The 57,671-nt window shown below is 55.8% G+C and carries 46 protein-coding genes and 7 pseudogenes (2 of these 53 cut by a window edge); 8 read left to right on the top strand and 45 right to left on the bottom strand.

The window, feature by feature from the left end:
- The 3 genes in view from QMO82_RS05270 to QMO82_RS05260 are tightly spaced (at most 55 nt apart) and all read right to left on the bottom strand, a layout consistent with a single transcriptional unit that may run on beyond the window.
- Positions 1 to 502, bottom strand: the 5' portion of a protein-coding gene (locus tag QMO82_RS05270) for an ABC transporter permease (RefSeq protein WP_004671512.1). Its footprint begins 440 nt before the window's first position; only the first 502 of its 942 coding nucleotides appear in the window; its start codon is at positions 500 to 502; the stop codon falls past the left edge of the window.
- 12 nt (positions 503 to 514) lie between these two features.
- Positions 515 to 2,044, bottom strand: a complete 1,530-nt coding sequence (locus QMO82_RS05265) for a sugar ABC transporter ATP-binding protein (RefSeq protein ID WP_012489476.1) — start codon at positions 2,042 to 2,044, stop codon at positions 515 to 517.
- Between the two features lie 55 nt (positions 2,045 to 2,099).
- The gene (locus tag QMO82_RS05260; protein WP_004671515.1) at positions 2,100 to 3,188 is read right to left on the bottom strand and encodes a substrate-binding domain-containing protein; all 1,089 of its coding nucleotides are present in this window, start codon (positions 3,186 to 3,188) and stop codon (positions 2,100 to 2,102) included.
- 255 nt (positions 3,189 to 3,443) lie between these two features.
- Here QMO82_RS05260 and QMO82_RS05255 point away from each other — a divergent pair, with 255 nt between their 5' ends.
- Entirely contained in the window at positions 3,444 to 4,073 is a 630-nt protein-coding gene (locus QMO82_RS05255; RefSeq protein WP_008534389.1) for a 2,3-bisphosphoglycerate-dependent phosphoglycerate mutase, read from the top strand.
- Positions 4,074 to 4,437: 364 nt separating this feature from the next.
- Entirely contained in the window at positions 4,438 to 5,544 is a 1,107-nt protein-coding gene (locus tag QMO82_RS05250; RefSeq protein ID WP_004671520.1) for an NAD(P)-dependent alcohol dehydrogenase, read from the top strand.
- Between the two features lie 236 nt (positions 5,545 to 5,780).
- On the opposite strand, the gene QMO82_RS05245 is transcribed toward QMO82_RS05250, so the two are convergent.
- The 8 genes from QMO82_RS05245 to QMO82_RS05210 form a co-directional block, all read right to left on the bottom strand.
- On the bottom strand, positions 5,781 to 7,061 hold the full coding sequence (locus tag QMO82_RS05245; protein WP_004671523.1) for a bifunctional 3,4-dihydroxy-2-butanone-4-phosphate synthase/GTP cyclohydrolase II: 1,281 nt from the start codon (positions 7,059 to 7,061) through the stop codon (positions 5,781 to 5,783).
- Between the two features lie 16 nt (positions 7,062 to 7,077).
- Positions 7,078 to 7,596 carry an NAD(P)H-dependent oxidoreductase gene (locus QMO82_RS05240; protein ID WP_004671524.1) on the bottom strand — a complete coding sequence of 173 codons (519 nt, stop codon included), beginning with the start codon at positions 7,594 to 7,596 and terminating at the stop codon, positions 7,078 to 7,080.
- A 360-nt stretch (positions 7,597 to 7,956) separates the two neighbouring features.
- Entirely contained in the window at positions 7,957 to 8,355 is a 399-nt protein-coding gene (locus QMO82_RS05235; RefSeq protein WP_010029274.1) for a GFA family protein, read from the bottom strand.
- An 11-nt stretch (positions 8,356 to 8,366) separates the two neighbouring features.
- A complete protein-coding gene (locus QMO82_RS05230) occupies positions 8,367 to 9,584 on the bottom strand; it encodes an LL-diaminopimelate aminotransferase (protein ID WP_026188837.1) in 1,218 nt (405 codons plus the stop codon).
- 77 nt (positions 9,585 to 9,661) lie between these two features.
- Complete coding sequence (locus QMO82_RS05225; protein ID WP_004671529.1) at positions 9,662 to 10,831, bottom strand: ABC transporter substrate-binding protein; 1,170 nt, start codon at positions 10,829 to 10,831, stop codon at positions 9,662 to 9,664.
- A gap of 123 nt (positions 10,832 to 10,954) precedes the next feature.
- Complete coding sequence (locus QMO82_RS05220) at positions 10,955 to 12,076, bottom strand: LLM class flavin-dependent oxidoreductase (protein ID WP_011053356.1); 1,122 nt, start codon at positions 12,074 to 12,076, stop codon at positions 10,955 to 10,957.
- A 60-nt stretch (positions 12,077 to 12,136) separates the two neighbouring features.
- On the bottom strand, positions 12,137 to 12,544 hold the full coding sequence (locus tag QMO82_RS05215) for a carboxymuconolactone decarboxylase family protein (protein WP_004671531.1): 408 nt from the start codon (positions 12,542 to 12,544) through the stop codon (positions 12,137 to 12,139).
- A gap of 72 nt (positions 12,545 to 12,616) precedes the next feature.
- Entirely contained in the window at positions 12,617 to 13,126 is a 510-nt protein-coding gene (locus tag QMO82_RS05210; RefSeq protein ID WP_008534378.1) for a flavin reductase family protein, read from the bottom strand.
- Positions 13,127 to 13,260: 134 nt separating this feature from the next.
- On the opposite strand from QMO82_RS05210, the gene QMO82_RS05205 reads away from it, so the two are divergent.
- The gene (locus tag QMO82_RS05205) at positions 13,261 to 14,028 is read left to right on the top strand and encodes an SDR family oxidoreductase (RefSeq protein WP_004671535.1); all 768 of its coding nucleotides are present in this window, start codon (positions 13,261 to 13,263) and stop codon (positions 14,026 to 14,028) included.
- Positions 14,029 to 14,523: 495 nt separating this feature from the next.
- Here QMO82_RS05205 and QMO82_RS05200 read toward each other — a convergent pair.
- The 15 genes and pseudogenes from QMO82_RS05200 to QMO82_RS05130 all read right to left on the bottom strand — a co-directional run.
- Positions 14,524 to 15,205, bottom strand: a pseudogene (locus QMO82_RS05200) (IS256 family transposase); the annotation flags it as partial.
- Between the two features lie 39 nt (positions 15,206 to 15,244).
- A complete protein-coding gene (locus QMO82_RS33770) occupies positions 15,245 to 15,550 on the bottom strand; it encodes a hypothetical protein (RefSeq protein ID WP_009996984.1) in 306 nt (101 codons plus the stop codon).
- A 32-nt stretch (positions 15,551 to 15,582) separates the two neighbouring features.
- Entirely contained in the window at positions 15,583 to 17,025 is a 1,443-nt protein-coding gene (locus tag QMO82_RS05190; RefSeq protein WP_183610963.1) for an IS66 family transposase, read from the bottom strand.
- Positions 17,026 to 17,097: 72 nt separating this feature from the next.
- Entirely contained in the window at positions 17,098 to 17,445 is a 348-nt protein-coding gene (tnpB, locus tag QMO82_RS05185) for an IS66 family insertion sequence element accessory protein TnpB (protein ID WP_009996986.1), read from the bottom strand.
- Entirely contained in the window at positions 17,442 to 17,804 is a 363-nt protein-coding gene (locus QMO82_RS05180; RefSeq protein WP_029875542.1) for a transposase, read from the bottom strand. Before QMO82_RS05180 ends, tnpB begins: the two co-directional genes overlap by 4 nt.
- 113 nt (positions 17,805 to 17,917) lie before the next feature.
- Positions 17,918 to 18,271, bottom strand: a pseudogene (locus tag QMO82_RS05175) (transposase); the annotation flags it as partial.
- A gap of 189 nt (positions 18,272 to 18,460) precedes the next feature.
- Positions 18,461 to 19,690 (bottom strand): alpha/beta fold hydrolase, encoded by a 1,230-nt coding sequence (locus QMO82_RS05170; protein WP_008534369.1) that lies wholly within the window; start codon positions 19,688 to 19,690, stop codon positions 18,461 to 18,463.
- Between the two features lie 129 nt (positions 19,691 to 19,819).
- Positions 19,820 to 20,509, bottom strand: a complete 690-nt coding sequence (locus QMO82_RS05165; RefSeq protein ID WP_004673291.1) for a GntR family transcriptional regulator — start codon at positions 20,507 to 20,509, stop codon at positions 19,820 to 19,822.
- Between the two features lie 120 nt (positions 20,510 to 20,629).
- The gene (locus tag QMO82_RS05160; RefSeq protein ID WP_018247149.1) at positions 20,630 to 21,424 is read right to left on the bottom strand and encodes an N-acyl homoserine lactonase family protein; all 795 of its coding nucleotides are present in this window, start codon (positions 21,422 to 21,424) and stop codon (positions 20,630 to 20,632) included.
- Positions 21,424 to 22,551: a zinc-dependent alcohol dehydrogenase family protein gene (locus QMO82_RS05155; protein ID WP_004673287.1), complete on the bottom strand. Its 1,128-nt coding sequence runs from the start codon at positions 22,549 to 22,551 to the stop codon at positions 21,424 to 21,426. Before QMO82_RS05155 ends, QMO82_RS05160 begins: the two co-directional genes overlap by 1 nt.
- Before the next feature lie 12 nt (positions 22,552 to 22,563).
- Positions 22,564 to 23,460 carry an MBL fold metallo-hydrolase gene (locus tag QMO82_RS05150; RefSeq protein ID WP_237350508.1) on the bottom strand — a complete coding sequence of 299 codons (897 nt, stop codon included), beginning with the start codon at positions 23,458 to 23,460 and terminating at the stop codon, positions 22,564 to 22,566.
- Positions 23,461 to 23,800: 340 nt separating this feature from the next.
- Positions 23,801 to 26,359, bottom strand: coding sequence for an EAL domain-containing protein (locus tag QMO82_RS05145; RefSeq protein WP_004673285.1), 2,559 nt, complete (start codon positions 26,357 to 26,359; stop codon positions 23,801 to 23,803).
- Positions 26,360 to 26,790: 431 nt separating this feature from the next.
- Positions 26,791 to 27,990, bottom strand: coding sequence for an ABC transporter substrate-binding protein (locus tag QMO82_RS05140; RefSeq protein ID WP_008534366.1), 1,200 nt, complete (start codon positions 27,988 to 27,990; stop codon positions 26,791 to 26,793).
- A 184-nt stretch (positions 27,991 to 28,174) separates the two neighbouring features.
- The gene (locus QMO82_RS05135; RefSeq protein WP_008534365.1) at positions 28,175 to 30,688 is read right to left on the bottom strand and encodes a methyl-accepting chemotaxis protein; all 2,514 of its coding nucleotides are present in this window, start codon (positions 30,686 to 30,688) and stop codon (positions 28,175 to 28,177) included.
- 211 nt (positions 30,689 to 30,899) lie between these two features.
- On the bottom strand, positions 30,900 to 31,541 hold the full coding sequence (locus QMO82_RS05130) for an SDR family oxidoreductase (protein WP_010031458.1): 642 nt from the start codon (positions 31,539 to 31,541) through the stop codon (positions 30,900 to 30,902).
- A gap of 1,304 nt (positions 31,542 to 32,845) precedes the next feature.
- On the opposite strand from QMO82_RS05130, the gene QMO82_RS05125 reads away from it, so the two are divergent.
- Positions 32,846 to 33,880, top strand: coding sequence for an AraC family transcriptional regulator (locus QMO82_RS05125; protein WP_008534360.1), 1,035 nt, complete (start codon positions 32,846 to 32,848; stop codon positions 33,878 to 33,880).
- Positions 33,881 to 33,950: 70 nt separating this feature from the next.
- Here the strand turns inward: QMO82_RS05125 and QMO82_RS05120 are convergent, their stop codons facing one another.
- Positions 33,951 to 34,136, bottom strand: a complete 186-nt coding sequence (locus tag QMO82_RS05120) for a hypothetical protein (protein ID WP_004673279.1) — start codon at positions 34,134 to 34,136, stop codon at positions 33,951 to 33,953.
- Positions 34,137 to 34,657: 521 nt separating this feature from the next.
- On the bottom strand, positions 34,658 to 36,667 hold the full coding sequence (locus QMO82_RS05115) for a methyl-accepting chemotaxis protein (RefSeq protein WP_012489469.1): 2,010 nt from the start codon (positions 36,665 to 36,667) through the stop codon (positions 34,658 to 34,660).
- Between the two features lie 398 nt (positions 36,668 to 37,065).
- Between QMO82_RS05115 and QMO82_RS05110 the strand changes: the two are divergent.
- Together QMO82_RS05110 and QMO82_RS33765 are read left to right on the top strand one after the other, a co-directional pair.
- Positions 37,066 to 37,516 (top strand): annotated as a pseudogene (locus QMO82_RS05110) (helix-turn-helix domain-containing protein); the annotation flags it as partial.
- Between the two features lie 545 nt (positions 37,517 to 38,061).
- Positions 38,062 to 38,531: pseudogene (locus tag QMO82_RS33765) on the top strand (reverse transcriptase domain-containing protein); the annotation flags it as partial.
- A 68-nt stretch (positions 38,532 to 38,599) separates the two neighbouring features.
- On the opposite strand, the gene QMO82_RS05100 reads toward QMO82_RS33765, so the two are convergent.
- The 11 genes from QMO82_RS05100 to QMO82_RS05050 form a co-directional block, all read right to left on the bottom strand.
- Positions 38,600 to 38,785, bottom strand: coding sequence for a hypothetical protein (locus QMO82_RS05100; RefSeq protein WP_004668636.1), 186 nt, complete (start codon positions 38,783 to 38,785; stop codon positions 38,600 to 38,602).
- Positions 38,786 to 39,069: 284 nt separating this feature from the next.
- Positions 39,070 to 40,557 carry an NAD-dependent succinate-semialdehyde dehydrogenase gene (locus QMO82_RS05095; RefSeq protein WP_008534338.1) on the bottom strand — a complete coding sequence of 496 codons (1,488 nt, stop codon included), beginning with the start codon at positions 40,555 to 40,557 and terminating at the stop codon, positions 39,070 to 39,072.
- A gap of 23 nt (positions 40,558 to 40,580) precedes the next feature.
- Positions 40,581 to 41,600 carry an ABC transporter permease gene (locus QMO82_RS05090; protein ID WP_004668632.1) on the bottom strand — a complete coding sequence of 340 codons (1,020 nt, stop codon included), beginning with the start codon at positions 41,598 to 41,600 and terminating at the stop codon, positions 40,581 to 40,583.
- Positions 41,601 to 41,611: 11 nt separating this feature from the next.
- On the bottom strand, positions 41,612 to 42,586 hold the full coding sequence (locus QMO82_RS05085) for an ABC transporter permease (protein ID WP_008534336.1): 975 nt from the start codon (positions 42,584 to 42,586) through the stop codon (positions 41,612 to 41,614).
- Entirely contained in the window at positions 42,583 to 44,136 is a 1,554-nt protein-coding gene (locus tag QMO82_RS05080) for a sugar ABC transporter ATP-binding protein (RefSeq protein ID WP_004668627.1), read from the bottom strand. Before QMO82_RS05080 ends, QMO82_RS05085 begins: the two co-directional genes overlap by 4 nt.
- Positions 44,137 to 44,227: 91 nt before the next feature.
- Positions 44,228 to 45,394, bottom strand: coding sequence for an ABC transporter substrate-binding protein (locus tag QMO82_RS05075; RefSeq protein ID WP_008534334.1), 1,167 nt, complete (start codon positions 45,392 to 45,394; stop codon positions 44,228 to 44,230).
- Between the two features lie 25 nt (positions 45,395 to 45,419).
- Positions 45,420 to 46,316, bottom strand: a complete 897-nt coding sequence (locus tag QMO82_RS05070; RefSeq protein WP_004668623.1) for an alpha/beta fold hydrolase — start codon at positions 46,314 to 46,316, stop codon at positions 45,420 to 45,422.
- A complete protein-coding gene (locus QMO82_RS05065) occupies positions 46,313 to 46,696 on the bottom strand; it encodes a hypothetical protein (RefSeq protein ID WP_004668622.1) in 384 nt (127 codons plus the stop codon). Before QMO82_RS05065 ends, QMO82_RS05070 begins: the two co-directional genes overlap by 4 nt.
- Positions 46,697 to 46,773: 77 nt before the next feature.
- Positions 46,774 to 47,202, bottom strand: coding sequence for a carboxymuconolactone decarboxylase family protein (locus QMO82_RS05060; RefSeq protein ID WP_004668619.1), 429 nt, complete (start codon positions 47,200 to 47,202; stop codon positions 46,774 to 46,776).
- A gap of 77 nt (positions 47,203 to 47,279) precedes the next feature.
- Positions 47,280 to 48,164: an NAD(P)-dependent oxidoreductase gene (locus QMO82_RS05055; protein WP_004668614.1), complete on the bottom strand. Its 885-nt coding sequence runs from the start codon at positions 48,162 to 48,164 to the stop codon at positions 47,280 to 47,282.
- Positions 48,165 to 48,476: 312 nt separating this feature from the next.
- Positions 48,477 to 49,157 (bottom strand): GntR family transcriptional regulator, encoded by a 681-nt coding sequence (locus QMO82_RS05050; protein ID WP_004668612.1) that lies wholly within the window; start codon positions 49,155 to 49,157, stop codon positions 48,477 to 48,479.
- A gap of 590 nt (positions 49,158 to 49,747) precedes the next feature.
- On the opposite strand from QMO82_RS05050, the pseudogene QMO82_RS05045 reads away from it, so the two are divergent.
- Both QMO82_RS05045 and QMO82_RS05040 read left to right on the top strand, forming a co-directional pair.
- Positions 49,748 to 50,071, top strand: a pseudogene (locus tag QMO82_RS05045) (hypothetical protein).
- 160 nt (positions 50,072 to 50,231) lie between these two features.
- Positions 50,232 to 50,557: pseudogene (locus QMO82_RS05040) on the top strand (HipA domain-containing protein); the annotation flags it as partial.
- A 223-nt stretch (positions 50,558 to 50,780) separates the two neighbouring features.
- Here QMO82_RS05040 and QMO82_RS05035 read toward each other — a convergent pair.
- The 6 genes and pseudogenes from QMO82_RS05035 to QMO82_RS05010 form a co-directional block, all read right to left on the bottom strand.
- Positions 50,781 to 52,625 (bottom strand): DUF3141 domain-containing protein, encoded by a 1,845-nt coding sequence (locus QMO82_RS05035; RefSeq protein WP_245279715.1) that lies wholly within the window; start codon positions 52,623 to 52,625, stop codon positions 50,781 to 50,783.
- Positions 52,519 to 53,172, bottom strand: coding sequence for a DUF3141 domain-containing protein (locus tag QMO82_RS05030; protein WP_245279716.1), 654 nt, complete (start codon positions 53,170 to 53,172; stop codon positions 52,519 to 52,521). The genes QMO82_RS05035 and QMO82_RS05030 overlap by 107 nt, the downstream gene beginning before the upstream one ends.
- 399 nt (positions 53,173 to 53,571) lie before the next feature.
- Positions 53,572 to 53,768: pseudogene (locus tag QMO82_RS05025) on the bottom strand (IS21 family transposase); the annotation flags it as partial.
- Between the two features lie 65 nt (positions 53,769 to 53,833).
- Positions 53,834 to 55,363 carry a hypothetical protein gene (locus QMO82_RS05020; RefSeq protein ID WP_032984914.1) on the bottom strand — a complete coding sequence of 510 codons (1,530 nt, stop codon included), beginning with the start codon at positions 55,361 to 55,363 and terminating at the stop codon, positions 53,834 to 53,836.
- Positions 55,364 to 55,845: 482 nt separating this feature from the next.
- Positions 55,846 to 56,301, bottom strand: coding sequence for a hypothetical protein (locus QMO82_RS05015; RefSeq protein ID WP_011053334.1), 456 nt, complete (start codon positions 56,299 to 56,301; stop codon positions 55,846 to 55,848).
- Between the two features lie 31 nt (positions 56,302 to 56,332).
- Positions 56,333 to 57,671, bottom strand: partial view of a tyrosinase family protein gene (locus tag QMO82_RS05010; RefSeq protein ID WP_011053333.1) — the 3' portion only. The gene runs 491 nt beyond the window's last position; 1,339 of the gene's 1,830 nt are visible here — the last part of the coding sequence; the start codon falls outside the window, past its right edge; its stop codon occupies positions 56,333 to 56,335.

Genomic DNA, 57,671 nt, shown 5'->3' with positions numbered 1-57,671 from the left:
ACCAAAACAATGAGTTAGGTACGGGGCCGATGGATCCGGCTACCGAGCCGGAAAGCCACTCCGGAACGCGCCCACCTGGGATTGGCAAAATGATCAACGCGATACCTTGGCCGATGCCCATTGTTGTCAGCGTCATGATGATTGGATGTACATTGAGGCGCGCGACACCGTAACCGTTCGCTACTCCGAACCCCATCGCCACCGCGATGCAGATAAGCACGCGGGTTATCTCAGGAAGATCAAGCGTCATGATCGTCGTCGTTAGACTGATGACGGACCCAACCGACACGTCGAGGCCGCCAGTGAGAATGACGAACGTCTGACCGAGAGCCGAGATGACGAGCACCGTCGATTGCGCCAGGAGATTAGACAAATTCTCCGGATCCATGAAGTCCGGCAATAATATTACCGAGGCGACAACCATCACCAGGAGCGTTCCAATGGAAAGCCCGATCGCTCCCGCGCGATAAGGGAGCTTCAGGCGACTGGCAAATGAATTCATAAGTTATCCTCCTCAATGCACCGCAGCACGGGGATCCGGTGACGCACTCGCCCCCAGCGCAGTCTCGAGGATTCTTTCCTCGGTCGCCCCCTCTGCGGACATCTGCCCGACGATCTTCCTGTCATGAACGACCAAAATGCTGTCGCAGAGCCCTATAAGCTCAGCGTGCTCGCGCGACGAAACCACGACCGCACCGCCACGATCACTGAAGTCCCGCAGCAATCTGTAAATCTCTGCCTTTGCACCGACGTCGACGCCGCGCGTGGGCTCCTCAATAACGAGGATGTCCACTCCGGAGAGCAACCAGCGGCCCAGCAGCACCTTCTGCTGATTCCCGCCCGAGAGTTTACCTACGGGCGCATTGGGATCGGCGGCCGCAACTCGTAACGACTTGATCACCTCGCGGACCTTCGACACCGATCGCCACGCAACGCTTGCCATATTCCGATTGAGCTGTTTTCCCAGCGCGATGTTGTCGTAGATAGGCAGGCGCAGGAACAGCCCTTCCTGCTTCCTGTCCTCAGGGATAAAACCGATTCCTGATGCGACCGCGCGAGCGAACCCTGACCCTACATTCACCACGTGCATGCTGTTGTCGGGGCCGGCACGCCACACGGCGATGGCCTTTGGCGATTCAACGCCCACAATGGCACGCATTATCTCTCGCTGGCCCTGTCCTTCGAGCCCTGCCAGCCCGATGATTTCACCTTTTCTGACAACGAAAGTGACTGTCGAGCTGCTGTCGTCGAGGCGCAAGTCCGAAACCTCCAGCATTGCCGCTCCGGTGGCCTGCGAGCGCGGCGGAAAGAAGTTCTGAAGTTCGCGACCAACCATTGTCGCTACCAGCGTTTGCAAGTTGAAGTCCTGCGCTCTTGCAGTCCTTACCCAAGCGCCATCTTTCATGACGGTGATGGTGTCGCATAGTTCGAAGACTTCATTCATGCGATGAGAGATGTAGACGACAGCCTTATGTTGAGCCTTAAGGTCGCGGATAACCTTGAAAAGATGCGCGACATCGGTCGAGTTCAACGCCGCCGTTGGCTCGTCGAAGATGAATACGTCCGCGTTCGACGTAAGTCCCTTCGCGATCTCAACTGCCTGCTGCTGCGCGACAGTCAGTGTCTCGACGATCGCGGTTGCGTCGAGCTGTGGAAATACGTCAGCCAGCAAAGCGCGAGCGCGTTTCACTACCTCGACGCTATCGATCGAACCGTCAATGCGACGAGGTTCGTGGCCCAGGAACATGTTCTCAGCAACGGTGAGATTGGGGATCAGGGTAAACTCCTGAAACACCGTCGACACTCCCGCCAACCGTGCCTCCTTAGGGGAACGGAAATTGACTTCCTCCCCGCGGAGCCGAACACTTCCTGCGCCCGGCTGATATACCCCCGCCAGAATACGCATCAGGGTGGACTTCCCCGCGCCGTTTTCCCCCATCAGAGCGTGCACGGAGCCACGTTCCAGGGAAAAGCGAACGTCCGAAAGGACTTTCGTGAAACCAAACGATTTGTTGATGCCGACCATCTCGACAAGCGTGCTCATGGGAATTTCCATCTTCGACAGGGATACGGGCACGAGTGATCGTGCCCGTAGTTCATCAAGCCTTGAAATAATCAAGGAGCTTTTCGTTCGGCATTTCGGTCGGCGCCCAGTACGCATCAGTGAGATCTGCGCGATAGAACTGGGAGAGCGTCTCGTCGGTGATCGGCTTGGGGCGGTTCGTCCAGTTACGCTGAATCGGCTTCCCATCCAGCAAGGCGAAGGCGGCCCGTAGCGCGGCAGTAGACAGAGCGGGTGGGCAAATCGGACCGATCGAGGAAAGTTTTTCGTCATTCCAACGACGCATCCAGCCGTTAAGTGCTTCGCCCGTGATTGGCGGGATCGTTGAGGCGCCAGCCTCCTGCAAGGCATCCAAAACGCCAAGAGACATGTTGGCTCCATCGGTCCAGATGCCCGCGACATCGGGGTCGGAGAGATACAAGCTTTCGGCGATCTTCTTTGAGTCCTCATAAGACCAGCTTCCGTGCTGGGTCGACGTGATCTGAAGTCCAGACTTGCTGAAGACTTCCATGGCGCCTGCATAACGATCTGCATCGATGGGATGCCCGGCGACGCCACGCAGAACCCATACCTTGCCCTTGTTGCCAAGCTTGTCGACGAGGAACTGAGCCATCACGCGCCCGAAATAGAAGTCGTCGCCCTGGACCTGAACCGTAAACTCCTCGGTGTCGACGCGTCCGAGATAGACTACGGTTGGAATGCCAGCAGCCTTTGCCTTCTTGATGCCCTCGACGGCGGAACCGGTGGTTAGCGGTGCGATGATGATCGCATCGACCTTCTGGGCGATCAGATCCTCGATATCGGCAACTTGTTTGGAGGCATTGAGATCAGCGCTCCGGAACTGGTAATCAGCGATCCGATCCTTGTTCTTTTTTATTTCATATTCGGCTTCAAACGCCGTCTGGTAGGTATGCGTTGAACCAGCGAGGCCGTAGTGGCTGTGTCCGATCTTCCACGGGCCTGACTTCTTGAACTTACCCGCGTCGACAATTGGGTTGGCGCCTTCGGAGGGCCAAGTGTCAGGTAGGAGACTGATCGCGTCGTCGGCGCGAAGAATCCCCGGCATTCCGAACGTGCCGGCTACAGCAATTGCCCCGCTCGCTTGTAGAAATGTACGTCTCTTCATGAAAATTCCTCCTCCGGCCGCTCTGGGCGGCATTGTCTGTTAAGGCGAGAGCCTTGCCTTCCCAAGCCGTGCCGGACTCTCCTCAATACGGCGGAGTGCATTGGTATGAGCTATCAGACAATCTGTCAATAAATATAAACTTCGACGTTTGTTTTTTCGACATCGTTTTGTTTTCACTTGCACATAGTCGCACTTGACGGATTGTCCGATAGTGCGACAATATTCGTGTTCGCTAAATCGATGGGAGGGTTATGAATGTCCACTCTGGTGATTGTCCGGCATGGCCAAAGCGAAGGGAACGCGCGCGGGGAGTTCACGGGTACGAGCGACGTGCCGCTCACACAGGAGGGCTGGTCTGAGAGCAGGCGAGCCGGCTCACTGCTCGCGAACCTCGGCATCTCGTTCGATATTGCGTTTAGCTCTGCCCTCTTGCGCACAGTCGACACTTGCAGAGCGATTTTGAACGAAACCAACGGCGATCTGCTGGAGCCAATCAGGAGAACCGAGTTGAACGAACGCGACTACGGACAGCTCACCGGCATCAACAAGAACGTGGCACGTGAGCGGTGGGGCCAGGATGTTGTCCAGGTTTGGCGCCGCTCGTACAGCACTCCACCACCTGGGGGAGAAAGCATACGGGACATAAGCGCGAGGGTTCTGCCCTTTTTGATAAGCGAAGTGTTCCCCCCCTTGTTGAGAGGGAAATCGGTTCTTGTGGTGGCCCACGGGAATACGATCAGGTCACTAAAGCAGGGCATCGAACGCCTCACGATCCAGGATACGCTCGCTATTGAGTCACCGACCGCCGCGCCAACTGTATACCGGATTGCGTCGGACCTCTCGATCATCGAGAAGACTAACGTCCTGGTTGGTACTGTCTGTTAAGCCTGGCTGGCAGTAGCATCGTTTGTAGTCGGTTGAACTTGGCAATACCGGTGTCTCGAAGCTGTCGATAGCCTTCAGAACCGGCTCGACGTCGGCAAGCGACGCCATCCGGCTCGCCTCACACGTTGCTACTAAATTTTCGTCTGCCGATCTTTCAGCCCAAAGCGGGACAAGACGCATGCTCCCTTTCGAACATGCATCGGAACCCTTTGATCACTTCAAATCAGCGTTCACTCGTGACTTTGCAAAAATGCAGCCCTGCTCCGGTTGAACTGATCTAATTTAATAGAGTAATTATTGACTGATTGTCTGACGATGAGTACGTTCGCGCGAATTGCGTTGTGAGCCTTGGAGGAACAGTTACATGAAGCAGGCATATGCGGCGGTCTCGCGCGAAAAGGCGAAGCCCTTGATCTTGGAGTGCATAGGGATTGAGGAACCTCGTGCAGACGAGATTTTGGTCCGCATCGTCGCATCGGGGGTATGTCATACCGACCTGGTGGTCAGGGACCAGGGATATGACGTACCTCAACCTGTTGTGTTGGGACACGAAGGCTCTGGCGTCGTCGAGGCCGTCGGGAGCGCAGTTAAAGATCTTGTGCCCGGTGATCACGTTGCTTTGAGCTACGCCTATTGCGGCAAGTGCGAAAAGTGCCTTTCCGGTACACCTTTCTACTGCGAGGACTTCTTCGGTCGCAATTTCCGCGGCACTCGTCCGGATGGCACCTGCCCGATCCATGATTCTCACGGGAAACAGATTAGTGGCTGCTTCTTCGAGCAGTCGTCATTTGCAACCTACGCCATCGCCAGCGAACGAAACGCCGTGAAGGTTGCAAAGGATGTTCCACTCGAGTTGATCGGACCGCTCGGGTGCGGGCTTCAGACCGGTGCTGGCGCGGTACTGAATTGCCTCAAGCCGAAGCCCGGCTCGTCAATAGCAGTGTTCGGTGCTGGTGCGGTTGGCATGGCGGCTACGATGGCCGCGAAAATCGCCGGATGCGCGACCATCATCGTGATCGACTTGAACGATGAACGGCTGGAACTTTCGCGCGAACTCGGGGCGACGCACACGATAAATGCCCGCAAATTGGACAGCGTTGCCGCGATCAGGAAGATCGTCCCCGCAGGCGTTGATTTCAGCTTGGAATGCACGAGTTCGCCGCGAGTTTTCCGTCAGGCAGTCGACTGCCTTGGTACGCCGGGAACATGCGGTCTCGTTGGCTCGTCCGCTCTCGGCACTGAAGGCACGATCGATATCGGGAACTTCCTTTTCGGCCGCACATTGATCGGCGTTGTCGAAGGACAAAGCGTTCCGTCCGAGTTCGTCCCGCAGTTGATCGAGTATTGGCAGCAGGGACTTTTCCCGTTCGACAAACTGGTTCAGTTCTATGACCTCGACCAGATCAACGAGGCGATGGCTGATTCCGAGAGCGGCAAAGTCATTAAGCCGATCCTTCGCATGAAGCATTAGTTTTGCGAGACTTTTCGAAAGACAAGACGGACCGCGATTAAATGCGATCCGTCGGAACAGCCGTGCTCAAGACGAGATATGGTCGAACGCTGCTTTCGATGCAATCGCGGGCCACATCACTCCGATAGGCCTGCACGAATGATGTGCTGGCAGGGCCCACGCAAAAGCTCTAGGACTCTGCCGGTCAAAGGCGGCCCCCTACAATCACCGGCAGGTAAGTGGCGAGGGCGGCTCCGTTATCCAAGGGGTCCAGAGAACACCTGCGCGCCAAACACTGAAAAGACGTTGCTCCGGCCGACGTGTTCAGCTGACGTGTCCTGGTCCAACAGGTGGCCAAACCGATCGCGCTTTGTCTTAAAATAAGTGATGTTGGACGCGCTAGATGCGGCGATCAGACTCTGGCGAGACGACACGATGACGCCTGACGTTCGCAGCGCCTCTATTTTTGTAGGATTGTTGGTCAGAAGCCGAACGCTGCCGATACCGAGGTCGCGGATGATATCCGCCGCTGCGTTATATTCGCGGGAATCAGATGCGAAGCCGAGTTCCCGATTTGCCTCAAGAGTATCACGACCATGATCCTGCAGGCTGTAAGCCGCAATTTTGTTTCCTAAGCCAATGCCACGCCCCTCTTGCCCACGCATGTAGATCACGCAACCAGCGCCCGCTAACTGGACCGCCCGAAGAGCCATTTCGAGCTGTTGACCGCAGTCGCATCGCATGGACCGGAACGCCTCACCTGTCAGACATTCAGAATGCACCCGTACCAGAACGTCTTCCTTCTCGCACAACTCGCCAAGTGTCAAAGCTAAGTGTTCAGTTCCCGTCAAACTATCGCGATAAGCAATTGCCTTGAAATCCCCAAACCGCGTTGGCATAAAGGACTGCGCGTAACGCTTTACCCTCGTATCACGACTCCTGCAGTACTCAATCAAAGCGTCGATCGTTACTATGTGCAGGCCATGTTCGATTGCGAACTTCTCGAGATCTGGCAGTCGAGACATGGTTCCGTCGTCATTGGCGATCTCGCAGATTACGCCAGCCGGCGCCAGGCCGGCAAGTCGTGCAAGATCCACGGCAGCTTCGGTGTGGCCAGGACGGCCCAGGACACCGAGACGATTTGCACGCAAAGGAAAAATGTGACCCGGTCGCGATAGGTCTTCCGGCCGCGTCTGCGGATCGATGAGCGACTTGACGGTTGCTGCTCGATCTTCGGCTGAAATCCCTGTCGTTGTGCCGTGTTTGCAATCGACGGAAACGGTAAATGCCGTCTGCAGTGAGTCCGAATTACGTGTGACCATCAGGGGGATCTCGAGTTTGTCGAGACGTTCGGCTGGAAGTGGCACGCAGATAAGGCCTCTCGCATATTTCATCATGAAAGCGATGTGCTCAGCTGTTATTTTTTCGGCAGCAACGACTAGGTCGCCTTCATTCTCCCGGTTTTCGTCGTCGACCACGATAACCATCTCGCCCGCTTCGATCGCCTCGATCGCCTCATCTATGCTCGAAAAAGACATGGAATCCTCCTCCTTATTATGGGCTGACGGCGCGACGCGCGGCATCGAGCTCTCTGTCGACAAGCGCGCGCAGGTTCTCAGAAAGAGCATCGTTCTGAAAATCTTCATCGAGAGCGAAAATGAAACGGCTATGTATTTGCGCTTCGAAAAAGTCGAATAAGGCTTCCATCGAGGCTTCGACGAGCGGCTTGTGACTCGATGCTTTACCGGTTGCAAAAGGGATCACATAGCGGCCCTTAAGCGCTTTCATGTCGACAAGGTCGAATAAATGCTTCAGCAACCCAGTGTAAGATGCTTTGTAGACCGGACTACCAACAACTAGCACGTCACTAGCCAAAATATCGTTGAGTGCCGCTTTAACAATCTCAGCGGCGCTGGAGGGCAACACTGTTGCCCCAAGGTGCGGATGAAGGTCGACAAGGTCCCAGCAGCTTGCTTCGTTGCCGGACGCGCGCACCCGATCCACCATGAAGTCTGCTACGGCCCGGGTTTTCGAGGGGCGCGATAAATTCCCCGTTATTACAACAACTTTCATGTCACAGGACTCCCAACATTCTCGCATAAGACAATCTTACAATTTTCACTCACACCGCAATGGAGGTCGTTGAGGACCCGTGGGGGCAAAAATAGTCCTGCGGTGTCCTGAGCCCTCACAACCCGTAATTTCCCAACCTCGAAGGCTGGATTGCTTCGCAGAAGTCTTCTGTCTCGTACGACTTTATTCTCTCAATGGGTGGGCTCGCCGTGCAAGCGCACCTACTGTCTGCAATCCCTGCCGCTTTTACCGACCCAGCACGTTTGCGTTAGAACCTCCTGGACACGGAATGAGGCGTTGCCGCTTGATATACGGTCGCCGTGGCTCCACCTCAGTTACGACAGGTAGTATCCCGGTCACTTACGGGAACTCTGGTGAGCTTGCCTTCGATGGATCATGGGCGAGCCAAGGTTCCGCATGCGATACCCATACGTTTGACATCGGCACACTTCCAGGATCGGTATCGAACGTGCCGGCTCTAACGACTTTGAGCTCCGGGCTGGCCGGCCGCTCCGCATAAACGTGCGAGCCACATACCGAACAAAACCACCGCAGCTTTCCAGGCGTCGATTCGAAGCTATGAAGCGTATCTTGGCCTGTAAGGATCTTGAAGTGCTCGCTTTTCACCTTCGCAGCGGTATTGTGATCAGCGGCGTGTGACTTCCGGCATGTTTGACAGAAGCAATTCCACATGGGTCCATCAATTTCCTGAACCTGGTACGTTACCGCTTTGCATTGGCATGATCCGAAGATTGGCATCGGGTATCCTTTCACTGATTCATTACGTTGATTTCAAATTTCTCGTCGCCGCTAAGCCAGCGTTTGATGTTGCGCGCAGCCTGGCGGATGCGGTGTTCGTTCTCGACGAGCGCCAGACGGACGTAGTCGTCGCCCATTTCGCCGAAGCCGATACCCGGTGCAACGGCGACGTCGGCCTTCTCGACCAGCAGCTTGGAAAACTCCAGCGAACCGAGATGACGGAACTTTTCCGGGATCTTTGCCCAGGCGAACATGGTGGCAGCCGGCGGCGGCACGTCGAAGCCGGCCTTCCCGAAGCTTTCGACCATGACGTCGCGGCGACGCTTGTAGACGTTGCGAACCTCCGCAATGTCGGAACCGTCGCCGTTCAGCGCATGGGTCGCGGCCACCTGGATCGGCGTGAAGGCGCCGTAGTCGAGATAGGACTTGACGCGGGTGAGCGCCGCGATCAGCCGCTCGTTGCCGACGGCAAAGCCCATGCGCCAGCCGGGCATGGAAAAGGTCTTCGACATCGAGGTGAATTCGACGGTCACATCCATTGCACCCGGCACTTCGAGAACCGATGGCGGCGGAGCGCCGTCGAAGTAGATCTCGGAATAGGCAAGGTCGGAAAGCACGATGATGTCATGCTTCTTGGCGAAGGCGACGACGTCCTTATAGAAATCGAGCGTCGCGACGAGGGCCGTCGGGTTCGACGGATAGTTGAGGATCAGCGCCAACGGCTTCGGGATCGAATGCCGGACCGCCCGCTCCAGCGGCGGGAAAAAGCTCTCATCCGGCTCAACCGACATCGAGCGGATCACGCCGCCCGCCATCAGGAAACCGAAGGCGTGGATCGGATAGGTCGGGTTCGGGCAGAGGATCACGTCGCCGGGCGCGGTGATCGCCTGCGCCATGTTGGCGAAGCCTTCCTTGGAGCCCAAGGTGGCGACCACCTGGGTATCCGGGTTGAGCTTGACACCGAAACGGCGGGCATAATAGGCGGCCTGGGCACGGCGCAGCCCCGGAATGCCCTTGGAGGAGGAATAGCGGTGGGTGCGCGGATCCTGCACGACCTCGCACAGCTTGTCGACGATCGACTGAGGAGTGGGAAGGTCGGGGTTTCCCATGCCGAGATCAATGATATCGGCGCCGCCCGCTCGCGCGCTTGCTTTCAAACGGTTGACCTGTTCGAAAACATAAGGCGGCAAACGTTGAATTCTGTGAAAGTCCAGCACACTATTTCCAATCAAATCGCAGATACCTCCCGCGCCGATTATAGAAACCGACGCGGGAGGCTGGGAGGTCTCCTTCCGGAGAACATTCATTACTTCTTCGGCCGCCAAGCTAACGGATCTTCAGGACGTTCGAAGTAGTTTGCAGCGACGTCTGCAGGCCACCAGCCGTTGTTCTTCGGCTCGATCCAATCCGTGGAATTGGGATCGCAATCTTCCTTCAGCACTTCCTTCACGTCATCAATGGTGTAAGGAAGCGCAGGACGAAGAATCGACTGGATCTTTGGTCCCTGGCCTTCGAGCGTTCGCATCATGACGTCCCACACAAGGCGGGCATCAGACCGCGGCGGCCAGAAATGGAAGCTCTTGCTTATGAAATCAGGGTTCTTACGCCAGTAGCAGGCTGCCGAAGCCTCACCCCCGAGCACGATAGGCATCATGTCGCGGCCGGATTGCTGTACTGCGTTCACGACACCGTTTTCTGAAGCGGACTGAACGAGAATGCCATTAACCTCAGCAAGATTGGTGGCAAGAAACTTCTGAACCTCAACCTGGGCGACCTGGTCGGTCCATTTGCCAGCTATCGTGCCTACAATTTTGATACCGGGGAATTTATCGAACGCGTTCTTCGCGCCGATGTCGAAGCTGTCCGATGATGCGAAACCGGGGATGCCCGATACCATCAGGACGTTGCCTTTTTCACCGATTTCCTTGGCAAGCCATTCAGCAGCCTTGTAGCCACCGTCGGTGTTATTCTCTGTGGCATTGATTGCGTAGGGTGATGTGACATAGCCCGAGACTGAGAAGACTGGCACGCCTTTCGAATGAGCATACTCTATGGTCTTGTTAAGTGCGGTAATGTTCGAGCAGCAAATGACGATCGCATCAACACCGTCGTCAACCATCTGCCGCATCTGCTGGATTTGGACAGCGTCTTTGAGGTCAGACTGCGTGACGATTAGATCGGAGACTAGGCCTGCTTCCTTATATCTCGGAAGCAATACGTTGGTGAATTCGTCCAGGATGTTCGCGCGCCAGGTATTACCGGCATATGTGGATGCATAACCAATTTTCCACGGCGGTGGACGTTTTGGAACAAAATCTTTGTACACCGTCCCCCCGAGCGGAATGGCGGGATCGATATTCTCGTAAAGCGCCTTTTGGTCCGGCGGCAACGAATCGAGGCCGTCAGCCTTCGCCACGCCGTTCATGTGATAAAGGCTCGACAGCGTAAAAAGCGCTGCAACGATTTTCTTCAGCATTCAGGGCCTCCTCCCCTTGTGGTTCCGCTCAACCGCCGGCCCCTTTGGCCGCCAGCCGCGAAAATCCTGCCAGAATCTGGCAGAGTTCGTGTCGGGACGGCAATCGCCGTCCCGAGGACTGGTTCAGTTGCGCAGACCGGCTTGCTTGAGCAGCGGCATGACACGGTCGTTAAAGAAGGGAAGTTCCTCGTTGTAATCGACCATTGTCAGCAAGGCGCCGTTGACGCCTGTATTGCTGAGATCCACGAGCTTGTCGGCGACTTGTTCTGGATTGCCGACGATCGGGTATCCACCCCAGCCAGCGACGAAGCGTTCCTTGAATTTTTGATACATTTCGGCAGAATGGTTTTGAGATTGCACCTGCAGAACTTCACAGATGTTCTCGCATGCCTCCCAGTCACCCTTCTGGTTGACGTAGTAGTCGTAGTATTCCTTTGCTTCCTTCTCCGTTTCGCGAACGATAACGGGGCAAGCTGTGAATGTGCCAAGATCACGGTTATATTCAGTACGCGCCAGGTCCTTCACCTTTTTGACCCAGGCAGCGCCGGATTCCATGTCTTGCATGAAGCCGAAGTTGAAGTCGCAGAACTTGGCGGTGAAATGCAGTCCCTTGCCCGAGGCGCCGGCGCAGATCAGGAGCGGGCGACCCGCCTTGTTGTAGGGTTTGGGTTCACTGAAGGCGTCTTTGACTTTGAGGAACTCGCCTTCGAAGGTAACGCCATTGCGTTTCCAGAGCGTCTCGACGATATCCATCCATTCAGTGGCGTATTCATAGCGGGTGTCGTGCTCCATCATAGGAACTCCGAACATTTCCATTTCGGGAGTGAACCAGCCGGTAACGAGATTGAGGCCGTATCGACCCTTCGAGATGTGATCGATTGTTGTCGCCATCTTGGTTGCAACAATCGGGTTTAGCGTCGGAATGTGAGTCGTTGAGAAGAACTGGAGCTTCGTGGTGACCGCCGCGAGAGCGGCCGCCCAGGTGAACGTATCCATGTTCACGCCATTGAAGTTTGAAGGACCGCCAAAACCACGCCAGCGTGCAATCGGCACCATGCATTCCCAACCGGCTGCCTCAAGCTTCTTTGCAATCTCGACGTTGTGGTCGAAGGTAGGTTCGAACGTTGTCTCAGCGAGCGTAATCGCGCATGCATTCGAGCAATTCGTGCCAAATACGCCGAGCTTGAGCTTGTTATCATTGAACATTGGGTTTCCGGCAGCGCGGAAATCGTCTTGTGCGGTCACTGTAGTCCCTCCTCGGGCTGGCAACGGATGATGCTCAGCCCACTCAAATGCGTTGAATAACTAGATGCCCATCTCGTCGAAAACTTCCGCTGCCACGCGGAAGCTGTCGATGGCCGCAGGAACACCGCAGTAAATCGAAACCTGGAGGAAAACCTCCCGAATTTCCTCTTTGGTAAGACCGTTGTTGATTGCTCCGCGAACATGCAGTTTCAGCTCATGCGGACGATTGAGGGCCGAAATCATCCCGAGATTGAGGATGCTGCGCTGCTTGCGCTCCAGGCCCGGCCGATTCCAAATCGCGTCCCAGCAGTATTCTGTGACGAGGGTTTGCATCGGCCAATTGAAGTCGGTGGCTTTGCTGACCGACGCATCAACATAGCCCCCCCCCAAGACTTCGCGCCGGGTCTTTAGTCCGCGCTCAAAGCGCTCTGTGACTTCACGTCCATGAATTTCTCTTGCGGGTGCCATATTGCTCACGCTTTTCTCCTTGCCGCCCTTGGGCTTTCGATGAGTGATGTGATTGGTGGTTAAAGCCACCTACTATGCGGCCGATCCACTGATGGACGACGACCTGACGAGTTGACCGTTTTCGTAGAGAAGCGGCGCGATTGACTCGATGAACCGTGCTTCGAGCACTTCTCCGAGCACAACATCATGCGTTCCAACGTGAACGACATCTTTTAGCTTGCAGACAAACGCCGCCTGCGCATCGGACAGGACCGGCATGCCGTCGAGAGACAGCCACTCGCCGTAATGAAAGCGCTCTTCACCCTTCAATTGCCCACTGAACAGCGGCACAAGATCGGCATGTGAAAGATGCAGCATGTTCACGGCGAACTTCCCGGAGATCTTCAAAGGCTGATTCACCGAAGCCGATTGGTTGATGCAGACAAGAACAGTTGGTGGGTCCGCGGTAACCGACTGGACCGCGGTGGCGGCCATGCCATGACGGACCCCGTTGAGTTCGGTCGTGATCAAGCAGATGGTTGATGTGAACCGACGCATAGCTGCCTTAAAAGCCAACTGCGCCTCAGTGCTGGTATCGGCCATATTGTCCTCCCACGGCCAAATTCGATCGAGCCTAGATAAACAGATCAGCAGACAATCTGTCAACTGGATTTTCACAATTGACAGATTGTCTGCTAAAATGTCTTCTAAGGCACCCAAAAATGAGGAGATGGTCGATGGATTTGAATCAAAGAGTTTGTATCGTCACAGGGGGCGGCAGCGGCATTGGTCGTGCGACAGCCGAGCTTTTCGCAAAGAACGGCGCCTATGTGGTTGTTGCTGATGTCAATGAAGACGCCGCGGTTCGTGTGGCGAACGAGATCGGCTCGAAGGCTTTCGGTGTTCGCGTCGACGTCTCGTCCGCCAAGGACGCGGAAAGCATGGTTGAGAAGACGACCGCAAAGTGGGGCCGGGTCGACGTGCTCGTCAATAATGCCGGGTTCGGAACGACGGGGAATGTGGTGACCATTCCTGAAGAAACTTGGGACCGGATTATGTCCGTAAACGTCAAAGGGATCTTCCTTTGCTCAAAGTACGTCATTCCTGTTATGCGACGGAACGGCGGAGGTTCGATCATCAATACGACTTCCTACACCGCAACCTCAGCAATCGCGGACAGGACTGCCTACGTAGCATCGAAAGGAGCAATATCTTCGCTGACGCGCGCGATGGCCATGGATCATGCGAAAGAGGGAATTCGTGTCAACGCGGTCGCTCCAGGGACAATCGACTCTCCTTACTTCACGAAAATCTTCGCCGAAGCGAAGGACCCCGCGAAGCTTCGCAGCGATTTCAACGCCCGTGCCGTCATGGATCGGATGGGGACAGCTGAAGAGATTGCTGAAGCAATGCTTTTTCTTGCGTCCGATCGTTCGAGGTTCGCGACCGGTAGCATTCTGACGGTCGATGGCGGCTCCTCGATCGGAAACCACCTGGTCAAGTGAAGGAAAGGGCGGCACTCGTCATGCCCTTACATTTGAGGCAGGAACACCGGGTATAAGGCTCCAGCCTCGTTGATCATTGACGTGTTCCTAACCCGTCAATGACAGCACAGAGCTGTTGGCCTAGGCGCAGCTCTTGTCGGACTTGCGGCACGCTCCAGCAAATATGATAGAGAAGGAGAAGGACTGCCGGCGACAACTAGATCTAACAGCGGAAACTGGATCAAGGACATTTCGCAATTTTTGTCGAATAACCCCACGATGTCGGTCAGATGACGTCATGCGAGTGCCGACCTTCCGGAATAGCCGCATGCTGGTTCCGAATGCCCTCTATCGCAACGCTGTCGGCATAAGTTTAGTCCGGAATACAAGGTGATACGATCGTGTCCCGGGAGGTGGTGTAGGTCGCGGCTGATGGCCGTGCTTTCCCGACATGGGTCGGAAGGGGATATCAGCGTGCCACAGCGGGGCAGGCTGATTTGGGGCTCATCTCATTTGGGCCATGGTCTCAAGCGTCATATACTTGGCGCGTTGAACGGCCCATTCGTCATTCTGTTCGAGCAGCAGTGCGCCGACGAGACGGACGATGGCTTCGTCGTTCGGAAAGATGCCGACGACCTCGGTGCGTCGCTTGATTTCGCCGTTGAGACGCTCAATTGGATTCGTCGAGTGCAGCTTTGCCCGGTGCTCTTTCGGGAAGGTCATGTAGGCGAGCACGTCCTCTTCAGCGTCGTCCATGATGGTGGCAAGCTTCGGCACTTTCGGCCTGATTTGATCGGCGACACTGCGCCATTGTGCGGCTTGCTGCCTCCGGGGTCTCCTGGGCAAAGGCCGTCGCGATGAAGGCGGATACGACCCGCCTGCCGCTCTTTCCAGCATGCGCGAGCACGTTCCTCATGAAGTGAACCCGGCACCTTTGCCAAGTGGCATTGAGAACCTTGGAAACGGCAGCCTTGATGCCCTCATGTGCATCAGAGACAACCAACTTCACCCCGCGTAGACCGCGGCGCGTTAGCCTGCGCAGGAATTCCGTCCAGATCGGTTCGGCCTCCGAGGTGCCAACTTCCATACCCAGGACCTCGCGCCGACCGTCGTTATTGACGCCGACCGCGATAATGACGGCGACTGAGACGATGCGGCCGCCACGCCGGACCTTGAGATAGGTCGCATCCACCGTAAGCGTCCGGCGAACGCATTTTCGGGTGTCGAGAGATGGAATCTATAGGCCGCGTTTCATCTCATCGGCCATGATGCGGTCGATTATTTCAGGATCGCACTGTGTGTCGATGAGGAACTCGCGGATACCGCCGTCCCACGTCCTGATGTCGGCGAGTAGGCTTTGAAGTTCTTCGATGCCATTCTCGGTCAGACCCTTCGTGCCGTCTTCACTGCCATCGCCGACGTAAACCAGTTCGCCTTCGGAGATGTTGTCCGAGTTTGCGGTCACTTCTTCGATCAGTTCGAGGTTTTCGCCGATCATGCCGGCGACTTGGCTGAGTGTGTAGATGAACCTCGAGCGCGCCATCAGGCGGCCTCGCATCGAGCTTTTGCCGGCGTTCAGTTCCAAGGCAGGAGGTCTTCAATTCGGTCTTCGGGGTGATCCTGGATCCGGGTCAGGACATCCGTCAGATAGACCTCTGGATTATGGCCTTGCAGTTTGACCGTCTCGATGATGGTGAGGATGTTGGCGATGCGCTCGCCGCCCTTGTCCGAGCCGGCAAACAGCCAGTTCTTCCTTCCAATTCCAAGCGGACGCATGGCTCGTTCAGCGATGTTGTTGTCGATTTCGACACGGCCATCGTCGATGTAGACGCTCAAGGCTGCCCATCGCGACAGGGCATATCGCATCGCCTCGGCCAGCCTCTGCTTCTGAGGCAAAGTCGAGAGTGTCGCCTCGATCCAGGCCTTGAGTTCGTCCAGAACAGGCCGGGCATGGTGTTGGCGCAGGGTGCGCCGCTCGTCAGCCGACATGCCTCGGATACGGTTCTCGATATCGTAGAGAGCGCCGATGCGTGACAGCGCTTCCTCAGCGATCGGAGACGGCTTGAGCTTTATCACATCATGGAACTTGCGGCGCACATGCGCCATGCAGGCGGCTTCAATGATCTGGTTGCCATAGAGCTTCTTGTAACCCCCGTAGCCGTCGGCATGCATGACGCCGCTGAAGCTTGCCAGGTGATCAGCCGGATGTGCGCCCCTGCGGTCGGGGCTGTAGTAATAGGCAATGGCTGCGGGAGTGGCGGATTGATAGCCACTGCCGTCAAAGACGTAGACCCAGACCCTGCCGGTTTTTGTCTTGCCCCGCCCGGGGTCGAGAACATCGACCGGGGTATCGTCCGTATGTATTCGGTCGAGTGCGGCGATATGGGCCCTGATTAACAGGACAAGTGGTGTCAGCAATGCAGATACCCGGCCGACCCAGTCGGCCATTACGGATCGGGAGATGTCTATCCCCAACCGGTCGTACATCTCTGACAGGCGGTAGAGGGGAATGTGATCGTCGAATTTGGCGATCATGATGTGGGCGAGCAGCCCCGGCCCGGGTTTGCCGCGCTCGATCGGCAAGGTCGGCATCTCGCCAGCCACTGTCGTATCGCATTCCCTGCAGATCATGCGCTTCTCGACATGCCGGACAATCTTGACCGACGCCGGCACGTGCTCCAGCACCTGGACCACTCTGTCGGCCGCCTTCAGGAACGAAGTGCCACCGCAGGTCGGGCAATTGCAGGGAGCTTTCCCGGAGCGCTGTTCAGCCTCGGCCCGGGAGGCCTCGATCTCCTCCAACATCAGCTCGAATTGCTCGATCTTCCTGTCGATCTTTTCCGAAGACGCGCCATGTTGCCGATGTCGGAGAAGCTCCAGTTGCGCGCGAAGAAGCCCGATTATGGAGTCTCGCTTGATGACCTCGGCTTCCTGGCTCTCAAGTTTTGCCGCCTGTTCCGCGACGAGTGCGCGCAAAGTATTGAGCTCGTCCTGACTGTCCAGCGGCGCTGTTTCCATATCCGCGAAACTAGCCGATTTGCCTCTGACGCACCAGCGTTAAGCTTCCCATGCCCCTGCAAAATATAGCTTTTATCCCGTTCGGCCGGGAGCGGAAGTCCACGCCGGGCGTCGCCAATCGATCCCCTCAACGAGCATCGAAAGCTGCGCCTGCGTCAGGTGCGCTACACCCTCTTTCGCCGTCGGCCAGGGAAAGTATCCGCGCTCCAAAATCTTGTAGAACAGACAGAACCCCTGGCCATCCCACCAAAGAAGCTTGATCCGGTCCGCGCGTTTTCCGCGAAAGCCGAAGATTGCGCCCGAGCCCGGTGCCTCCCTCACGACCGTCTCGACCAGCGCGGACAGACCATCAATGCCACGCCGCATATCGGTCACTCCGCAGGCCAGATAGACCCTCACATTCCCCGATGGGCCGATCATACCGCCTCCACGCAAGCGACGAGCGGGCCAAGCAGCTTCAACTCAACGTCAACCGCAACCTTCAAGCTCCGACCGTTTCGAAGCAAGATCTCAACGATCGTCGGCCTTGTTGCTGCGGTAGACGGCTGGCTTACGCCAACCTCCTCCGTGATTTCCACCGGGAGGAACACCGTCGGCCGATCGGCATAGTTGAATGATTGCCGCCACAAGCGGATCTGGCCCGGATGAATGTCGTGCCGGCGCGCCACATCGCCAATGCGAGCACCGGGCTCATCAGCTTCCGCAAGTATCCTCAGCTTCGCCTCGTCCGACCAACGCCGTCTGCGCTCGGTACCGGACATGATCTCTATGCGAGCCATGAAACCTCTTCGTTCTGGTATTAATGTCAGCACTAATGCTGGTTCTAATGCCAGAACATCGCCTGATTTGGCCGATCAGCAAAAACAGCTCACCGTACGCTCACCATCCACCACAGGTCGTCGACAGAACGAGTCGAGATTCCCTGGATATACGCTTCCTGGATAACGGCCGTCAGAGCTTTCTCTGCCATGCGGCGCGGTTCAAGGAAGCTCGGAAAGTAGCTGCCCTTGCGCAGCTTCGGAATGCGAAGCTCGACGGTGCCAGCCCGCGTCTCCCAATCGCGGTCACGGTAGCCATTGCGTTGAGTGAGCCGCATCGGGTTCTTCACACCGAAGTCAGCACCCGTGGCCGAGCCGACCTCCAACTCCATCAGCCGCTCGGCAGCAAGACCGATCATCTCACGCAACAAATCTGCATCGGCACTCTTCTCAACAAGCGAACGCACGTTCATCATGTCATTGGTCATCGGTGATCTTTCCGTCAGGTTGGTCTTGAACAACCCGACCCTAGCGGAAAACACTGATGGCCGCCCGCAAAGCCGATCACCCGCTACAGCGCAACGAGAAGCGCGCGGGCGCTCGGCTTTACTCCCTACCGTCACCTACGCCACGTACTGGGACACGATCGGTAAATGGCCAACGCGGTTGCTTTGTGATCAGCCGTTATCTTCGACGAACCGAATAGCGTCTTGCAAGAAGCTCCGGAAATAGTCAGGATTTTCGCACATCGGAAAGTGCCCAAGCCCCTCCATAACGACATGACGGCTGCCAGGAATGAGGGCCGCTAACGCTGCTCCGTCTGCAGGCGTCGCAGAGTAGTCATAGGTCCCGGAGAGAAGAACGGTCGGTGTTCGCTTGGCATCAATCTTCGGACCGACGACGGCACCGTCGAACTCGTCGCTGTAGAACGAAAGATCGCCGGGATAAACTCCAGGAGCACCCTGCGAGTAGATCCAACTGGCGCGGCGTCGCTCTTCTTGCGGGCTGAGCGGGCTCATGATTCCGCGGACATAGGCTGAGTTATGAAGCGACCCATGAACGTTGACGTTGTGTTGAAAGGGGTTGCGACGGCCCTTTGACTTCAACGGCGGCTCGACCGCAATTACACCCATTAGACGTTCCGGTCGCTCCGCCGCCAGCACCATGCACATCGCCGCGCCCATAGATCCTCCAACGACGATAGCTCTGTCTCCGACGAGCTGGTCGAGTATCGCCGTGCACCAGGTCAGGTAGAGATCCGTTGTGAGTTGATAGGGCGAGCCGTCCCAAGTTAAAGGAGGCATCGAACGTCCGTGAAACGGCAGATCAACTGAGATCAATCGGTTCGTACGCGCAAACCCAGTGTCGGAGAGTTGCGGTAGAAACTGACGGCCGTCTGCGCCAGCCGTATGGAGGAAAAGGATAGGAGTTCCTGCACCGGCTTCCTCGTAAAAGATATCGTGTTCTACGCCGCCGACCTCTACCCGCTTATAGCGTCCGGTGACCTGTTCAATATTTCGATCGACCTTCGGCGCAACTAGGGGCGGAGACGCTACGACGATTTCGAACAGTCGCTCCAGAGCGGGACGCGCTTGAGCGATTGCTACGGGCGAACCAGATAACGTGAACTCAGGGTTAGCGAGTTGAAAGGCGGTGAACGAATGGTAGGTTGCCGGCGGCGGCACCTGCATAACCTTTTCCCAAGCTCCTTCTGGGGCACTCAGTATGACGTCAGCATTTTCGTCCGCGCCGTCCAGTGCGACTATCCCGCCTCCCACAGCAAGTGATGACTTTTCTGGTCCAACTTGCAACGAGATCCGTGTTGTAAGACCTGGGGTCAGTCGCGGTAGCTCCGGATCTTCGATCGCCAGGGTTACGCGTTTAATCAGCTCGGCATGGGCGCCCATACGTCCTCCCTAACAAAATGATGTTGTTGGGAAGCCGCACTTCCTGTGTCTCACCTCCCATAAGAGAGGTAAGCAGATTTTCAGACAATCTGTCAACCTTAGCCGTCGCCTGAACTTCGTTTTGTGGAACTACTCGGAGGTTTCGACGGGGTTCTTGCTCAAGTAGTCCAACGCCACCTTAGCCGCGATTTCGATATGGCGCTTGCAAAGCGCGGCTGCCCTGTCGCCATCACGCAACGCAATAGCGGCCGCAATCTCTCTTATTTCGAAAACGCTGTTCTGCAGCCGCCCTGGCTGGGTCATCGATGTCATCCGCAACAATGTGACCCGGTTGTGCAACGACGTGAGCATTTGCTTCACAAACACGTTCTTGCTGCCGGTCATCAAACAATCGTAAAAAGCGGTCTTGGCTTCGATGATCCGCGTTCCGGAACCGCTCTTGGCTGCGGCTTCGAACGCTTCCACGGTCTCGAGGAGAGCAACGATCTCTTCATTCGAACCGTTCTCGGCGAACTCCTGGCCGGCAAAGCTTTCAAGCAGCGCGCGTACACTATAAAGCTGCCTAGCCTCCTCGTAGCTGATAGTGCTGACAACCGGCCCCCGATGCGGATAGCTAGTAATAAGCCCTTCAGCTTCTAACTGGCGTAGCGCCTCGCGAACTGAAGTTCGGCCAACCCCGATAAGTTCGCACAACTCGCGCTCCACCAGCCGCTGCCCGGGCTTGAAACGGCCACTTGAAATAGCCTGCCGGAGCTTATCCTCAACAAGGATTCGAAGAGAGGCGTTTTGACGTCTAATCTGGAGGTCGATCGTTCCCATTCACAACAAACCTTCGATGAAATTTCTAGTGACGCACAGAATCAATATACTGCCGGAGCGTTTCGTAGGACAACCCGATTGTCTGCAAACAGCAAAAAATTTCAATCGGTTTATTGTGGGTCACAGGAGAACTCTAGCGAACTGGAGGTCTGGCGCAAGGGGAGAAAATTTCTGTAGCACCTCAGGGTCATGACCCGGAATGATGAGTCCGTTTGCTCCGGCAAGGACGCGGAGCTTGTTGTAACCCTCGATGACCTCTAGGTAATCTGCAAACAGGGGAAACGCGCCGTCATTTTCAAGATAGTGCTGGAAATGAAGCGCGTCGGAAGCGATAACCAGCAAAGCGCCGCCTGTTGCCACCGTAACAACTTGCAAACCTTTCGAGTGACCGCCAACCAGATGCACCCTGCATCCAGGAACAATTTCCCCATCCCCATCATGGAACCGTACCCGTGACTGAAAAACGAGCCGGACCGCGTCGACGACACCTTCTGTAGCAAAAGGCCGACGCATTCGCTCATGGCACATACACCGCCCCGTTCCATACGCCATCTCCCGATCCTGAATGTGAAAAGTGGCGTTAGGAAAGGCCGGGAGGTTTCCGGCGTGATCGTAGTGCAGGTGTGTCACAACGACATCAGTAATTTCGCTGGATTTGATGCCAAGGCTGCTCAGTGCTGCCACCGGATGGATCAAGAGGGTCCGCCCTCTGGCCGCGCCCTCTCCGGCTTCGAAACCAGTGTCAACAAGAATTAATCGGTCCTCGAGACGGATCAGCCACACGAAGTAGTCGATTTGTGATGGACGATCATGAATGTCATTCGTCTCTAGTATCAGGTCACTTACTGGTCTTTGCGCGGTGCCGTAATGGATGGCGAGCACTGTCCACTCGTTCAAGAGAATTCTCCCCGCCATCAGTCCATCAAGACTAGGTGTCGATTGATCTCGGCCCTGTCAAGACGGTCGAAAACCTCATTGATCTCATCAAGGGGGCCAGTGCTCGACAGCAATTTGTCCACTGGCAGCTTACCTTTGAGGTAAAGGTCGATATAGCGGGGTATGTCGCGCGATGGCACGCAGGAACCCATATAGCTGCCCTTGATCGTTCTCTCCTCTCCGACCAACGGCAAGGGCGAAACCTCGAAACGGGAATTTGCGCTGGCCAGTCCGGCCGTAGCGGTCATCCCTCCGCGCCGGGTAATCTCATATGCAAGCTCGAATGCCTTTTTGGATCCAGCCATCTCTATCGCGTAGTCTACCCCGCCGCTTGTCGCGCCTTTTACTTGGGCAACAATATTCGGCGAGGTGGCCAAAAAAGTCTTCGTCGCTCCCAGCTCCTTGGCAAGATCCAGCTTCGCTTGGATTAGGTCGATCGCCACGATATCGCTTGCACCGCTCGCAACAGCGCCAAGTATCGCCGAAAGGCCTACGCCGCCGAGCCCGATTACCGCCACACTACGGCCTGGGCGGACCCCACACGTGTTCATCACAGCTCCAACGCCGGTCATAACGGCACAGCCGAAGAGAGCAGCTGTCGCCAAATCGATATCTTTGGTCACTTTGACTACCGAGCTCGCCGACACGACAGCATATTCGGAAAACGCAGAAACGCCGCTATGGTGGTTAATTTCGTATCCTCTCAAACGGATGTGCTTGCCGCCGGATAGAAGCGTTCCTGCAGCATTGGCCTGGTAGCCCGGTTCGCAGAGGCTGGCGCGGCCTTCAGCGCAATATGAGCAATGGCCACAAACCGGCAGAAATGACATGACTACATGGTCACCAACCTCAACCTTCTCGACACTCGGTCCGATTGCTGCGACGACGCCAGATGCCTCATGGCCTAGAGCGACTGGAAGCGGACGCGGTCTGTCCCCATTGATTGCGGACAGGTCAGAGTGGCAGACACCGGCAGCCTTGATCTTGACCAACACCTCCATGGGGCCAGGCGGCGTCAGTTCCACAAGCTCAATCTTAAGAGGTTTCGAATTTGAATAGGGCTTCGGCAGACCCGACTCCCTGAGGATTACCGAACGCATCTGCATCTTTGAAATTCCTTATCGATGTGCAAGCAACTGCATTGGAGAGGGGATATAGCGGAATCCGTCTCCGTTTCGCACCACATGCCCGGCACCTGGCCATGCGAAGTGATAGGACATTACCGCAATGCGATCTGTCGCCAGCATATCAAGCACGCGCGTGCGGGATCTAGCTGACAGCTTCGGGTCCGTGTCGTATCGGAATTCCATCATCGGCCTCTCCATCAACAGGATATGATGGTGCGTAAGGTCGCCGAGAAAACAGAGGCGATCGTTTCCCGACTGCAGCATAAAACAATGATGACCGAGCGTGTGGCCGGGGGCCGAAATCGCGTGAACGCCCGGCAAGAACTCCTCGCCGTCTTTGAAAAAGAAGGTCCGATCCTTGTGGGGAAGCAGGTTTCGCCGAGCGTTATCGATTTGAAATTGAAATGAAGAATCGATCGACGACCCGTCCGTCCAGTCCGTGAAGTCTCGCTCACTGATGAAGATGTCGGCGTTCGGGAAATTTAACCTTCCATTGGCATCGCACAGACCGCCGATATGATCGATATGGGCGTGCGACAGAACCACCGCATCGATCTCCGTCGGATCTCGACCTGCCTCTCTCAGGCTGGCTAGGAGTCGACCTGTGGTGGGCCCGAAAGCTTTGGAAGACCCCATCCCGGTATCAAATAGAATTGTTCTTCCATTTATCTCAACAAGCGGCACGTTTTGCTCGAGTACAACTTTGTTCGTTGGCAGGAAATTGTCCTCTAGCATCAGGCTGACCGTGCGTGGCTCTACCCCCAAGAAGTTCAGGCGAGGATCTCCTAGCTCTAACGGCCCGTCGGACAGTACCGTGATTTTTCCATCGCCAAATTCGAACGGATAAAAATACGGAAGCTTGGCCAGGTGATGCATACTAAGAGACACTGATTTTCCTCCCATCAGGTGCTTGGCGACATTTTTGGCAGATTGTATGATAATCTGTCAAATATTTTTGAAGAAAGCCATATCGAGAGCGACTGCCTTGCTTTAGGAGCCGGTGTACCGCGTTTTCCCCGGCCTACCGAATGCCGCGCAGTAGGAGCAGAGCATTCGAGAATGCGGCTCGCGGGGCCGCACAACGCATGGTCGTTGACCCAGCGTTGCCCCCTGTTCCGCGAAAAACCGCAGACATTCAGAGATTGACGAGGCTCAAGTTGAGTTGTCTCACAGCGCGCACCGCATCACCGTCCATCAGACAGGTGACATTTTCCCTTATTCGCGCTCATCATCGCGAAGCGGCGTAACGATCTGAAACGAAGCCGGTGGCGGACGCGCGCACCCAAAGAGCGATCAATTCCATCTTCGGCAGGGCCTTGCTGTAAAAGAAGCCTTGCGCCGAACCGCATCCGTTCGCTGCGAGAAATGCTGCCTGCTCGGCGGTCTCAACACCTTCCGCCACCACGTCCTGCCCAAGACATTGTGCAATGGACAGAATCGCTTTGACCAATTCTTCGTTCCTTTTGTCCGAGCTATTTATGAATGACCGATCGATCTTCAGCGTGTCGATCGGGAAGCGGGCTAGATAGTTGAGCGCCGAGTAACCGGTGCCAAAATCATCGATAGCAATCGAAAATCCCATTTGACGCAGCTTAAGAAGCGTCTGCAGGGTCTCGCCCTTCCGATCGAGAAGCAGACTCTCCGTGATTTCGATTTCGATCCATTCCGCGCGGCAACCGGTTTCACCGAGGATTGCAGCGATCTCGTTTACCAACCGTGAGCATTGGAATTGCTTACCCGAAAGGTTGACTGCAATCTTGTGCAGGTGGTGGCAATCGGCGTTCAGCTCCTTCGCCGTCTTGCACGCTTCACGCAGCACCCATCGCCCGAGTTCAACGATCAGCCCGGTATCCTCAGCGACCGGAATGAATCGAACCGGCGGAATCATGCCCATCTCGGGATGAGGCCATCTCAACAACGCTTCCGATCCTATCATTACGCCGCTGTCCAGAAGCACCTTGGGCTGGTAGTGCAGCTCCAATTCTTCGCGCTCGATAGCGCGGCGCAATTCAGATTCCAACTGCATGCGCTCCTCCACGCCCACAGTCAAATCCTTCGAATAAAAGCGAAAACTGTTTCTCCCCGAGCGTTTGGCAAGATACATCGCAGAGTCGGCGTATTTCACCAGATCGTTGACATCTGTGCTGTCGTCGGGCGAGATCGCGATGCCTACACTGCATGACACGTAGACTTCCTTGCCATCCAATAGGAAAGATTCCTTGAATCTCTCGAGGATCGAGCACGCAACCCAATCGAGATCGTCGGTTGTCTGGATTTCCGGCAACAGAATCGCGAACTCGTCGCCGCCGAGACGCGCAACCGTGTCGAGATCGCGGACAGATTTCTTAAGCCGGGTAGCGACCTGGCAGAGTAGTTGATCACCCACAGGGTGACCCATCGTATCGTTCACGACTTTGAAATGGTCGATGTCAATCAGCATTACCCCTGTCCGCCGACGTTGAGACGACGCGTCACTGACGACCTTTTGCAATCGCTCGTTAAACAGCAAGCGGTTCGGCAAAGAAGTCACCGGATCGTAAAAGGCCATTTGCCTGATTTTTTCCCGCGAGGCGTTCAGTTCCGTGACATCGCGAGAGACCCCGAGGACTCCTGTAACCTCTCCCCCGGCGCCGAGGACCGCAAGTTTACGTGTTTCGAGAAGAATGGACTGACCGTTCTCCGGGGAAACCACCCAATTCTCGTCGATAAGTATGCCACCGGCTTCGATCGTGGCCTCATCAGATTTTCCGGAAATGTGAGCTCTCTCAGCCCCGAACAATTCAAGGTCCGTTTTTCCAACGACCTCCGCCTCCGATTTCCCGGTCAGCCGCTCAAATGCATGATTGCACAACAGGTGTACGCCATCGACATTCTTTACCCAAACCATGTCAGGAATGGTTTGCAGCACACTTAGCAATTGCGTCCGCACGGAGTTGATGGCGTCTTCCGCCTGCCTTCGTTCCGTGACATCACGCGAAAATGCCAGGAGCGTGGTGGCGGCGTCAGGATCGGCGCTTGGTCGTCTAGCCACCGACAACTCGAACCATCGGGTCTCGCCGTTTGGCAAGGATACGCTAATGCATCGACCGTAGGCAACTCCTTCACTGCTTGCAGTTCGAAGCGCCTCCATTGCAATAGCCGCTTGATCAGGCGCAAGAACTTGGTCGACCGTCCTACCCAGTAGCATTTCCCGCTGCTGGGCTAGTAGTTCGGGATTTCTGGTCCAGACCTGAAGATATCGCCCATCCTCGTCGACCTCAAACAGAACGTCTGGAATAGCGGTGACGATCCCTTGGGCTAGTTCGAGAGCGTTTTTGAGTTCCTGCTCCGCCAACTTGTGTTCGGTTATGTCGATGATAACGCCAATCAGACCCGCGGGCTCGTCGTCGTGACCTCTGAAAACTGCCTTGTTGCAGACAACATCCAGGATGGCGCCGTTTGCGAGAGCGATCTTACGCTCGGAGACTTGGGCTCCACCCCTTTCAAGAAGGCCTTTCTCTTCAATAGAATAAATTTCCGCCAGTTGCGTTGAACTGAGATCAAAATCTGTATTCCCGATGATCTCGTCGCGCGAGCGACCGAGGAGATCTTCGAAAACCTTGTTGCAACCGACATAGCGACCGTGCAGATCTTTGAAGAAAATTGGGAGGGGCAACACGCCGATCAATGCTTCAAGCAGCGCTCCTCGGTCGGCTGAGGTATCATGATGCAGCGCTTCGTCTCTCCGGCGATTGCGCCTTTTCTGAAAAAAGGAGCGTTGCCAAAGCGGTTGTAAAGTCGAATTCATCGTGAAGCTCCTTACCGAGGGCCAAGACAGATGCATCATCCATCCGATCAGGAATTCCGGGAACGCCACCCAAATCATTCGAGCAACAAATTGATGCAGATATGTCAGTAAGGCGTCGAACCGCGCGTCGGCCTGAGCCGGATAGTGCGGTCGGAAATGAACTTTGCTTTCACATTCGAAGCAACAACCTTCGCGGCAGCACGTAGATTGAAAGGCGCAATGAGTATGTTGTCCCGTTTGGCGAGAGGAGGGCCGGAGGAAGAATGCTACCGCGGAGCAAATATGTTCGTTGGAACCGGATCGCTTGTCTCATGTCTCCTGAGGCGACCCGGGCATTTCCCAATTTGAACTGTCATTCCTTAGCGCAGCCTACCTTGCACGAGAGCCGATCATGAAGGCACCGCATTCCACACAGACCCCGCATGCGATCTTCAATCGGCCGGCTTCCAGGAGAGCGGATCCGCTGGGTTATCGAAATATTTAGCAGCAGCGCTGGCAGACCACCAAGCTGTATTCTTCGGCTCGATCCAATCCTCAGAGTTAGGATCGCAATCAGCTGGCAAATCCGCCATTACATCCTCTATGGTACTGGGAATTGCTGGCCGCAGGATTGTCTGAATTTTGGGGCCCTGTCCCTCAAGAGTTCGCATCATTACGTCCCATACGAAACCCGCCTCAGAGCGCGGCGGCCAGAAATGAAAACTCTTGCTTACGAAGTCGGGGTTCCGTCGCCAGTAACAGGCTGCCGAAGCTTCGCCCCCTAGAACGATTGGGATCATGTCGCGCCCGGACTGGCGCACCGCGTTGATAACACCATTCTCAGCTCCCGACTGAACGATAATACCATCAATTCGACCGGGATTCGCTGCAAGGAATTTTTGCACCTCGGCCTGCGCGACCTTGTCTGTCCACTTCCCGTCGACATGACCTACGATCTTTATCTCGGGATAATACTCCAGAGCCTTCTTTGCGCCGACGTCAAAGCTGTCCGAGGAGGCAAAGCCGGAGATCCCCGAAACGAGAAGCACATTGCCACTTCCTTCGATTTCTTCAGCGAGCCACTTCGCCGCCTCAAACCCGCCTTGCATGTTGTTCTCAGTTGCGTTGACGGCGAACGGCGATGTTACGTAACCAGAGTACGAGAACACAGGCACTCCTTTTGAATACGCATACTCTATCGTAGGATTAAGCGCCGTGAGGTTCGAACAGCAGATAATAATTGCATCAACGCCGTCGTCTACCATCTGCCGCATCTGCCTGATCTGGACAGCGTCTTCAAGATTTGACTGGGTGACGATGAACTCGGAGACCAGCCCCGCTTTCTTGAAAGCTGGAACAATCTTGTTTGTGAACTCATCAAGAATACTCGCACGCCAAGAATTGTCAGCATATGTCGATGCGTACCCAATTTTCCACGGCGGTGCTCGCTGTGCCTTAAACGTGCGGAAGACAGATTCACCTGTAGGCAACTTTGGATCGAGCAACTCGTAGGTTTTTCGTTCCTCCCGCGGCAATTCCGTAAGGCCACCGGCGGCCGCTACAGAAGGGATCACCAAGCCGGTGATTAGAATAATGGCTCTTGTAATTTCACGTATGCGCACGGATTTGATACCTCTCGTGTCTCTGAGCATTGCAAAGCAGTTGATCTCTTGAAGGTTGATCGGCTCTAGGTGGGTTTTTTACAGTCAGACGGGCGGCGAAAGGGAGACCAAGAGCCTAAGGCCGGATTTCGCTTCCGTAAGCGGATTTCCCTTCAGTAGAACGCCGCTATCACAGTGGCCATCCGACGCGTGGCAGTCCCGTTCGATGCGTAGCTTACGCCACTAACCTAACCCGACGCGTCGACTTATCTTCGGTCAATTTGAATGAAGCGAGCCGCTCGCTGAGTTCGTTAGTCTGATCCGAGAGAGTCTTTGCCGCGGCATTTGTCTGCTCGGCCATGGCAGCGTTTTGTTGTGTTCCCTGGTCAAGTACATTGACGTTATTGTTGATCTCGGCGAGGGACGCCGCTTGCTCGCGGCTCGAATTGACGATTTGATCAATCCGATCGGAAATCTTCAAGATCGACGCCGTTATGTTGTGTAACGCCTCACCTGCTTTCCCCACGTAATCTGAGCCGATCGCCACCTCCGAAGAGGATTCCGAAATCAGGTGGCGAATCTCGCGGGCTGCAGCTGATGATTTCTGGGCAAGTTCGCGCACTTCCTGGGCTACGACTGCAAAACCCTTTCCGGCATCTCCAGCACGAGCCGCCTCGACACCAGCATTTAGTGCCAAAAGATTTGTCTGGAACGCAATCGTATCGATCAAACCAATGATTTGGCCGATCTTGTGGGACGCGTCTTCTATTCTGCCCATTGCGTTGATCGCATCGGTCACAATGGTTGCCGCACCCTCGGCGTGTTCTTTAACAACGGACACGAAAGCCTGGGTTTCATAGGCATTCTCGGATGATTTTCTGACCGTGACCGTCACCTGTTCGACGGCGGCCGCAGCCTCCTCCAGTGAGGCGGCTTGCAATTCAGTTCGCCGCGACAGATCATCTGAGGCTTTGAAAAGCTCGCTGGTTCCCCATTGAATTTGATTGGTATTCTCGTCGATATGAGACACTGTCTCTCTCAGGATCGAAAGCGAGTGATTGAAATCGCGCCTCAGCGGCTCAAGATTGGGATGGAATTGGCGGTCAATTTCTTGAGAGATGTCGCCACGCGCCAATCGAGATAACGCCTCTCCTAGAATGGTGACGGCAGTTGCGACCTCCTCCTCCATCTGAGCGCGTTCGCGTTCACGATCCATCCGCTCCTGTTCAACGGTTTTCCTATCGGCTTCCGTTCGTGTCTCGATGTCCATCTTCGAGACAGCATTTTCACGGAAAACCTCGAGTGCGCGAGCCATTTCACCTATTTCGTCTCTCCGGTCACGTCCGACAATCTGCGATCGAAGATCGCCCTTTGCCAGCTCTTGCATGCGCTTCGCGATCCGTTCGATCGGGGCGCGAAGTGTCGCCATCAGGCCGGCGCCAGCCGCCAAGGCTACCAAGACGCCGGACACTGTGGCGATAGTTGACAGCAAGCGGGCAAGATTGCTTTCATTGCGAGCATCGTTTTCCTGAGTTGCTGCAAAAGTTACGAGGTTTTTCCAGATCTCCTGACCGGTTTTGTCCGCCTCAGAATATTGCGCTTGGCGGGCTTCCGCTATCTTGACCAGCTTCTCTGTGTTCTCTTGGATAGAATCCACCTGGGCGAATAGATCTTCCTGCATTTTATCGAAGCCAGATATCGAGCTGGCAACGCCTCCAACTGCCACGGTGTCACGCGCCAATTTTGTAAGTTGCTCAACGAGGCGCTGCTGATTCTCTGCGTTGGCTGTACGGAACAGGTTATTGATTTCGATTTCGATCGAATCGGCGTCCTGGCCGATCGTTGTCGCCGTCGCAACAAGCATTTCGGAATCCGTCAACGCTTTATCCAACGCCCGGATCGCATTTGTTCCTTCAATCATGTGCTGGATCGCATCCACTCGCAGGTTCGTCGCAAAGCTCTGTAGGTCAGAGCCGGCAAGCCGTGTGGAAGGGTCGACAAATTCGGGGTTGGCGATTAGCTTGGCGATAGTCCTCTCAATTTTAGTAACGGCCTGCTCGTCAGCAGTCGAGACTACCCGCTTAACTGTTTTTAGCGACTTTTTGATCACAAGCCCTTGCTGGGCGACAGTCGGAGGCTGCTTCGCTCCGTCCGGCAAGCTCACCAAGTCTTCCGCCATGTGTTGCATAACTGATGCCGTATCGAGTGAGCGGGTAGCCTCCCGGAGCATGGTTTTCCCGGAGTTCTCCTGATTGCGTACTTGTGAGCGCACATCAACCGCAGCCAATTTAAGGGCGCCTCCGACCTCCTTGATCTTCGACAAGTTGGAAACAATGTCGCTGCGAACGGATTCCTCGTCATTATGCAAAGACCACATGCGGCCGATGCTGCCCGAGATAACGGACATTGCCGATACACTGTTTTCGAGCGCACCAGTTTCGCTCCCGCTACCTGCCGCCGCTTCCTGGAGCGACTGCATGGTTGCGCTCTGCCCGTTTAAACTTGTCAGCGCCTCATCTCGGTACTCCGTTGAGCTTTGCGCCAAAAAGCGGTTCATGCTTTCCGCGACACTTCGAAACCCGCTCAAGGTCTGAAGAACCTCATTTGAAAGCCGAAGACGAGACTGAAGCAAGCCAGTTGCTTTTAAGCCGACCCCACCAACTGCCGCCAATATCAGGATCAAGGGTACAAGTACCAATAACACCTTTGCTCTTATGGTAAAGGTGGATAACAGGCGATCGACGAACATACTTACCTCCAAAGGGCTCAAACGGTGCTGGGGCCTCGCTTTTGGAATAGTAATGTTTGAGCCTGAACGAACATGGATAAGAGTTTCACTAAAACAATCGAAACTTTTTTACGTGTTGTTAGGATTTGACCTCTTACCCATTGCGTCTTTCGAGAAACTTAACGGAAGGTTAATACCTGCAGATTTGCCGGATCAGAACGTGGGAGTGGATCTATCTGCACCGAGGATCGATCTCCAGCACGTTCCCTGTCAGCTTTCCGGACAGTTCCGAATTCGCCAGGAATTGCACGGCGTGGATCACTGTTCGAAGCACGTCATTTTCGCTTGAAGACGTAGAGTTCACATCGCTGGCGTGTACAGCATTTATCCTCAGCCCGGAACCGAAATATTGCCTAGCAATTGCGGAGGTAGTAGTGCGCAACGCCGCTTGAAGGACGGCTTCTGCTTCCAGCGAGGTCGTCTCTTCGAACCATGCGACGTCCACTACGGCAAGCTCCGCGCCCTGAAGTCGAGAGCTAAAGGCACCTGTAACTCTGATTAGATTGGATACGGCATCAAGCCCCAGATTCGCGCTGGATAGCGATCCCGTTACAGTTTGGGTTGTTTCATTTCTGCGGAAAACTATGTTCACCAGAACGTCGACCCGTCTCCAGCGCAAATACACCTGGTCAGCCATTGAGTTGACGTAAACGTCTCTGTTCGGGTTGACTTTGACCGGTAAAAAATTGTTTCCCTGGCCTTCAGCCAGGGAGGCGAAGTCGGCGGGATTGGCGTCGCCTACGGCGACCCGATAGCCTTTTTCTATAAATGAGCGCGCCAAACAAAGACCAACAGGATTTGACGCGCCTATCAAGACACAGACTTTTTCCCCAGGAGAAATGTTGGCGTCACTGTCACGTTCAACCAGTACCTCGGTCGATGGAGTATGACACGCCTTGTGAGTCAGAGACGCTTGTATCACGCGCCGGTCGCCGCTTCCGGCAGATTAAGAAGGTCGACAATTTGTGCATTTTTGGCCAAGTTTAGCACTTATAACTCCCGGTCCGTCGCTGCGTCTCCCGCGAACAAGCAATGCGCGGGCGATATAGTAAAATTTTTGTCCGACAATCTGTCAATTCCTTTTTTGCGATTTTCGGCGGACACATGTCGAGACCGGCGTCATTTTGAGGCCTCATGCACGCAATGCCGTAAGCATCGGTATTCCGACACCCGGTTGAGTTTGATGTGGTCTTTCCTGTTAGTCTTCTCTCGCCGCCACGTTCCGATTTGATCGCGCTTTTCGCGTTCGCGCGGCACAGACAACAGCACGCCTATGGCAGCACAAGCTGTTTGACCATCATCAGGTTTCGTCCTTAAGCTCTTCTTTTGCCCAATCAGACGCCCGGAGTCCGTACCCGCTAAGAAGAGCGCAAAGTCAACTCAATGCGACGAGGCGCGGCTTACGCATTGATATTTGCCGCGACCGCCTCGCTTAGTAGGCCAAAAGAACTCGTCGACGTCTTTGCGTCTCCGAGTGTTGAGCCTGGAGCGTGCCTCTCTTATACGTCATAACCGAAGTATGCTGATGCGCAGGTTAAGAGGACCAGCGTGTGGCGAAATCGTGGGGCCATCCTACAGCACAATCATTTTTCTCCGTGTCGACTCAACGGCCTCCAAGGTCGGTTGGCGTAGGTTCTCTCCCACTCATAGCACTCCCACCCTTCCCGTGACGGGCTGCGATCGAAAGCAGCCCGTCACCCCTCGCCTTGGGAGGCATCTTTAGATTGATTTGCCGTGCGGGAACTCCACTAGAACCGTGGCAGATTTCCCTGATGCTGCCTTGCCTTTGATCAGGAATAGCATTAACGTATATCAGACAATCTGTCAATCTGTTCGAGGCTTGTGGAAGCCAGTCATCGCATCATTAGAGGCTTCCCAACTGCAGCGCTGAAAAACTAGGAGGCCATCTCGAGCGGGAGAACGTGGATGTCGGTGCTGGTGATGATCCGCCATGACGAAAGCCTAGGGAATGAGAGATTCAACCGGCCTCCACAAAGGTCCGAATCGGTCATGTACGCGATCAAAATCGCTCGCACGCCATCCGGTCTCGAGCTTTGAAGGTTTGGAAAACTAGTCCCGGCATGTGCGAGTTGGTGTTCATAGATAGGTTTATATTGGATGACCGAAAGTTTGTTCAGCAAGCCCGATGAAGGGACCTTAGTGAAAGACAACTTTATCGAGGGCTCCGATCCCGAACGTCTTTTGCCTTTGATATCATCGCCCCTGGCGTCCTCTGACCTTGCTCAACACGACAGTAGATCGCTTAACTCTCGCTGCAGTCGAATTTCCCTTGATGGTTTTGGCGTTGCGGATGCCCATCATGAAGGGGCGTTCTCGGTCATGATAGATTCCCCAGTTGACGTCGTAACGGTCTTCCTGCCGGCGTCCGGGAATGCAGTCTTTCATTGGTCTGGGCAACAGGTAGAGTCGCCGCATGTTGCAAATGCTCCGCTGAATGCCCGACAAGATGGCATAAGATCTCAACTGTCATTGACGATCGATACGCAATCCTTGCGTGACAAGCTTTCTCGCATGCTCGATCGGACGATCAGCGGAAATCTGCAAATTCAGCCGACCCTTGATCTTGCATCGAGCGCGGGAACGCTCATGCGAGAACTAGCCCTGTCTGCCCATCGCGGCCTCAGTGCCGGGGGGGCTCTGCGACAATGCCCGTCGGCCTATAGCTCGCTCCTCGACGCGATAGAGTACCTTTTGATCGAAAGCTGTATGCATCGCTATACCGATGAACTTCGTCGTCCGTCTCCGTCTCCCACGCCTCGCCACGTGAAACGGGCAATGGAGTTTATGGAAGAGCATATGGCTCAACCCATTTCCCTTAACGATATCGCCGCTGCGGCCAAGGTCAGCGTGCGGACTTTGCAGCACGGCTTCCGACAATTTCGTAATACCAGCCCCACAATGCACCTCCGAGACTTGCGTATGTGCGCAGCTCGACAGGAACTGCTGCAAAACGGCGCTAAAATCAGCGTTTCGGAAATAGCGCTTAAGTGGGGCTTCACACACCTCGGCCGTTTTGCTGCAGAGTACAAGAGACGTTACGGCGAACTGCCATCTAAAACAGTGCATATGAGCGATGTTCTGCCGCATAGGCGATCTATGTGTGCTTCGCAGGCCTCTCCGCCCGAAAGCTGACCCGGAAATAGCCCTTCGCGATGGCGCTGTGGTTCGCAGCGCTCCACCGGGCTATACCATCGCTGCGCCCTTAATTTTTCGGTCTGTCGCCACAGACGGTCAGCAGCCGAGCGTACAGTGCTTCAAGGTGATTGGTGATTTGGATCATTTGCAGCCGCTCTTGCTCCAGGCGCTGCGACTGTGCATCTTCGTGGCTTTCTAAGTGGGTATCTGTCTTAGCCTGTTGCCCGAAATTGATTGCGATAACTTTGGACATCTTCGAACTCTCGTTGAATTTCGTTAATACTCCGCGTCTTGAAGGAAGACAGTCGCGGAAGGTGAAAAAGCAAAAGTCTGCTAGGCAGCTGCGATGCGTCCTGATTGGTGCCAAACCTTTGCTCAAAACTAAGGAAGCATTCCATCCCTTGTTCAAGCGGAGTGATTCCGTAGCTGAAGGTTGGGTCGAAGTCGCGCCTAAGTCCGAACCGGTTGGATCCGATCGCCGTTGATCGATAGAATGCCAGAGACCTGATCGACGACCGGGCCGATGATACCATCTGCTACCTCAACGACGACAATGGCGCTGTGGCTAGACCGATGGGATTGGTTATCTCGGCAGCAAGCTCTATCACCGGAATGACAGAACCGGCAGATCCCTGAACCGAGAACATGCGTTAGGGGCAGCGGCGTCGCCTCTGCTAACCCCCGGATTTCCGGGATCAACGTCGTCTTCATGCAGAACTGCTGGCTGCCAGATGGAAACCGATAATATCCTGCGGTGAATTATGACATGATTCATTAAAACTCTTCCCATTCCTTAGTCGCGACAGCGGCTGTAGTACGTCCGCCGAAGGCGCCGGCAAGCTTCTGGGAGAGGGCACGCGCTGGCGAGGCGGCCGGCTTACCGTTCTGGTGGGCAACACGCCGTACAACAGTCGAACCGTCGAGCCTGAAGCGCGCAATAAGCCGCGCCAGATTGGAAGCCTCATCCGCCAACCGGTTGGTGGCCGCCGTCGATTCTTCCACCATCGCCGCATTCTGCTGGGTCGTCTGATCCATCTGGTTGACCGCAGTGCTGACTTCCGCCAGCCCGGTCGATTGCTCTCGTGCCGCCGTCGAGATCGTATGAACGTGCTCGTTCACCTTGATCACGTGGCCTCGGATTAGACCAAGGGCATCGCCTGTGGCCGTTACCAGCCTGACCCCAGTTTTGACCTCGTCGCCGGACCGGTTGATCAGCGCCTTGATATCCTTGGCGGCAGTGGCGGAGCGCTGTGCCAGTTCACGCACCTCCTGAGCCACAACGGCGAAACCCTTTCCAGCGTCACCCGCACGCGCCGCCTCGACGCCGGCGTTAAGGGCCAAAAGATTGGTCTGGAAGGCGATCTCGTCAATGACGTTAATGATCTGGCCGATTTCATCCGAGGCCTGCTCGATGCGGCCCATGGCGGCGACCGCGTCTTTGACAACCGCGCTCGACTGCTCGGTGCTTCTGCGTGCCTCATCGACCATATGGCTGGCTTCCGTGGCTCTTTCTGTCGAGCTTTTTACCGCCACCGTGATTTCCTCAAGCGCCGAAGAGGTCTCCTCCAGGGCCGCGGCTTGCTGTTCCGTGCGCTTTGAAAGGTCGCCTGAGGCGATGCGCATCTCGCCGGCTCCGCCGTTGATCGTGTCGACGGCGGAGCGAACCTCGCCTAATACGGATCGAAGGGCTGCCATGGTGGCGTTGACATTACTCTTCAGTTCACCAAAGGCTCCCTGAAACTCGCCGCACATGTTTTCCGTCAGATCCCCATCGGCAAGCGCTGAGATAACTCGGCGAGTTTCGGCGATGCCCCGGTCAACAGAGGTGACCAGCTCGTTGACGCTTCCTGCAAAACGGTCGAGAGCCGCATCGCCGTATTTCTTGGTGATGCGATGGGTGAAGTCACCGGCTACGGCGGCTGACACCACCTCGGCAATGCTCGACTGCAAGTCGGCGCTCTTGGCCTGCAACGCGGCCTCCTGCGCGTTCAGATCGCGGGCCTTGATGCTGTTTTGCTTGAATACCTCAACGGCTCTCGACATCTTGCCGATTTCGTCGGCGCGCATTGCGAAAGGAACCTCAGTGTCGAGATTACCATCTGCCAGTACGCCCATCGTGGTAGTCAACCGCGAGATCGGATCGGTAATCTTCCGGATGCAGTAAAGCAGGGCTATAATGCCCGTCGTAGTTGCCAGCGCCATGGCAAGAATGGTGACCAAAACCGTCGATGAAACGGCGCCCATCGTGTTTCCGACGGCCGCGACTCCACCACGCTTGTTAACTGCGACATCCTGGTCAAGGAGCGCTCCGCTATCATTATACAGTTTCGTCGTGGCGTCACTCGTTAGAAGAGCAAATGCTTCATCCTTCTTGCCTGCCTGCATTAGTTTAACAATCCGCTCGCCATCCTCCTGATATTGCGTCCACAAAGCGGAGAACGCGTCATAGGCCTGACGCTCCTCGCCGGATGTCACCATCGGCTCATATTCACCACGGGCATTCGCGAGATCCTCCATCTTCTGGCGGAAGGTGGTGATATTATGCGCAAGGCTCGTCGAATCTGATGAGTTTGTCACCAGCCTGAACTGCAGGATGCGGTAGTCCCCGGTGATCGTATTGATCCGATTTATCACATCGATCGATGGCAGCCAGTTGCTGGCAACTTCGGATATATTGCTCCTAATGGACAGCAGCTTGACGATACTCACGATGCCCTGGCCCGCCGCGAGAAGAGAGAGCAGAACAAATATCAAAGATAAAGCGAGTCTAATGGACTTGGGCATAAAGGCAAACCTTTTAGGTGAGGTGGACGATCGACTTGTCTACTCAAATCTTCCAATTGCCGTTTCATTCATTCGAACGGCAGATCAATCTTGTGGGTCTGTGACATAGCTGAGAATACCTATTGGTTGCGTTGGTTAATGAAGCCTTTCCTGCCCGTCTCGAATGCAAAAAGACGACGTTTTAAGGATAGTCAGGCGTCCAATGGATCGTCCGCGCTTACAAGGAGGATGCAGCCGGCAAAATTTTATTTGGCGCCGTTCGAAGAGCATCATCGTTTTCAGCAACCGAGTTTCGCCCCGCCACGAGCGACCTAGAGCAAGTCCTGCGATCGATGAATCGATTGTGATGTGACGGCGTCCATCGAAGCTGATTCAACTCCACAGAGAAGAGGTGGATGATGGGACAGGCCCTGAGCGATGATCTTCGAATACGGGTTTTGAAAGCGTCTGCGGCGGGCATGTCGGCTCGACAGGCTGCGGCTCGTTTCGGAGTTGGGATTTCGACGGCGATCCGCTGGATTGCAAGAGCGAAAGAGGGTGAGCTGACTGCTCGGCCACAGGGCTGGAGACGACCTTCGGCAGTGGATGCACACGAGGAATTCGTTGTCGCGTTGATCAACGAGCGTAGGGATGTGACGCTCGATGAGATGGTTGAGCGCTTGTCCGTCGAGCGGCAGGTGAAGATCAGCCGCAGCGCACTTGGCGCTTGGCTTCGAAGCCGTGGGTGGACCTTTAAAAAAGACCGCACACGCACTGGAGCAGGACCGACCGGACGTCCTGAAGCGCCGGCGCGCCTGGTTCGATGGTCAATTGGACCTCGATCCGGAGAAACTGATCTTCATCGACGAAAGTGTGCTGCAGAGGCACGGAAGGAGTTCAGTGTGAGCTAACCCCGTAACGTGAAGCTGCGTGAATGATGGAGGATGGCCCTCCGGGATCGGCTTTCAGGAGCGGGTCTCAAACCAGTCCGAGCTGCTGCGGTAAAGAGCCGTGGTGGTGAGCGCCGGATGAAAAGTTCGGACGAGATCCGAGCAGGTGCGTGTCCGAAGACGAACGAAAGTGAACCCTCCGAAGACGCGCCGTTATGAATATAAGCGTCGTCGAAACCAGGACTGTTTCGTCATCCTGGGACAAGTCCGCCGGGTGCCTGATGATTGGGCGGGCGGCGACCGGCGTAGAGGGGGCGTGAGTTGGACACAGGCTTTCACCCGGAACTGCAGGAACCAGGCTCCTGATGCCAAGGGAGAAGCCCAAGCGGAGAAACCGTAAGGCGAGAGTACCGATGCAGGAGACTGGGGCGGACCGATCCGTATGAGCGTTGAGGGCCCTGTAATGGGGCCGGAGCAAAGGGATCGGATCAGGTGGTCGTATTGTTTGGAACAACTGGAAACAGGATGACTTCGATAGGTACGACAGACAAGCCGTTTCGGATTGAGAAGCGGCAAGTGTACGAAGCTTACAAAGCGGTCAAAGCCAACCGTGGTGCAGCCGGGTGGACGGTGAGACCCTGGAGATGTTTGACAAAGACCTTGCGAGAAATCTCTACAAGATCTGGAACCGGCGGTCAGTGATCGGATCGCGCAGATGGTGGTCAAGCAGATGATTGATCCGGAATCCGACATCAAAGCTGTTCGACAATCTTCCGCATGATCTCTTGCTGAAGACGGTCAGAAAAGACGTTAAATGCAACTGGGCTCTGCTCTACATCGAAAGATGGTTGACCGCGCCTATGGAAAAGAACGGAGAAGTCATTGAGCGGATGCGTGGTACCCCGCAAGGGGGCGTGGTCAGCCCGATCCTATCGAATCTCTTCCTGCATTACGCGTTTGACGTCTGGATGACCCGGACGCATCCGGATCTACCATAAAGGCCTGGCGCCGGCGAAGATCGGCGGCTACGTCAAACCGACACTGAGGGTGCGGCCGCCGACAACTACACCTTGACGCGTCGCTGGTTGACGCGAATGGCTTTCGCTTGACCCTCCACGCTGGCACGTGCAGCATCGTCGGCCTGATCGATTTCAGGACGAACGCGTGCATCGATCGGGTGGTGATCATGCTCCTGCTCAGGACTCCGATACGTTGAAACGACAACGCCACGGTGCAACAGCTCGTTCATGTCGTGTTACCTCTTCGAAGGCTACAAGCTATCTGGGAAAGACTTACCTTGTAGGGCATTGGCGGAAGGATCGACAATCGAAAAGACAGGCAGAAATCTCGTCTGCAAGGCCGGCCCCAGAAGGGGTCGGAAGGGAAGATCCGTAGGACAGCTCCCGCGAAACCTCTAGAAAAGTCCAGCCTTTTGAGACCTCGCAACCGGCGGAGAGGATGTTGCTGTCCTGCCTCTATTCAACAGACCTCTCCCCCTTTAAGTTCAGTCGGCGAGCGACCCTTGGGCGATCGCTATGCGCCGATCCCGCCCATGCAGACGTATTTCATGGATAAGAAGTCATCCATTCCGTACTTTGAGCCCTCTCGGCCGAAGCCGGATTGCTTGACGCCGCCGAATGGCGCTAATTCGGTGGAAATCAGACCCGTGTTCACGCCAACCATGCCGTATTCCAGCGCCTCTGTGACCTTCCAAACGTTCCTGAGGTCGTTGGCGAAAAAGTAGGCTGCCAAGCCGAATTCCGTATCGTTCGCGAGTTCGATGACTTCCTCGACAGTATCGAACTTGAACACCGGAGCCAGAGGCGCGAAGGTTTCCTCACGCGCAACCTTCATATCCTTTGTGGCACCCGAGAGAAGCGTTGGTTGGACGAACGTGCCTCCGCGAGCATCGCGGTCACCACCAACCACGACAGTCGCACCCTTGGTCACAGCGTCATCGATATGACCATAGAGCTTTGCTACCGCTTCATCGTTGATCAACGGGCCGATCGTCGCCCCGCTCTCAAACCCGTCAAGAACCTGCAAGGCACTCACGCGCATTGCCAGCTTCTCGACGAACCTGTCATGGATCCCGCTCTGTACGTAAATACGGTTCGCGCACACGCAGGTTTGACCCGCGTTACGAAACTTAGAAAGCATAGCCCCCTCGACCGCCTGGTCGAGATCTGCATCGTCGAAAACGATAAACGGCGCATTGCCGCCGAGTTCCAGGCTCAGCTTCATGATCTTCTGGGCGCCTTGCGCCATCAAGATACGGCCAACTTCGGTCGAACCGGTGAAGGTCAGTTTCTTGACGACCGGGTTGGAGCAGACCTCCTCGCCAAACATTCTTGCATTATCCGTCGGGAGGACGCTGAACAAGCCATCGGGTATTCCGGCACGCTCCGCGAGGATCGCCAATGCAAGCGCCGATAACGGAGTCTCGGCAGCAGGCTTGAATACGATCGCGCAGCCGGACGCGAGCGCCGGCGCGATCTTGCGGCACACCATCGCCGACGGAAAGTTCCAAGGAGCGATGGCGGCCACAACGCCAACCGGCTGCTTGATGACAAGCAGTCGCTTGTCGGCCTGGTGACCTGGAATGGTGTCACCATAGACACGCTTGGCTTCCTCACCGAACCATTCGATGTAGGAAGCGCCGTAAGCAATCTCGCCACGCGCTTCCGCCAGTGGCTTGCCCATTTCCGATGTCAGAATTACGGCCAGGTCTTCAGCGTTAGCTACCACCTCTTCGTAGAACTTCCGCATGATCAGCGAGCGTTCCTTCGCCGAAACCTTAGCCCACTTCTTCTGTGCAGCCTTTGCAGCATCGATAGAGGCTCGCACTTCAGCAAGGCCAGCGCTAGGCAAAGAGGCAAGGACGTCCATCGTGGAGGGGTTTAGCACGTTGATGCGTGTGCCGTTTACCCCTTCGCTCGACCACTTTCCTCCAACCAGCATCTGCTCGCGAACGAGAGTCTGGTCCTTTAAACGGCCTAGCAGGGTGCTGGAGATTGCCATGGATCTTCCTTTCTATGCATTGATCATATCTGATTTCGAATGTGTGGTGACCGTGCGTATATCGCGACCATCGGAACGATGAGCAGACCGACGACAGCCTGCTGCGCCGGAAAGTTCAGTCCGAGGCCAACTAGAAGCGAGGTCAGTACAGTCAGGACAAGAACACCGAGCACTGTCGCGCCATAGCCGCCCGCCCCACCAAGAAGCGACGTCCCTCCAATCACCACCGCTGCTACGGTGGTGAAAAGATAAGGGTCGCCCACGCCGACGAAGCCACCACCGGAAAACCCTAGTAGCAGCATGCCCGTGATTGCAGACATGGCACCGCTGACGCTATGGATGACGGTCCAGACCTTGAATTCGGAGATTCCGAGGCGGGCGGCCGCCGTCCGGCTTCCGCCGACGGCGTAAATGCTGCGGCCAAACCAGGTGTTGTACATGAACCATCCAAGCGCGATGGCGACGATAGCCCAGATCACGATGACCGGAGGCAGCGACAGGCCGAAAAACTTTCCGTTGAACGCCGAAATGTTCCTCAGCCATTCGGGTACCGGAGCAAACACTGTACCACCAAACGCCGAGCCGAGTGAGGTGTAGATCTGGACCGCACCGACGGCCGCGAAGCCAACTCCGAGCGACATGATCAGCGCTTGCCCTTGGAGACGGAAGCTCAGGGCGCCATTGGCGGCCCCGACAAGCGCACCGAGGAGCATGACAACCAGCATCGCGAGGGGAGCGGGAATACCTGCGACCATAAGGCTGGGAAGGAGGATGTTCGCGCCTCCAATAATATATGGTATCGAAAGATCGAGCGCACCGACCAGAGCGCACAGGGTCTGGCCAATGGAGGCAAGCCCCAGAAACGCTGCGAGAAGAAGGATTGAACGCGCGTTTTGGGATGATACGAAGCCGGGGACCAGCAATGCACCGAGTGCTAAGAGAGAGGCCAGAAGAACAAAGCCAATGACGATGCTCCGATGAGCCTTGAGCGGGTTAGACTTCTGAGCCGATTTGATTTCGGAATTCATAACTGTCGCGACCATTATCTTGCTCCTTACACAACCGCGCGGCGACTGATGACAAAGACGTTCACGAGAAGTGATCCGACGAGGATTAAGCCGAATGCCATCTGGGTAACGAACCCCGAAACCGTGCCGAAGTTGAAGGTGGAGAGGAGATAGGAGATGAGGAACATGTTGATCGCGCCAAGCGTAGATCCAAGTGCTCCACCACGACCACCGGAGAGGCTCGCACCTCCGAGAACCAGGGCCGTAACAGCCTGAAGGGTGTAGGTGCTGCCCTGCGTCGGATCACCAGAGGAGATCAGCGCCGTGTAGCTGAGGGCGGCAAGTCCAGCGAATGCTCCACCAACAACGTGGGCGATGATGCGGACTGCGTCCACTCGAACGCCGCTCGTATACGCCATGCGCTCATCCGCACCCGTCATGCGAAGGTTGCGGTAAAACATAGTCCCCCTGAGAAGGAGCCATAATGCATACGCTGCAACCAGCAACAGCAAAACAGGTGACATGATGTCGGTCCCCGCCCCCCAGCTAAGCATCCAGTCGGGCGCGACTCCACCCGGTCGGGACATCACCATCAGGTTCAACCCGGAGAGGACAAGAAAACCCGACAGCGTAACGATTATCGGAGCGACACGCACATAAATGATAACCAGCGCCTGGAGTAGCTGGAATGCCGCTCCCAGGCCGACTGCCCATACTATCACTGCGATAGGGTTGGTAATTCCGTTACCCACAAGCCAGGTAATAAGGGTAACGTTGATGAACCCCATCAAGGGGCCAACTGAAAGGTCCACTGCTCCACGACCCGCCATGACAATGGGAGTGAGGGCAAGCGCCGTTAGAATCAAGGGCGTGGCGACAAGGATTGCACCTGCGAGGCCGTTGTTCGTGAATAGCCCGTGTCCGCGTAGGGCAACGGCGACCAAAAGGACAATGAATAGGCCGGCCGGCACGAAGAGGGAACGGTCCTGGGTGATTTGACGGAATGCGATTCCAGACATCATGCAGTCCTTTCCAGATCGAACTCGATGGAGGCGTTTGGCGATTTTCCAAACATTGCGGCCAAGATTGGCTCTTCCGCTATGTCCTCGCCTGCTAGCGACCGGAAAAGCCTTCCAGCAAAGAAGACGTCGACGCGGTCCGCAAAGCCGATGAACTCTTCAATTTCGCTTGATAGATAAATCACGCTGCCACCCTTCTCCGTGAACAGGCGCAGTTCGCGGTAGAGATCGCGCTTCGTTCCGAGGTCGACACCGCGAGCGGGATCGTTAAGGACGATGACGGACGGTTCGTTTGCAAAGGCACGGCCGATCAAAACTTTTTGCTGATTTCCGCCCGACAGTGAGGTGATCTTGTTCGCCGGACTTCCAATCTTAATCCGGAGCCGATCCACCTCGCGTTTGAACATGGGTTTGAGGCCGGCCTTATTGATTATACCAAGAGGACCGAGGTTCTTGCGATAGACGCCGATGGCAAGATTTTCGAAGATGCTCTGCTGAGGGAAGATACCTTCACGCTTGCGGTCGCCGGAAATATACGAGATTCCTGCTTTGGTAGCGTCTTCGAGCGATGCGACCTTTTTCATTCTCTCGGTGCTGGATGACCAGACTTGGACATTACCACCAAAAGGCTGGATGATACCCGCAACGGCGCGTACGAAAGCGTCCTGCCCCTGCCCGTCGAGTCCTGCAACACCGATGATCGCTCCTTTCGGTAGATCGAAATCGAAGGGCGCTGCCGCGCTGTGAGTAACGAGGTCTCTTACCGCTACCACGGCCGGCGCGGCGGCGCCTACTTGCTTTGATTCGTACGCCTTCGCGTCGCTTGCGTTTCGGTCCGCGGGCGTCATCATTGAAAGCAGGTTCTCTTCAGTTATTTCATGCTTCTCGAGCGTACCAATGGTGACGCCGTCGCGAAGGATCGTGGCTCGATCGGCGATGCGGACAAGTTCAGCGATCCGATGCGTTACGATCAGCACGGTCGCACCTTCCCTACGGAGACGATCAATTTCCTCGTGGAGGCGGATCGTGGAATCGAGGTCTAATGCCGCAGACGATTCATCGAGGATGAGGACCTTCGGCCTGCGCAAGACCGCTCGCGCAATAACTATCCATTGCTTGACGCTCAGAGGCAATGCCCCAACGTTCTGATCGAGATCCACGGGCTTGCCGACGAGGCGTTTCAGGATCTCCTCAGCCTCGGTACGCCGACCACTGCCGCCCTGCGAGCGGAAGATGCCGTCGCGCCCGACATACAGGTTTTCCAATACACTGGCCTCGTCGGCCACCAGCACTTCCTGGAAGATCGTTGTCAGCCCGATGCGCTTGGCGTCAGTCGGAGTCGAAATCTCTTCTCCAAGGACCGAAACGCTCCCGGAATCTGGGTGCAACACTCCAGACATGATCTTCGCCATCGTGCTTTTGCCACTTCCATTCTCTCCGACGATGGCGTGCACTTCTCCGGCCCGGGCTTCAAAATCACACTTCTTTAAGGCCTTAGTCTCGCCGAAAGACTTGGCAACATTGATCAACTTGATCGTAGTTTGGTTTTGCATCGGAGATCCTCTAATCCCAACGGCCGCGCGAGGCGGTCCTCCCACAAGAGAAACTTCTGTCCGGTGGCAAGACCCACCGGGCAGAACAGTTTCACTTCGACACAGGCTTCCAGGGATCAGCCGGGCGTTCGAAGTAGTCTGCAGCAATCGCAGCAGGAAACCACCCGTCCGCCTTGGGCTCCACGAAGTCTGTCGAGTTCAAGTCGCAATCTTCTGGTATCGCCGCGCGGACTTCATCGATGGTGTAAGGCAAGACGGGTCGAAGGAAGGACTGAACCTTAGGGCCTTGTCCCTCCAATGTGCGGAGCATGATCTCCCACATCTGTTGCATCTCGCGACGCGGCGGCCAAATATGGAAACTCCTGTCCACAAACTCGGGGTTCTTGCGCCAGTAGCACGCGGCGGAAGCTTCCCCCCCGAGAGTAATCGGGATCATGTCTCGACCTGACTGCAGCATTGCGTTGAGAACGCCGTTCTCTTGGGCCCCCTGCGTGAGGATCCCATCAATCTTCGTCGGGTTCGTCGCAAGAAACTTCTGAACTTCGACCTGGGCCACCTGGTCGGTCCACTTCCCTGCAACTTCACCGACGATCTTTATGTCGGGGTACTTAGCAAGTGCTTCCTTAGCCGCTTTGTCAAAGCTGTCCGAAGAAGCGAAACCGGGAATACCAGAAACGAGAAGGATATTGCCCTTCTTTCCTATTTTTTCCGCCAGCCACGTCGCCATCTCGGCACCGCCCTGCGCGTGATTGGCCGCGCCATTGATGGCGTATGGCGACGTCACGTAGCCCGAAAATGAGAACACCGGCACACCGGCTTTGTAGGCATATTCGATCGTCTGATTAAGAGCCGTGACGTTCGAGCAGCAGATGATGATTGCATCGACGCCTTCGTCCACCATTTGACGCATCTGCTGGATCTGAACGGCGTCTTTAAGATCCGACTGGGTGACCACGACATCAGACACCAGGCCCGCAGCCTTTGATCGCGGTAAAAGATCGCTCATGACCGCATCGAGAGCTGCGGCTCGCCAGGTGTTGCCAGCGTAGCTGCTTGCATAGCCGATCTTCCACGGAGGACCCTTTTTGGGCTTGAAGTCTTTGTAGGCGCTCGCCCCCAATGGAATCTGCGGATCTACAGTTTCATAGATCTTCTTTTCTGTAGCCGGTAGCTGATCGACACCATCCGCGTAAGCGGTTGTCGCCAGGGCGCTAACCGAGATCAGCGCCCCAAGTGTGACATTCAGAATGCACCTCATTGAAGTTCTCCTCCCGAGAAAAGGATCAGGCAACCTTAGACCGGGCTGCTGATGACTGTTGGATCTCCTCAAGAATCGGCAACAGATACTTCCGGAACTCGCTATAGTCCTCAGTAACGGGAAAATGTCCGAGCTTTTCCATTGTCCAAAACTTGGAGCCTTTGACCAGGTCTGCAGCAATCTTGGTATCGGCCGGGGACGTGTTTGGATCGTATTCGCCCGTGAGGAAGTATAGCATACATTTCGACGTATCGATTTTGCTGGCTTCTTCTGGCGACACATCGTGGTCGTAGTAGTAGTAATAAAGATCACCCGCGAAGATTCCCGGTCCACCGCAGCTGTATTCCCACTGGATTTCACGGACATTCGCTTCTGGCGAGTACGGTGAGATATTCAGCATCATCGCCGCACCGATGGAGGTGCGATTGACGTTTGGATTGTCGAACTCCCTGCGGATGCCAGCCATACCGACGTCGACGTACTCCGCCGCCGAGCGCAACGCACCTTCGACCGAGATCGTGGCGCGGAAGTTGTCCGGATAGTTCGATGCCAGGTCGATCGCGAGATGGCCGCCCATGGAGCTGCCCAAATAAACGGGGCGGTCTAGGTCGAGCGCTTTTGAGAGTTCGAGCTGGAAGTCCATCATGAACTTCTTGGTCATGTTGTATTCCTTCTCCCACCAGCGAACGCCGTAGGGGGGAAGGGACTTGCCGTGATACGGCAGATCGAACGCGATGACGCGAAAATTTTTCGTCACGTCGGAATCGCAAAGCATATGACGGTATTGGCGACCGTCGGACCCTGCCGTATGACCGACGAGAAGCGGAATCCCCTGGCCCGCTTCTTCGTAATAGACGCGGTACTCGATACCTTCTACGGTGAGATAGAGATAACGGCCGATAATGGGGTCAAACTTGGTCATGCTGCTGCTCCTTCAGAACGGGCATTGCGCATCAGGGTGGTCATGCGGTTGAGAGCAGGCAGATACGCGAAGGTTTCGTTGTTACTGCTAAGGTAGAGGCCATGCTTGATGTTTGATGACTGCAAGCACTGATAAAACGGCAAGGGTTTGTGCTGAAGCAGCGCCTCCCACTGTGAACCGGTCCCGCGTATGACGATAGTGCACTTGTCGTCGTCGTATTCGGCCTCTTCCACCTTTAGCAACGTACCGTCCTCGAAATGAAGCGCTACACTGCGGGTAGGGAAATCGCATTTTAATATACCGTTAAGATAACGAGTTTCGCGCTTGAACTCGAAATCCTCCCGCACGAATTCTATGAATTTCTTGAGATCTATCGCCATTTTAGGCTCCTCCCTTGTTGATAAGCGCTGAGAACTCCGCGCATGTTGTACATGCCCCCTCACGGGACAGCACATTCTCAAATGCCCATTTCGGTGAATACTTCCTGGGCATGCCTGAAACTGTCGATGCCTGCTGGCACACCAACGTAGATAGCCACCTGAAGGAAGATCTCCTGGATCTCCTGTTTCGTAACACCGTTGTTGATGGCGCCGCGGATGTGGCCTCTGAGCTCGTGCGGTCGGTTTAAAACCGCTATCATTCCAAGGTTGAGGATCGATCGAGCGCGACGGTCGAGGCCAGGTCGGTTCCAGATATTGTCCCAACAATACTCGGTGACGAGTTCCTGCATCGGCCAGGTGAAGTCGGTCGCCTTTCCGAGGGCCGCATCAACGTAAGCGTCCCCCATCACCTGCCGACGAGTAGCAAGTCCGCGCTTGAACTGCTCCGATGGAGCTGTTCGCTCGCCGGCCTTAGACCCCTTATCTTTCCTGTCCAAAGTGGCCATTGGGTTTCGCTCCCTTCATCATATTTGACAGATTATCAGACAATTTTCAACTGTCAGTTTGGCGTAGTTTTTCGCGGTCAGGCCTGATCTTTCACGAACTGCGCAATTTTCGTATGGTCGACATCGGGGCCTAAAGCATGCCGAGCAGCATCCCAGGCATCAGCGGTACCGGCCAATGTCGGCAGCTGGAGATTGAGCGCCTTCGACAAGTCCGCTGCAATCCTAATGTCTTTCGCCATAAGCCCCAAAGCAAAACCAGAGCCAAAAGTCTCCGAGAGGATGAACTGCTTCATCTTCACTTCTGTTGCGTTGTTCTTGCCAGACGACGAGTTGAGAATATCGACGATCGTTCTAGGATCGAGACCAAACGTTCGGCCAAGAAGAACGCCTTCGATAGCTGCCAGAACCCCGGCTCCCGATACGAAATTGTTGATGGCTTTCATGGCGTGCCCTGAGCCGATCGGGCCTGTCCTAAAAATCTGGCCGCCCATGGCGCACAGGATGGGATCAGCTTGATCGATATCGTCAGAAGCACCGCCTGCCATGATAGTAAGAGAGCCTTCGACGGCTCGCTTCACTCCGCCTGACACGGGAGCATCGACCAGCCGCAAGCCCTTCTGATGCAAGCGCTCTGCGAGCTCACGAGTATCATTGGGCGCCGATGAGCTCATGTCGATGACAAGCGCGTCAGCACTCAGGGATTGCCAGGCCCCATCCTTGAAGAGCGCGTCTTGAACAACCTTGCCGTTGGGAAGCATGGTAACCGCAACATCGGCCCCATTGAATGCTTCCGCTACCGTCTCTGCCGGAACGCCGCCGACGGCCGCGAACCTTTCCCTAGCCTCGGCCGATAGATCAAAGCCAGTGACTTCGAATTGAGCCGACAACAGATGTTGTGCCATCGGCCCGCCCATTGCGCCGAGACCAATAAAGGCGACGCGCAGATTTTTTCGTGGTGACAACGTCCCGCTCCCGAATGTGAGGCAAGCACAATCAGCTACCTCCGTTAGTGAGGAGTAGTTAACGACCTATCAGACAATCTGTCAATCGGAAAATTCATGCTTGGGCCGGCGCGCCCTCGCTACGACGCCAATTTTGCCGTCGCTTCTTCAATCACCTCACTTAAAATGACGTGCAAGCAGCACCCATCTTATCGTCCGATGGACACCAGAGAGGTTGTTGCGTTGTCAAAAGCACCGTGCCTGAAGGATTTAATTACACCCGGCCACCTCCAGCATCAGACAATCTGTCAATTTTCGGAAAATCTTATGGCATCAGCCTGAGGTGTTGTTGCGCAGGTACTCGAGTGCGACTTTCGCAGCCATATCAATGTGGTGCTTACAAGCGGCCGCAGCCCTGGGTCCGTTGCGATTTTGGATCGCTTCGGCAATCTCTTTGATTTCTGCAATGCTATGTTTGAGGCGCCCCGGTTGTGTCATCGAAGTCATGCGCAGAAGATTGATCCGGTTGTGCAGCGATGTTAGCATTTGCCTGACGAAGACGTTTTTGCTGCCATCCATCAAGCAGTCATAGAAGGCGTTTTTGGCAGCGATGAGCCTGTGTCCCACGCCGCTTTCCGCCGACGCTTCGAATTCTCTAACGGCATCTTGCAAAGTGGCAATATCTTCCGCCGTTCCATTTTCGGCGAACTGCTGACCAGCAAACCCCTCGAGCAGCGCGCGGACGGTGTAGAGCTGAGCGGCCTCCTCATAGGTTATGATACTGACAACTGGACCCTTGTGGGGGAAGCTTGTGATCAATCCCTCTGCCTCAAGCTGCCGAAGCGCTTCACGGACGGACGTGCGACCCACGCCGATCATTTCGCAAAGCTCGCGCTCGACGAGCCTTTGCCCCGGCTTGAACTTGCCCGTCGCAATAGCCTGTCTGAGCCTTTCTTCGACTTGCACTCGAAGAGAGGCATTTTGCCGAGCGACCTGCAGCTCCACATCTACCATGATCAATGTCCTACGTAGCACTAATGAATTTGAGCTAAATATATGGCTGCTTCGCGGGGAACTTTCAATCAGATTGTCTGATGAGCGGTCATTAGCAACTATTCTCGAGGATTGAGCCCGCTGTGTAGAGGTCGGCTTCCCGATCCATGAGGAACCGATCGGTTGGCGCGCCATAAGTGGAAATTCTAGTCCAAATGGCCTAGTTCAATTGGTGTCCTGATGGCCGACAATGTCCGCCCGCCGATTTCTCAAAACCAGCCACGTTGCGACCCTGATCGACGAGGTGTCCACGGTCACCGACACCACCGCATCTTCCAGGAGCACCCGTTCGACTAACGGCCGGGTGCAGCTTGGCAATCGGCAAAAGCCGCATCAGCAGACGATAGTGGTTCCGATCGCGCCTCCGGTCCGGAGGCGGCATCGATCTTGAGCGCCTCAAGATCCGCCATCTTTCTTCGCCTGCCAGCCTGGCTCGTACTTGCGCTATCCGCAATTCCCATTCTAACCACTTTTCTCTCTGACCATCTCTCTTGAAAAATTGTAACCTTCGTGCTACATATCTAGTGCAATCTGTAGTGCGAAGGTGACAAATTCCGACACCTCACAACCCTCCGGGTGCGGCGCGCGTTGCGCAAACTGGGCGCAGACATCCACGTCGACGTCGCCGCCTGCCTATGGCGGTAGTAGCCGAACGTGCCTTCACCTCACGCTCAACGCTTCAAAAGATCGAGGCCGGCGACACCAATGTCAGCATCGGCATCTATGCAGGCGTCCTCCAGGCACTCGGCCTGCTAGATGGGCTGAGCCAAGTCGCCGACATCGGTGACGACAGCGTCGGCCAGTCTCTGGCCAATGCAGAGTTGCCCAAGCACGCTCACCCAAGGCGATCACCGGGATCGTCACGCGATGGCTGATTTCGAAGTTCATCTCGACCTTCACGGCCGCACACGTCCCATCTGGCCCGGAGCAATCGCGCCCGTGGTGCCGAAACAATCGTGTTTGAGTATGATCGTGCCTGGCTCGAGGACCCGGGCCGCTTCTCGCTGCAGCCCGCTCTAGCTCTGAGCTGGGGAGAAAAATCACGGCTTTCTGTGGCTCAATAAAGCCAGCTGGTCGTTGTCCCCTGCCTATGACCTCAATCCAGTGCCTACGGATGTCAAGGCGCGCGCGCTGACGACAAACATTGATCTTGATGAAGGCACCTGCTCCCTTGACCTGCTGGAAGAACCTGCAGGGCTCTACGCCCTAACGCTCGCCGAGGCTCGCGCGATCATTAAGGAAGTCGCGACACCGCAAGGTGGCGCGAGACCGCCAAGGCGGTCGGTGCGCGGTCAGCCGAGATCAACCGTATGGCCAGTGCGTTCGATCACGATGATTTGCAGCGAGCGCCAGCCCTATGACGAGAGCCTTCCTCCACAGTTTCAATCCGCCCTCTGCCGGCCCGATCACTGAACCGGATTACGGCATCGTTGCGTTGTAAAGGACGGATGTCCAATGGCAATTTTCCGATCTGCGGTCCTGGCTGGATTTGCGATGGAATTGTTTCAAGCGCCTCCGTGACCAACGAGCGAAAACCAATAATTATGTGATTCGGTGAGATCGAGACGCTACTCTACGAACAAACTATGTCACTGCCAGCGGATCCTCAATCACATCGACGATCGATGGCTGGCCAAGCACGTCCGCGAAGCGCTGTAGCATGGCAACAGTACTCGATGACATCTCCGCCCTGGAGCCCGGGATATAGCAAGCGGCTGCATAAGCGAGTTGCCGTTGCCTCGGTTCCGTTAGCAACAGCGGCAGCGTCTCGATTGCTTGCTCCGGCTCAAAGGTGACGATAGCCGTCTGCACGCGAGTGATTTCGGCCAAATGATCAGCGCTTAGTGAGCGGAAGGGCTCGTCCTCGGTCAGCACCCGTGACCAGCGCGCCAGGCGGTCGCGTCGGATCCCGCCACGATCGCTCACCAGGAGTACGACCATACGGATGATGGCATCGGCGAGTCCGCCGATCGCGATCCTCCTGAGCGCATTGGCGATGTCCGGCTGCCATCTCATATCGTCAAGTGTCGTCCCTTTGCGGTATGCTTCGTGGGGATTGTCAAAATATCGCTGCCAGGGGTTGTTCCAGATCATGTGAAACGCGAGCTCATAACCCATGTCGCGCCAGTCGCGCATGACCACGATCGCCTGTTCGACAGCCTTGAAATAGAGCGCTTCCGCAGCCAGGAAAGGATTTTCCGCTGCTGCGTTCGCCCGGGAGTTCCGTACCTGCTCTGAAATTGACTTATAGCCAACCATGATCGGATTCTGAGAAGACAGCAGCGATCGCTCCAGCCGCTTTGGATGGAACATTCGGCTGGCGTCTGCTGAGATGTCTGTGACCGCGGCCTGCACAAAGGGGCGGGCAACTGTGTGATAGATCTGCGCTTGCAGTTCAGAGACGCGGGCGACGGCAGCGAAGGGACCTCCATCGTCATGGCCGTCGTTAAACTCACGGATATTCTCGAAGGTGCGCTCGATCAGTTCAACACTATAGCTCTTGTGTCCAGCATCTTCTTGAATGTCCGTGATGCGCATCTCGTAAAGGCCAGGCAACAACGCCTCAATTGCCTCGAGCGTGCTTGCAACCTCATTGTATTCTTTGTTGATTACTCTCGAGGAAACGAATGTACCGAGGTGACCGACGTCGTTGTGTACCATATAAATAATGTGCTGGCCGAGAAGGCGGATTTCCTCCTCGTTGTCATAGATTTCGGGGATCCAATTCAGCGCCTGCTGCGGCGGCGTTACATTGTCGCCATGACTGGCAAATATGATAATAGGCGCCCTGATCTTCTTAAGGTCGAAATGCCGCCGGTCCGGCTCCCCATACGCCTTGTTGTGCGCCAGTCGATTACCAACAAAGAGGTGCTCAACTATCCAGCGGATCTCGTCTCCCCGCATCAGGCAGAAGCCGCCCCACCACTTCTCAGCCTTAAGGAAGGCTTCGCTCGCCGCATCCACATCTCGGAACAGTTCGACATACTTCATGAATAACTGGCGCTCGGGATTGAGCGTTTCGAAATTCTGTACGAGATGGGCGCCGTCGAAGATGCCTCCGCCCAGATCTGACAAAAACATGGTTATCCAAGCTCCCCCGAAGAGGCCCGCCATGTAGCGGAGGGTATTTTCGCCGATATTTCCCGAGGTAGGTGTCACCGGCGATCCGTTGAGGATGATCGGGCCAGCTAAGTCGAGATTTGTCGCAACCATCAGAAGGGTAGCCCAGCCAGCTTGGCAGTTGCCGACTACGACTGGAAGGCGGGCAAGCGGATGCAGGCGCATGACCTCACGAACAAAGGCCGCTTCCGCATACGTGACATTAGAGAGATACTGCCCCCCCCTCTGGCTCTCGGCGGAAGGACACCAAATAAACCGGGTGACCTTCCCGGAACGCCACGCCGACCTGGCTGTCTTCTTTGTGGCCACCGACGCCGGGACTATGTCCGGCGCGCGGGCAAATGATTATGAAGGGGCGCTTCGTGTCATCGACGTTAACACCTTGGGGCGGGATCATTCGAAGTAACACGTAATTGGATTTCAAGGGCAGATCGTTTCCATCCATAACTGTCTCGTAGTCGCAGAAGAAAACCGGCGGACAGCCTGCCGCTTCATGTTCGAGGAAGATGTCGCCGCGCTGTCGGAGAAGATCCATGCACAATATGGCGCGCTCACTAGCGTCGCGCAGGTATTCCGCCCAAGCGTGGCCCAAATTCCCATTGCCGTGCACCTCGCGTAGACTCTCGGCAAGACGTTCGGCCTCAGTAAAGAGCTTTCCCTGGCGGGTAGAGTGGGTGTCGCACATGACTTGCACGCGGCGCAATAAGGCAACCTGCAGAATTTTAGCGGTTTCAGCGCCCGCTGCCGCCAAGCGTTGGAACATCGGGAATAGACTTTGGGTCACTTGGCTGTCCAGTTCCGTGGATGGCGCTTCAATCCACCGGAGCGGGTTTAGAGATGTAAGAATATCCGCCATCGTTTCAACTCCTCTATGGTTATGATCCCGTACGCATACATACGTGCCAGATCGATCGTGCTTCCGTCTGGCGAGGTGCTCGGTAGGCAATGCCGACGCCTAGGAAAGCAGTTTGACGACTTCCGACCCCAACGAGTTACCGCCGCATTCATCCCCTGCAATGTCTATGCCAAGCACTGGGTCAGCCAGCTACGCCGGGAGAGGGGGCAGCAAGCTCGTCGCCAGGGAAAGCCACACAAAGTCTTCATTCAGCCTGGATCAGCAGTTTCTCCCAGCTCGTTGGAGACTATCGGAGGACAGGAGGTGATGGATTCGCCTGCGGTGTGGGATCCCACCAACTAGGATGTTTCAGCGGCCGTCCGCGTGGCTTTGGTTGGGGCTAAGGCTGGTGGTGGCACGGTTATAGACGATGCCTTCTGTCTGACGCTCACCGATGACGGCAGTCTTCATCCGGTCGCAAAGCACTCCCGCGGAGCGCCGCCGAGAGCCTCGAAGGCCGCGATGTGGAAACGCAGGCCGGTCATCTGATGCATGACGAAGCGTGCCCAGATGGGACGGCTATGACCCGGCACTATCGTGAACAGCCAGATGATCCTCGGCGCCAGTTAAAGTGCCGACCGCGTGACACCGCCATTTTCGCTGGCGTTAGTGTTGGTCAGGTTTACAGCAGATCACCGATAACAGTGGACAGGTTAAACGGAACGATTCCGATCTCACCACGCGGCATCCTGTCGAGCAAGTCGACCGTGCGGGCAAAGGTTTCGACTTGCTGAAAGGCGTAATCAGGGTCGAGCCGGTCCAAGCCTCCGCCCGGCAAGACCTGGCAAAGATAGTCCGGTATCGGACAGCTTGATATCGTCGGAATTCCTGATGCGTATAATGGCTGTCCTTCGCCCAACATCACCTGCGCCGCCGCTGGGGCGACTATCAGCGCGCGTACCTTTTTGCGCCCGCGTGCGGCAGCGATGTACACGTCACTCATCGACTTATTACTGGTATAGATCAAATCGAGTTCCGGCTTCCCGGTGGGCGCGGGGTGCCCTTTTGCAAAGTCATCTCGCCACTCGGTACATCCAAGATGCTCAATCGTAGCTCCTGCAACGGCTTTAGCATGGCCGGGTTTGCCGTCCCACAATTCTGGATGCATTTCGAGCCAGGTCGCCGTCGCCTGATTCCCGTGGCGGCCGAACTGGGGAAGCTGGAAATGACCCGTGACGAGTACGAAGACGAGGCTCCGGTTGCGGGCAGATTTCGGTAGCGAGGAGAAATAATGCGCCAGAGCGAGTACCCCAGCACCGCCGTTCTCTTCGCACGCATTAGGTCCATCGGTGTGGGTGTTGATGATGATTGTCTCAAGCAGGTTGCAGCCCGGCAAAACCGCATAAATCGTATCGGTCGCAACGTCTTCCAACGTGCCATCCAAGGTCAGGCGACCGCTCAAACCGTGCTTGCTCGCGGCTTTGATCCGCTCTCCTTCAGATTGCGCCACCCATATTGCAGGTAAGCCCCAATACGGTGTGGTGAATGGCAGCACCTGCCCCTTCAACTGCACTTCCGAGACGCCTTCGAAAATGCAAACGACGGCTAAAACCCCTGCTTCACGCGCCTTGTCGATCGGTACGCCAAGCAAACCGGTGATAAGCGGCGTGGTTACGGCTTTGGGAAAGTCTATGCCTTCCGGCAGGCTGCCGCGTCGATTGGTCACCAGTTCGAGGAATGCCGCCAGATCCCGACGCTTTACCGTCACCACCGCAATTTTGCTGCGGGCTTTCTCAAACGCCTGAACCCGACCGTTGAAAAGAACCATCTTACCCGAGATACCGCCGGGAGGTGTAAGCCCGGAATACGGGAACGGCGCCGCTACCTCAATTACTTCACCATTTGACAGTTTGAACGCGGTGGTTCGTGGCATCCACCGGCGCATCGTGAGTTGATCGCGCTTCACCTCAAGGCCCATCCCTCTCAACTCACCAGCAAGATAATCGATTGCCCGTGCTTGCGCCGGGCTGCCGGTCAATCGGGGGCCGAAACTGTTGAGCCTTTTGATCCAACTCCAAAGTTTCCGCTGATCAGGGAGTGCGGGGATGGACGGCTTTCGCTGCTCACTGAATCCGGTGCTGGGAAAAGCCGGGAATACGATCCCGGCGAGAAGAGCAGTGAGCCCAACAGTCGAAAAATCTCTTCGTTTCAAGACTAACCTCCGCGCCTCTCTATCACGAATGGAAGCGATACCTATGGCCGCACGCCGCCCGTGTCCTTGCAAATCCAGTGCCATTAAAAGCACACGTCTAATCTTCAGTTTTGAATTGAACGCGCAGTCTGAATCGGTTTTGGACCGCGTGCGAAGTCAATGCAGCTTTCGGACAGACTCCGCGCAAGCATCTGAAGTGGTTGAAGAGTCACTTTACTGATCTAGGAACGCGTCGTTGGTTCAATGCCTTTAAGAGCGACTTTATCTTGAGCCTAGTCTCGGGTCGGCCAAAAACCTTTGCCTGCTTGCAGACGACCATCAGTCGCCGAATGCAGCGGCAAGACTGTAAACTGTTGACCACGATAGGCGCTGCGCGTTGGACCTTTGTCACAACAACCTATCAAAACCCTCTATTTTATCCGGCGGACTTTCATTGCCGCCAAGGTTCTGGAGCTAGCGGCAAATCAGCCCCGACTGCCAATCTATTCAATGCTAGCGTCGCTGATAGTGATGCTGGCGCCCGAACCGCCGCCTGTTTGAGGCTCCAGCCGGATAATGACGGTCTGTGGCTGACGGCAAGACGGGTCATCGGGCAAGGGAAACCCAAATCGTTGAGGCTTTGCCCCGTCCAATACCGAAAACGCCTTGTTCGGAAAAATACCAAACCTACCAATTTCGCGAACGTTACTGCCGCAGTCAAGCGAAACGACCGTCGTCACTGGTCCTGAAGTCGACGGTTCATAACCAGTGACAGTAAGGACGACCCGCGCACTGGTATCAACCGATGAGTGGACTGCTCTGCTCGATATGGTTATCGTCGCGGGCTTACTGGTCGTTGCCCGCATGTCGCTCTCGTTAGCTTGAACCGGGCTGACGATGCGCAGCATCGATAATGCCGCCGCACGAATAGCGATAAGCACCCAACGATGATAGCGCATCGATGTCTCCACAACCCAGCCAGTCCGGATGTTAGGCGGACACTATGGCTATTTCTAGCTTTGCGGGCTCTACGGCGCCGGGTTTGCCCGCTCCCGATCCGACAGGAATGAGCTGCAGGTCGATGGCCTCGCCATCCGTCTGCCCCCTTCCGCCGTAAACCCGCTGGATCGCGTCCGTCAGATCGAGGACGAAGGATGGTTTGCGATGATGGTCGCCGTCATGACCGAGAACGGCGAAAGAACCGACGTAATGGGGATCGGTGACGGGCGTATCGGCCTTAAGGTCGTTCTTGCCGAGAAACACCCGAACGCTGGTCGTGCTGGCACTGGTGATCTCGACATCGCGCAGGAATGCCAGCACACGAGGAGCGGAGGCCGCCTGCTCCTGTGCCGCGCCGAAATCCATTGTATCCATGCCGGATGGCAGAGGCGGTTGGCGGACGATCTCCTGCAATGCGCCCGCCGGGATCTTGATCGGCAGCGAAAGCGGCACGTTTTCCGTTGCCGCCTTGCTGTTGTCCGTGGAGGTGGTCGTCACGCCGGCGATTGCAGCATCGGTCGCCGTCGCCGCGATCACGGACGTGAGTTTATCGTTCAGGGCCAGCGTTTTGGCGCTCGCCGCCGCGACCTTGAAGTAGGTCCGGAAACCATAATTGTATCCGAGTTCCTCTGGAACATAAAGGTCAGAGACCTTCGGGGACCAGAAGTTGCCGTCGACATCGTAGAAATTGTCGGTGAACGGCATGTCGGCCCAGAGTCGATCCGTGCTGTTGGCGTTGCGCAAATTCCAGGTCGCCCAGATGCGGTCGATGTTGCAATGATGCATGAAGAAGATCGGATCGCGGGGCGACGACATTTCCGGCATCCAGCCACCGATATTGTTGTGCACCTGATTGTGCGGTGTGTATTCCAGCGCCCCCTGCGTGCCGCTGCTGGTGGTGACCCAGGAAGGATCGAGTGAGTTCTGTCCCTCGGGGCGGGTGGTGCCGAAGACCTCGTATGGCTTCGCCGTTAGGATGGTGTTGAGAACCTGTGGCCCAACTATATTGTCCGGCATCGGCTGCGTGATTGGCCAGGTGCGCGACGAAACATAAAGTGGATTGTCCTTGCCGTCGGGCGTCTTTTGCATTGTGAACACTTCGGGCAGGTACGGATTGTCGGTCCAGTCCCAGAACGGCATAGCGAAATCGTTGTTCTTGGTCACGTGCCGAACGATGCGCTCGTACATAGCCGTATAGGCCCTGTGCCACGGCAGGAAATACCAGTTGCCATGCGGGCAGTATTTGACGACGTCACCGCTGCCGTGAATTTTCGAGAGGTTGACCCAGTTGAATTTGTCGCTGGCGGGAAGGGCGTTGAGAAGGCGCACT

Origin of the sequence: Rhizobium sp. BT04 (assembly GCF_030053135.1) — a bacterium.
GTDB classification, from domain to species: domain Bacteria; phylum Pseudomonadota; class Alphaproteobacteria; order Rhizobiales; family Rhizobiaceae; genus Rhizobium; species Rhizobium binxianense.
This window is presented reverse-complemented; position numbering and strand designations above follow the sequence as displayed.

Coding starts and splice junctions, on each gene's coding strand:
- QMO82_RS05265 (WP_012489476.1), bottom strand. CDS start 2,044: ATGAGCACGCTTGTCGAGATGGTCGGCATCAACAAATCGTTTGGTTTC.
- QMO82_RS05205 (WP_004671535.1), top strand. CDS start 13,261: ATGGATTTGAATCAAAGAGTTTGTATCGTCACAGGGGGCGGCAGCGGC.
- QMO82_RS05165 (WP_004673291.1), bottom strand. CDS start 20,509: ATGGGAACGATCGACCTCCAGATTAGACGTCAAAACGCCTCTCTTCGA.
- QMO82_RS05115 (WP_012489469.1), bottom strand. CDS start 36,667: ATGCCCAAGTCCATTAGACTCGCTTTATCTTTGATATTTGTTCTGCTC.
- QMO82_RS05090 (WP_004668632.1), bottom strand. CDS start 41,600: ATGGTCGCGACAGTTATGAATTCCGAAATCAAATCGGCTCAGAAGTCT.
- QMO82_RS05125 (WP_008534360.1), top strand. CDS start 32,846: ATGACCGAAAGTTTGTTCAGCAAGCCCGATGAAGGGACCTTAGTGAAA.
- QMO82_RS05060 (WP_004668619.1), bottom strand. CDS start 47,202: ATGGCCACTTTGGACAGGAAAGATAAGGGGTCTAAGGCCGGCGAGCGA.
- QMO82_RS05030 (WP_245279716.1), bottom strand. CDS start 53,172: ATGGCGGATATTCTTACATCTCTAAACCCGCTCCGGTGGATTGAAGCG.
- QMO82_RS05215 (WP_004671531.1), bottom strand. CDS start 12,544: ATGGCACCCGCAAGAGAAATTCATGGACGTGAAGTCACAGAGCGCTTT.
- QMO82_RS05155 (WP_004673287.1), bottom strand. CDS start 22,551: ATGCAGATGCGTTCGGTAATCCTCAGGGAGTCGGGTCTGCCGAAGCCC.
- QMO82_RS05120 (WP_004673279.1), bottom strand. CDS start 34,136: ATGTCCAAAGTTATCGCAATCAATTTCGGGCAACAGGCTAAGACAGAT.
- QMO82_RS05015 (WP_011053334.1), bottom strand. CDS start 56,301: ATGCGCTATCATCGTTGGGTGCTTATCGCTATTCGTGCGGCGGCATTA.
- QMO82_RS05260 (WP_004671515.1), bottom strand. CDS start 3,188: ATGAAGAGACGTACATTTCTACAAGCGAGCGGGGCAATTGCTGTAGCC.
- tnpB (WP_009996986.1), bottom strand. CDS start 17,445: ATGATCGGCCCATCGGGGAATGTGAGGGTCTATCTGGCCTGCGGAGTG.
- QMO82_RS05135 (WP_008534365.1), bottom strand. CDS start 30,688: ATGTTCGTCGATCGCCTGTTATCCACCTTTACCATAAGAGCAAAGGTG.
- QMO82_RS05080 (WP_004668627.1), bottom strand. CDS start 44,136: ATGCAAAACCAAACTACGATCAAGTTGATCAATGTTGCCAAGTCTTTC.
- QMO82_RS05250 (WP_004671520.1), top strand. CDS start 4,438: ATGAAGCAGGCATATGCGGCGGTCTCGCGCGAAAAGGCGAAGCCCTTG.
- QMO82_RS05210 (WP_008534378.1), bottom strand. CDS start 13,126: ATGGCCGATACCAGCACTGAGGCGCAGTTGGCTTTTAAGGCAGCTATG.
- QMO82_RS05145 (WP_004673285.1), bottom strand. CDS start 26,359: ATGAATTCGACTTTACAACCGCTTTGGCAACGCTCCTTTTTTCAGAAA.
- QMO82_RS05160 (WP_018247149.1), bottom strand. CDS start 21,424: ATGGCGGGGAGAATTCTCTTGAACGAGTGGACAGTGCTCGCCATCCAT.
- QMO82_RS05235 (WP_010029274.1), bottom strand. CDS start 8,355: ATGCCAATCTTCGGATCATGCCAATGCAAAGCGGTAACGTACCAGGTT.
- QMO82_RS05180 (WP_029875542.1), bottom strand. CDS start 17,804: ATGGCTCGCATAGAGATCATGTCCGGTACCGAGCGCAGACGGCGTTGG.
- QMO82_RS33770 (WP_009996984.1), bottom strand. CDS start 15,550: ATGGCGCGCTCGAGGTTCATCTACACACTCAGCCAAGTCGCCGGCATG.
- QMO82_RS05240 (WP_004671524.1), bottom strand. CDS start 7,596: ATGAAAGTTGTTGTAATAACGGGGAATTTATCGCGCCCCTCGAAAACC.
- QMO82_RS05190 (WP_183610963.1), bottom strand. CDS start 17,025: ATGGAAACAGCGCCGCTGGACAGTCAGGACGAGCTCAATACTTTGCGC.
- QMO82_RS05225 (WP_004671529.1), bottom strand. CDS start 10,831: ATGCTGAAGAAAATCGTTGCAGCGCTTTTTACGCTGTCGAGCCTTTAT.
- QMO82_RS05095 (WP_008534338.1), bottom strand. CDS start 40,557: ATGGCAATCTCCAGCACCCTGCTAGGCCGTTTAAAGGACCAGACTCTC.
- QMO82_RS05140 (WP_008534366.1), bottom strand. CDS start 27,990: ATGCTCAGAGACACGAGAGGTATCAAATCCGTGCGCATACGTGAAATT.
- QMO82_RS05085 (WP_008534336.1), bottom strand. CDS start 42,586: ATGATGTCTGGAATCGCATTCCGTCAAATCACCCAGGACCGTTCCCTC.
- QMO82_RS05075 (WP_008534334.1), bottom strand. CDS start 45,394: ATGAGGTGCATTCTGAATGTCACACTTGGGGCGCTGATCTCGGTTAGC.
- QMO82_RS05100 (WP_004668636.1), bottom strand. CDS start 38,785: ATGAACGAGCTGTTGCACCGTGGCGTTGTCGTTTCAACGTATCGGAGT.
- QMO82_RS05245 (WP_004671523.1), bottom strand. CDS start 7,061: ATGTCTTTTTCGAGCATAGATGAGGCGATCGAGGCGATCGAAGCGGGC.
- QMO82_RS05070 (WP_004668623.1), bottom strand. CDS start 46,316: ATGACCAAGTTTGACCCCATTATCGGCCGTTATCTCTATCTCACCGTA.
- QMO82_RS05050 (WP_004668612.1), bottom strand. CDS start 49,157: ATGGTAGATGTGGAGCTGCAGGTCGCTCGGCAAAATGCCTCTCTTCGA.
- QMO82_RS05255 (WP_008534389.1), top strand. CDS start 3,444: ATGTCCACTCTGGTGATTGTCCGGCATGGCCAAAGCGAAGGGAACGCG.
- QMO82_RS05065 (WP_004668622.1), bottom strand. CDS start 46,696: ATGGCGATAGATCTCAAGAAATTCATAGAATTCGTGCGGGAGGATTTC.
- QMO82_RS05170 (WP_008534369.1), bottom strand. CDS start 19,690: ATGGGCGCCCATGCCGAGCTGATTAAACGCGTAACCCTGGCGATCGAA.